Raw genomic sequence first — 52,180 nt, 5'->3', positions numbered from 1 at the left:
CACACCCGTTCCCATACCGAACACGGAAGTTAAGCTTCTCAGCGCCGATGGTAGTTGGGACTTTGTCCCTGTGAGAGTAGGACGTTGCCAGGCAAACGAAACACAACCTGATTAGGGTTGTGTTTTTTTGTATTGTCACAGTGATAAGATAGGAGAATCGTTACCGTGCGGTAGCGTTTTTATCGAAAGAGTGAACGATAGCAGGAGAATCGTGCCCGTGCGGCGTCATTTTTACCGAAAGAGGGAACGATAGTCGGAGAATCATGCCCATGAGGTGTCATTTTTACCAAAAGAGGGAGCGATAGTCAGAGAATTAAACTTTGCGGTGTCATCTGATTCCCTTCAACGGTCTTTTCCTGGATAGAGGAAATCAGAATCCCTATGTGTTTACCTCAAATACGGTTTTTCATGGCTAAAGGGAATCAGAAGCTCTTTTTGATTTTCTCCCCACAAGATTTCCAAAAGATAAGGTAACCAAAACACCTCTTTGACTCCCATTCCCTCAACTTAATAACAATAAAAGTAACCAAAACTCCCTGTCCCTCCAAATACCACTAACCACTTACGCACAAAAAATAAAAAAGTACGAAGTGTTTTATAATAAATCGTTACTAGACATACACCCAAAAGCAATTACCAACATAGGATATACCGAGGGATGCCCTGAAGAGGATAATTCTAAATATTGTATACAATTGTAAAGTATCGGGAACAATAGGTGTATGGAGGTGGTGTGGTTGAGTTCATTAGCACATAGTCATTACCAGGAAACTTGCGTTATTTGTGAGAATCCAAAACCAAAAGGGATACATCTATATACTTCATTTATTTGTACAGATTGTGAAGAAGACCTAATTAAAACAGAAACACATGACCCAAAATATAAATATTACTTAAAACAACTAAAAAAAATAACAACATCTTAAATTTTCTCTTAAAAAGTCCAGTTTGGACTTTATTTTTTTTGCAAAGGGTGTGGGTTTTGTCGTTTTTTGTTAAAATAGATTAGACTCTTTGAAGGGATAAACAATGAATAAACAAAATCGAATTCCATTATATGAAGCACTATATAAACATACAAGTACCAATCCGATTTCATTTCATGTTCCAGGTCATAAAAACGGAACTATTCTCCATAAGCAAGCAAAGAATATTTTTCAAGAGTTACTTAGAATCGATACGACTGAATTGTCTGGATTAGATGATTTGCACTCTCCCGAAGGTGTAATAAAAGAGGCAGAAGAGCTCTTAGCAGATCTTTATCAGGTTGAGAAAAGTTTCTTCTTAGTTAATGGGTCTACCGTGGGTAATTTAGCCATGGTCCTCTCAGTCTGCGAAAAAGATGATATTATCCTGGTACAAAGAAATTGTCATAAGTCAGTTTTAAATGCTTTAAAACTAGCAAAAGCCCGACCTGTTTTTATAGAACCTGAGTATAACCAGGACTGGAAAACGGCGACAGGTGTTTCAAAGGAAATAGTTGAAAGAGCTATTTTTCTTTATCCCGAAGCAAAAGCTATTGTACTAACCTATCCGAACTACTATGGAATGGTGTATGATTTAAAAAGTATCATTGACCTTGCACATCTCCAACATATTCCTGTTTTAGTAGATGAGGCGCATGGTCCTCATTTTATTATTGGAGATCCATTTCCAGCCTCTGCTATCCAATTAGGGGCTGATATTGTTGTTCAATCAGCACATAAAACTCTTCCGGCCATGACAATGGGCTCTTTTTTACATATAAACAGCGGTATGATTAACAGTGATAAAGTTAAGGATTACCTGCAAATGCTTCAGTCAAGCAGCCCTTCATACGTAATCATGGCTACACTTGACCTAGCAAGAAACTATTTAGCAACCTATGCAAAAAATGATCGTGCATATTTAATAAGAGAAATAAATCAATTTAAAACAAAACTTAAGACGATTCGAAGTGTTAAAGTACTAGAGTACCCAGACTCACAAGGGGATACATTAAAAGTAACCATTCAATCAAGGTGTAAGTTAAGTGGATTTGAACTGCAAAAGAGATTTGAAGAAGCAGGGATTTTTACGGAATTAGCCGATCCTTATAATGTACTATTGATCCTGCCTTTATTGAAAGAGGGCCAAGAATATCCTTTATTTGAAGCTAGCAGAAAGATACAAGATGTATTATCAGAATTACCGTGTCATTCTATTGAGGATGAGTACCCACTTAGCACTGGAGAAATCTCTGAATTAGCGGTTCCCTATGAAAACTTGTCGAATTATGAAAAAATAGTAATACAATTTTCAGAAGCTGCAGGAAAGGTGTGTGCGGAGACGATCATACCATATCCGCCAGGTATTCCTCTTCTACTAGAGGGTGAGTTGATACTTGAGGAAAGGATAGCTCAGCTTAACCAGCTAATAAGTGCAGGGGCAAGATTTCAAGGAGGCTCATTCCTAGATAAAAACCTAATTACGATATTTAGGACAAATTAAGATTTTGGAGGTTTACTAATGATGAAGAATGGTTTTTTTATTACATTTGAAGGCCCTGATGGTGCAGGGAAGACAACTATCATTAGTATGGTTGCAAAGGAACTTAAAGGCGCTCTGCTTACAAGAGAGCCCGGTGGAATAGATATTGCCGAGCAAATAAGAAAGGTTATTTTGGATAAAGAAAATATAGCCATGGACTCTCGGACTGAGGCATTACTCTATGCAGCAGCAAGAAGACAGCACCTTGTGGAGAAAGTAAAGCCAGCCTTGGAGGATGGCAAAGTGGTATTGTGTGATCGCTTTGTCGATAGCTCGCTAGCTTATCAAGGTCATGCCCGTGGTTTGGGGATTGATGAGGTATATTCCATTAATCAATTTGCAATAGATAAAATGATGCCTGACCTCACCATTTATTTTGATATTGAACCGGAGCTGGGTTTACAACGGATTAACAAAAATAAAGGGCGAGAGGTCAATCGATTAGATTTAGAGCACCTAGATTTCCATCAAAAGGTTAGGGAAGGATATCACATGGTTTTAGAGAGATTTCCTAATCGAATTGTGAAAATAGATGCCTCTGGAGAAGTGAATGATGTTTACTCAACAACAATGGATGTTATAAAAGAATACTTATTCAAAAAAGAGCCTTCAAAATAGGCTTTTTTTTAATCTTCAGACAAATTTCAATTATCCCCACTGTCGAATATCAATGTAACAAGGACAAATACCTGTTATAATATAGGATAGATAAAAAAATGTTTTGAAGGGGTTGGTAGAGATGAAACTTATCATCGCTGTTGTTCAGGACCAGGATAGCAACAGATTATCAAAAGCATTGGTTGATAATAATTTTAGAGCAACTAAGCTGGCAACAACTGGCGGCTTTTTGAAATCTGGAAATACCACCTTTATGATTGGCACAGAGGATATTCGTGTAGATCGTGCATTGCAAATCATAAAAGAAAATTGCAAATCACGCGATCAACTAGTGGCGCCGGTTTCCCCTATGGGTGGAAATGCAGACTCCTTTGTACCATATCCTGTCGAAGTCGAGGTTGGCGGTGCAACAGTTTTCGTTCTTCCAATCGAACAATATATGCATTTTTAAATCTATATTAATGGTAAGTGAGTGATGAACTTGGTAAAAACATGGGATCAATTAAATGAGCTGCAGCCTACGGTACTAAAAATGTTAAAAAACAGTTTATTGAAAAAGCGAGTGGCCCATGCCTATTTACTTGAGGGAATCAGAGGGACTGGTAAGAAAGAAATCGCTTTATTAATCACCAAGGCTTTATTTTGTGATTCACTACTAGAAGGCTATAAACCATGTGAGTCCTGTAATAATTGCAGAAGAATTAATAGCGGTAATCATCCAGATGTCCATAAAGTTGAGCCTGATGGGTTATCAATAAAAAAGCAACAAATTCAAGACCTCCAGGAGGAGTTCTCAAAGAAAGGCGTAGAATCATTAAGAAAGGTGTATATGATTAGTGACGCTGATAAAATGAGTGTGAGTGCGGCAAATAGTTTGCTAAAGTTTCTGGAGGAACCAAGCTCACAAACTACAGCCTTTCTATTATCGGAGCAGCCTCAACAGCTATTACCGACCATTCTATCACGCTGCCAAATATTATCATTTAAACCATTATCTCCACAGGCAATGATTCAACAGTTAACTGAGAATGGTGTTAATCCAATGAACGCACCATTATTAGCGCAGTTGACGAATAGCATGGATGAAGCTTATGAGTTAAATGGGGATGATTGGTTTGCACAAGCCCAAAAGATAGTGGTAAAATTATATGAGGTGTTGAAAAGGGGTCCATTAGAAGCAATGGTAACTCTTCAAGGGGATTGGTTCTCGCACTTTAAAGAGAAAGAACAGATTAATCGTGGTTTAGATCTTTTACTTCTTATTTTTAAGGATTTATTATATATACAATTAGATAAACAGGAGCAAATCGTCTTTAAAGCTGAAAGTGACCGGTTAAGACAATATGCTCTTGAAACATCCGGACGGCGGTTGTCTGATCAAATGTCGGCTATTCTCGAGGCAAAAAGGAAGCTGTCGGCGAATATGAACCCGCAGCTAATGATGGAAGAGCTTGTGTTAAATTTGCAGGAGGGATCTTCATTTGTATGATGTTGTAGGAGTACGCTTTAAAAAAGCGGGAAAAATCTATTATTTTGATCCTGGAGACCTCTCAATTGAAAAAGATGACTTTGTGATTGTCGAAACAGTACGCGGGGTTGAATACGGAAAGGCTGTCGTTCCGCGTAAACAGGTGGAGGATCATGATGTCGTCCTGCCATTAAAAAAGGTAGTGAGAATTGCAGATCATAAGGATCGAATGATCGTTGAAGAAAATAAACAAGCTGCCCAGGAAGCATATGATGTTTGCAATGAAAAAGTAAATGGACATCAACTAGATATGAAACTAGTGGATGTTGAATATACATTTGACCGAAATAAAGTGATCTTCTATTTTACTGCTGACGGAAGAGTAGATTTTCGTGAGTTAGTAAAAGATTTAGCAGCCATTTTTCGGACAAGAATTGAATTACGCCAAATCGGTGTCAGGGACGAAGCAAAAATGCTTGGGGGAATAGGTCCGTGTGGAAGAATGCTGTGTTGTTCCACATTTTTAGGTGACTTTGACCCTGTGTCTATTAAGATGGCAAAGGATCAGAATCTCTCATTAAATCCGACTAAGATATCCGGTTTATGCGGCAGGCTTATGTGCTGTTTAAAATATGAAAATGATGAGTATGAGGCTGCAAAGGAAGAACTGCCTGATTTAGGAGAAATCATTCAAACTCCTCAAGGTCGAGGAAAAGTGGTAGGATTAAATTTATTAGAGCGGGTACTTCAGGTGGAACTAAAGGAACAAGATCGAGTTCTGGAGTATACATTAGATGAAATCATTAAAGAAGGTGCCTTTTCTATACAATCCACAGATTAAGAGGTGTGCGACGTGGATAAAAAAGAGATATTTGAATCAGTAAGTAATATGGAAACACAAATTGGCCATCTTTACCAACAACTCGGGGAATTAAAGCAGCATTTAGCCGAAATACTAGAAGAGAATCATTATTTAAAGCTTGAAAATGATCATCTTAGACGCCGTTTAGATGTAACCACGGAAAAAGATAAGAAAGATGAGAAGGTTAAAAAAGAGACAACCTCTCGTGTATCTACTGGAGATCGAACTTTAGATATCGGAGAAGGCTATGATAATCTTGCTCGTCTATACCAAGAAGGATTTCATATTTGCAACCTTCATTTTGGAAGTTTACGTAAGGAAGGCGATTGCTTATTTTGCCTCTCCTTTCTTAATAAGAAATAACTCGCAAAGAGGTTGACTTAGGTCAGCCTCCATTTTTTTACATAGGTTGTTTTCGTAAAGATTGTTGTTAAAATCTTAAAGCCGATTTTAACGTGGAAATAGTAATTTTGCGCTTTAGAATTTAGTTTGCAAGCTCTTTTCTTATTAAATTTTGTTTTAAAAAGCAACAAAGTTTAAGAAAAGAGCCTTTACATATTATTGGGGTGGATTAATGTGGATATTTTAAAGGATGATGAACGGCTTGACTATTTGCTTGCTGAAAATTTAAGAATTATCCAAAGTCCTTCGGTTTTTGCTTTCTCGCTTGATGCAGTTTTACTAGCTCGATTTGTATATGTGCCTATTCAAAAAGGAAACATCATCGATCTTTGCAGTGGGAATGGAGTTATTCCCTTATTTTTAAGTGCCCGTACAAAGGGGAAGATTATTGGTGTTGAGATACAGGAGAGACTTTATGATATGGCAGTGAGAAGTATCCAATATAATACACTTCAAGACCGCCTTCAAATGATTCATGGAGATATTAAGGAAATCCCACAGCAGTTAGGACATGGGAAATTCGATGTAGTTACCTGTAATCCTCCTTATTTTACTACCCCTTCGAAGGATGAAATGAATCCAAATGAGCACCTAGCCATAGCCCGTCACGAGATACTCTGTACACTAGAAGATGCGGTAAAGGCCTCAAGTCAATTAGTTAAGCAAGGTGGGAAGGTAGCCTTCGTCCATCGTCCAGGGAGGTTAATGGATATCATTTCTGCAATGCGGCATTATCGCCTTGAACCTAAGCGCATTCAGTTCGTGTATCCAAAGCATGGGAAGGAAGCAAATACTTTACTAGTTGAAGCAATAAAAGATGGCAGTCCGGATCTAAAAATACTTCCCCCTTTGTTTGTTTATAATGAAGAGGGAGAATACACAGCGGAGATTAGAAAGATTTTATATGGAGAATAGGGTGGTTATGATGTGGCAGCAAAAAAGCTTTGAGAATGAAGCGCAAAAAGGAATTCTTTATCTTGTACCGACTCCAATTGGAAATCTTGAAGACATGAGTTTTCGTGCTATTCGGATCCTAAAAGAAGCAGATCTAATTGCAGCAGAAGATACAAGAAATACAAAAAAGCTATGCAATTACTTTGAAATTCAAACGCCTGTTGTCAGCTATCATGAGCATAATAAAGAATCGAGCGGAGAGAAGCTCATTCATAAGATTAAGGATGGCCTGAAAATTGCTTTAGTGAGTGATGCAGGCATGCCAGCCATCTCAGACCCAGGATATGAGCTTGTTTTGGCTGCAATAGCTGAGAAAGTCACAGTAGTTCCATTACCAGGAGCAAATGCAGCGCTCCCGGCATTAATTGCTTCAGGGCTTTCTTGTCAGCCTTTCTATTTTTATGGTTTCTTGAACCGAAGTAAAAAGGAAAAGAAAACAGAGTTAGAAGGATTAAAGAAACAAACAGGAACTCTAATTTTTTACGAATCACCACATCGACTTAAAGAAACCTTATCAAGCATGCATGAAATATTGGGTAATCGGCAGGCAGCAATTTGCCGGGAATTGACAAAAAAGTTTGAGGAATTTATTAGAGGAAGTTTAGAAGAAATAATCGGGTGGGCGAATCAGGATGAAATTCGCGGTGAGTTTTGTTTAATCATTGAGGGTGCAGATGAAGGCAAACTAAAGGAAGAAGAAATAAGCTGGTGGGACAACTTATCGATTGAAGAGCATGTAAATCACTACATAAGTGTTAAAGATATCCCTTCAAAAGAGGCAATCAAGCAAACGGCCAAAGACCGAGGTATAAACAAACGTGAGGTGTATCAGGCCTACCATATTGATAAATAGGCCATAATAAAAGCTTCTCCCTTTTTAGGAGAAGCTTAGTCTATATTATTTTACTAATTCAAATTGATTTTGGATTTCTTTTACTAACTGTTCTGCACCTTCGCGGCTAAGGATTAGTTTTCCGCCAGCAAGTGCTAAGTTATCATCTGATACTTCACCAGTTACTTGGCAAGTCATATTAGGTTTGTATTTTTTTAAGATAATGCGCTCGTCATCAACGTAAATTTCAAGTGCATCCTTCTCAGCAATACCAAGTGTTCTTCTTAATTCGATTGGAATAACCACACGACCTAATTCGTCAACTTTACGGACAATACCTGTAGATTTCATTTTTACTAGCTCCTCTCGTTTTAAAACCTATTAATTTATTTCTCTATCTATTCGTCAATATTCGACATAATTTTTATAAACTAATAATACCAGTCATTCCATTTTCCGTCAATTACTTTATAGTAAAAACAAATTGGAAAAATTATCATTTTATCAAATTGTTGATATATCAGCAAGTGATGAATTTCCATTCAGTTTAAACGGATTTTTAATATTATTGTAGAGGTAGAATGGCATAGTTAGTATAAAAAAAAATTCGACAAAATACTACAATTTGCAACTGTATTATTAGTAAAAAATTCGACAGAGATATATACTTTTATGGGGGGAATTGTAAAAAAAATAAATTATATTTATTGTTTATATTTGGGTTTGTTGCACAAATACTGATTTTTGGGTATATTTTGATGATAGAAGAGGATAAAAAAAGGCAATAATGATTTAATAGAGGGCTGTTTTCAAAAGATTATTGTTAAAAACTTAAAGCCGATTTTAACGAGAAAATAGTTATTTTGAGCTTTAGAATTTAGTTTGCAGGCTCTTTTCTTATTTAATTTTGCTCCAAAAAGCAATAAGGTTTAAGAAAAGAGCCTAATAGATAAGTCGATTTGCCTAAATTAGGAGGGTATCAAATGCAGGAAAAATTAAAAACTTTTTATCTCACTACCCCGATTTATTATCCAAGCGGGAATTTACATATTGGCCATGCTTATACAACAGTGGCAGGAGATGCTATGGCACGCTATAAAAGGATGCGCGGCTTTGATGTAATGTATCTTACGGGAACAGACGAGCACGGACAAAAAATCCAGCGTAAAGCAGAGGAAAAGGGAATCTCTCCACAGCAATATGTTGATGAAATCGTTGATGGTATTAAGGATCTATGGAAAAAGCTTGATATCTCCTATGATGACTTTATTCGGACAACTGAGGAAAGGCATAAACAGGTAGTTGAAAAAATCTTTGCTAGACTGCTTGAACAAGGAGATATTTACCTTGATAAGTATGAAGGCTGGTACTGTACACCATGTGAATCCTTTTATACGGATCGCCAATTAGTTAACGGGAATTGCCCAGATTGCGGCAGACCCGTTGAAATCGTGAAAGAAGAATCCTACTTTTTCAAAATGAGTAAGTATGTTGATCGTCTATTGCAATACTATGAAGAAAACCCTGAGTTCATCCAACCAGAATCACGAAAAAATGAAATGATTAATAATTTCATTAAACCTGGCTTAGAGGATTTAGCTGTTTCAAGAACTACCTTTGATTGGGGCGTAAAAGTACCGGGTAATCCAAAGCATGTTATCTATGTTTGGATAGATGCGTTATCTAACTACATTACAGCACTCGGTTATGGAACTGAAAATGATAGTAAATATTTAAACTATTGGCCTGCAGATGTTCATCTTGTAGGAAAGGAAATCGTCCGTTTTCACACAATCTATTGGCCAATCATGTTAATGGCACTTGATCTTCCGCTGCCTAAAAAGGTATTTGCCCATGGATGGCTATTAATGAAGGACGGGAAAATGTCTAAGTCAAAGGGAAATGTTGTTGATCCTGTCACATTGATTGATCGGTATGGACTCGACGCGCTTCGCTATTATCTATTAAGAGAAGTGCCATTTGGTGCCGATGGAGTGTTTACACCAGAAGGTTTTGTTGAAAGAATTAACTTTGATTTAGCGAATGATCTTGGCAATCTGTTAAACCGGACAGTAGCGATGATCGAGAAATATACTGATGGTGTCATTCCTGCTTATTCTGGCTCTACGGGAGAATTTGATGAGGCATTACTTCAAGTCAATCGTGAAACGGTTTCTAAATATGAAGAAGCAATGGAGAAAATGGAGTTTTCCGTTGCATTAACATCGATTTGGCAATTAGTGAGTCGGACCAATAAATATATTGATGAAACACAGCCATGGACATTGGCAAAATCAGCAGAACGAAAAGATGAATTGGCAAGTGTAATGGTACATTTAGCTGAATCATTAAGGAGAACAGCTATTCTTCTCCAGCCTTTCTTAACAGTTACGCCGAATGGTATTTTTGAGCAGCTTGGTATGAACAATGAGGAACCTAAAACATGGGATTGTTTAGCTGACTTCGGTTCTATTCCTAATGGAACTAAGGTTTCAAAAGGAAATCCTTTGTTCCCGAGACTTGAAATTGCAGATGAAGTCGAATTTATTCGGGGGAAAATGGGAGGTTCAACTCCTGAGGTTGAGGAGAAGAAAGAAGAAAAGCCTGAAGTTATTGATGAAATTGGAATTGATGATTTCATGAAAATTGATTTACGTGTGGCTGAAGTGATTCAAGCTGAGCCAATTAAAAAGGCTGATAAGCTGTTGAAACTTCAGTTGGATTTAGGATATGAGAAACGTCAAGTGGTTTCAGGTATTGCCCAATATTATAAACCTGAGGATTTAGTGGGAAGAAAGGTCATTTGTATTACGAACCTAAAACCAGTAAAACTTCGTGGTGAACTGTCTCAGGGAATGATTTTGGCTGGTTCAAAAGATGGAGCCTTATCACTAGCAACAGTTGATCAAACATTGCCTAACGGTTCTAGGGTAAAGTAAAATTTTTGAAATGGAAATGTTCCACGTGAAACAAAATTCGTGGCATTTCCATTTTTTCTTTATACGTTCGACAGGGAATAGTGATAAAGGCTGTTTTCTCAAAGAGTGTTGTTAAAATCTTAAAGCCGATTTTAACGTGGAAATATCTATTTTGCGCTTTAGAATTTAGTTTGCTAGCTCTTTTCTTTATTAAGCTTTTTCTGCTTTCTGTTGAAATTTAGCAAAATCATTAATTTTTATTCTAAAAAGCAACAAAGTATAAGAAAAGAGCCTTGATAAAAATCTACTAAGGAGGTCGATTTATGTTATTCGATACACATGTTCATTTAAATGCGGAACAATACGAGGAAGACTTAGAAGAAGTTATTTCTAGGGCCCAGGATGCGGGCGTATCACATATGGTATGTGTGGGCTTTGACAGACCAACCATTCAAAAAGCAATGGAACTTGCGGAAAGATATGACTTTATTTATGCATGCGTGGGTTGGCACCCTGTGGATGCGATTGATATGAAAGATGAAGATTTGCTTTGGATTGAGGAATTAGCTGCCCATCCGAAAGTAGTGGCAATAGGGGAAATGGGATTAGATTACCATTGGGACAAGTCTCCAAAGGAAATCCAAAAAGAGGTGTTTCGTAAACAGATCCGATTAGCCAAAAAAGTAAAACTTCCTATCGTCATACATAATCGGGAAGCAACAGCTGATATTGTAGAGATATTAAAGGAAGAGGGGGCTGCAGAGGTTGGAGGAATTATGCATTGTTTTAGCGGAAGTCCAGAGGTTGCTATAGAATGTCTAAAAATGAATTTTTACATTTCACTTGGTGGTCCTGTAACGTTCAAAAATGCCAAAAAACCCAAAGAAGTGGCATCTGTTGTTCCGTTAGAAAAATTGCTGATTGAAACAGACTGTCCCTATTTAGCTCCTCATCCTTATCGTGGAAAACGCAATGAACCGGGGTATGTAAAGCTTGTTGCCGAGCAAATAGCTGAAATTAAAGGCATATCTTTTGAGGAAGTTGCAGCCGTTACTACTGTGAATGCTAAAAAATTATTCGACATAAACTGATAGACAAGCATGTCGAAGATTATAGAAGCTTGTCCTAATTTTTTACTATAACTTAAAGTTCTACACGTCTCCTTTTCCTCATAGGATAAACGTGTCGAGAAGTTTTCCTTTGCAAATTTCCCAACTATAGGCATAATAGGAAATACGTTCACACAAATGCAAGGGTTGACAGCCGACAGCATGTTTCTCAATAATCTCTCCGAGAGAAGGAGGCGTTTTTCATCGTATTCAAAAACATGAAAAACCTGTTTTCCGAGTCTTTGAGTATGAAAAGGTTGGCGATCATTTTTGCTAGTTTTGTAGTTTTAGCAGCAACTCTGGGTTTTTCATATTATGAAGGATCAAAGAAAACGCTAGCATTGACTCTTGACGGACAGCAAAAAGAAATAAAAACACATGCCGAAACGGTAAAGGATTTATTCGCTGAACTTGGAATACCAGTAACCTCAAAAGACTACTTGTCACCTTCAGCTAATGCTAAGGTGAAAGACAATCAAAAGATTGTCTGGAAGCAAGCAAAACAGGTTCAAATTGTCCAAGACAACGAGAAAAAAACGATATGGACAACAGCAGGTACGGTTGCTGAGCTCCTAAAAGAGCAAAGCATTGTATTGAACGAACAAGACGAAATTACACCTAGACCGCAGGAAACGATTAAAAATAAGATGGGAATTAGCATTAAATTCGCTCTTCATCTTACACTAGTAGACGGTGGGAATGAGCAGCAGGTATGGTCCACTTCGGCTACGGTCGCTGACTTTTTAACACAACAGGGAATTAAACTTAATGAATATGACCGAGTTGAACCGTCATTATCAGGGACAGTGAAAAAGGATGATGTTATTAACATCATACGCGTAGAAAAGGTCACCGATGTAGTGGAAGAACCAGTTCACTTTGCCGTTATCACCAAGAAAGATGAGAGTTTAGAAAAAGGAAAACAAATAACTGTTAAAGAAGGTAGACAGGGGCTTGTTTCAAGAGAATATGAAGTCATCATGGAAAACGGTAAAGAAGTTTCAAGAAAATTAATGGGTGAGCAGAGTCTTAGAGAGAAACTCGATAAAGTTGTGGCTGTCGGAACGAAGGAATTAGATTTTCAAGTATCCCGTGGAGCAGAAACTGGAACAGAGTTATATGTTAATACTACTGCCTATACAGCATATTGTAACGGTTGTTCAGGGACAACAGCAACGGGATTTGATTTACGTGCTAATCCAGCGGCAAAAGTAATTGCTGTTGACCCACGTGTTATTCCGCTAGGAACGAAAGTTTATGTGGAAGGCTATGGCTATGCTGTAGCGTCTGATACAGGCGGCGCCATTAAGGGACACAAAATTGATGTTTTCTTTCCAACAAAAGCGGAGGCATTCCGCTGGGGAGTCAGAAAGGTCAAGATTAAAATTCTAGAATAAGCTTATCGGTGCAGAGGTATTAAAGCCTCTGCATTTTGCTTTTTCTCTAATTTTCATTATACTTACATGGAAATCAATAGGTTATTTACTAAATGATATGAATGTATTTGTTAATATAGACGAAGGACATTACAAAAATGTTTCAATTATTTTTCAATTTATTTATCATTTAAGTACGGAGGAAATAATGAGGATTAAGGAATTTATTGTAGTTGAAGGAAAAGATGATACAACCGCGATTAAACGGGCTGTAAATGCGGATACCATTGAGACAAATGGTTCTGCTATCAATCAAGAAACCATTGAGAAAATTAAAAGGGCACAAGAATCGAGAGGGGTCATTATCTTTACCGATCCTGATTATCCAGGGGAAAAGATAAGAAAAACGATAGCTGAAAAAGTACCTGGCGCCAAACATGCCTTCTTACCCAAAGAAGCTGCTATCGCTAAAAATGGCAAAGGTCTTGGTGTGGAACATGCTCAAATAGAGGCAATTAGGAACGCATTAAGAGACGCACAGATTATGTCAGAGGCGATTAAAGAGGAAATTACACAAGAGGATTTAATTACAGCAGGACTTATCGGTGGATCCGGCTCAAAAGAACGACGAATATTGTTGGGAAAAATTTTAAAAATTGGTTATACCAATGGTAAACAACTTCATAAAAGGTTAATGATGTTCCAAATCAGCAGGCAGGAATTTGCAGAAGCACTTGCAGTTGTAGTACAGGAGGAAAGAAATGAATAAAGACATTGCTACCCCAACACGAACAAGGGCGATACTTGAAAAATACGGTTTTTCTTTTAAGAAAAGCCTGGGTCAAAACTTTTTAATTGATACAAATATCTTACATAGAATTGTTGATTTTGCAGAAATGGGCGAAACTACAGGGGCAATTGAAATTGGTCCTGGTATTGGTGCTTTGACTGAACAACTTGCCCGCAGGAGTAAAAAGGTCGTTGCTTTTGAAATCGATCAAAGATTATTGCCGATTCTGTCGGATACTCTTTCACCATATGAAAATGTAAAAATTATTCATAAGGATATCCTCGAGGCAGATGTTCAGGAAGTCATCGATACGGAATTTACAAATATTAATGATATTATGGTTGTCGCGAATTTGCCCTATTACGTGACTACTCCAATTATTATGAAGCTTTTAGAGGAACAAATACCAATTAGAGGTATCGTGTGTATGCTCCAAAAAGAGGTCGCAGATCGTATTTCAGCGAAGCCAGGTACAAAGGAGTACGGATCTCTTTCTATAGCTGTACAGTACTATACAAAGGCTGAGACGGTTATGATTGTCCCGAAAACAGTTTTTGTACCACAGCCTAATGTAGATTCAGCGGTAATCCGATTAACTAGAAGGGAAAAGCCGGCAGTCATCGTAAAAGATGAAAAGTTCTTTTTCCAAGTAACTAGAGCGAGTTTTGCTCAAAGAAGAAAGACATTACTGAATAATTTAACTAGTCAACTTCCGGATGGGAAACAAAAGAAAGAGGATATTCTAAATGCACTAAACGCAGCCAAAATTGAGCCAACCAGAAGAGGGGAAACTCTTTCCGTTGAAGAATTTGGACTTCTGAGCGACGAATTGCTTAACTATTTTCAATAGACCTTTATGGTCTATTTTTTTTGACTCAAACTCTGTTCATTCACAAAGGCTCTTTTCTTAAACTTTGTTGCCTTTTGGAACAGAATTTAATGATTGTGCTTTGTTTCCGCTGAAAAAGGCATAAATTTAATAAGAAAAGAGCCTGCAAACTAAATTCGTAAGCTCAACAACAATCATTACGAAAACAGCCTTCACAAAGACATGTGTAGTTGCATAGCCTATCAAAGAGAAACTTTATTGGAAGGCCTATATGCTGGTCTAATTGGAGTGACGGCAGTGGAAATAAAAATGATGGATATTGTCGGCAGACGATCCTATAAATGTGATATTCTATTCCGAGTTATTGATATACAAGTACTAAATGGCCAGAAATTTGCAATCCTATATGGGGAAGATTTTCGCTTAGTGGCAGACGCACCTTACGAGGATTTAGTGGTTGTTAACAAAAACGTAAGGTCCAAAATACTACAAGAATACAAAAACCTTGAAGAACAATCCCTTCGGCTATTTGCACAGGACATTGATTTAATAAAGCAAAGGCAGGATTATGAAGCGACAGGCGGTTATGTGCAGCCAGCCAATTATTTTCAAATGCCAGGGAAGGTTCTACACCTAGATGGGGACCCTGATTATTTACAAAAGTGCATGACTTTATATGAGAAAATTGGTATTCCAGTTTACGGTATACATTGTAACGAAAAGGAAATGCCAAATAAAATTGGCGGATTAATTGATCAATACCGTCCTGATATATTAGTCATTACTGGACATGATGCCTATTCAAAGGCGAAGGGGAAGATAACGGATATTAACGCATACCGCCACTCAAAGCACTTCGTTCAAACTGTCAAGGAAGCACGAAGGAAGATACCTCATTTAGATCAACTCGTCATTTTTGCAGGTGCTTGTCAGTCTCATTTTGAATCCTTGATACATGCAGGTGCAAATTTTGCTAGTTCCCCCTCACGAATTAATATACATGCCCTAGATCCCGTTTATATTGTTGCAAAAATCGGCTTTACACCGTTTATGGAAAGTATCAATGTTTGGGATGTTTTGCGTAACACACTAACAGGAGAAAAAGGACTGGGAGGCATTGAAACGAAAGGCGTCTTACGAACAGGAATGCCTTATAATCCTGTCCAGGATGAAGAGTCATAAGTCCTTTTGGAAAAAATAAGGGCTTATTTTTTTTATTGCACATAATACTGTCTTATTAAGGTAATCATAAGGATTGTTGAAATTTGGGAGAAAAAGTAGAGGAAAACATATTGACAACTATTTTGTCGGACTGATATAATTTTATGTTTTTATTTGACAGTACTATGTCAGTGTGATATACTTTACACAGTGAGGTGGACCGAATGCCAAAAACCTTAGCCGATATCAAAAAGGCTCTTGATTCAAATTTAGGGAAAAGATTGCTGCTCAAAGCAAACGGAGGACGTCGAAAGACAATCGAACGATCCGGTGTATTAGCCGAAACGTACCCTTCGGTTTTTGTAATCGAATTAGATCAAGAAGAGAATTCATTTGAACGAGTTTCATACAGCTATGCAGATGTTCTTACTGAAACAGTCCAAATAACCTTCTATGAAGATGCAGCAGGAAACATCGCTTTAAGTTAGAATATAGGGCAATTTTTTAGGGCAGAAAATCAACTGATTTTCTGCCTTTTGCTATTTATAAAACAAAAATTAATGAAAAAATTTCTTAATACCATACTAATAATGCCGTGAGTGTAATAAAAGGGGTTGTTTAGATGGCAAGAAGAAGAGGTGTCATGTCTACTCAATTTAAAGAAGAACTTGCTAAAGAACTTGGCTTTTATGATGTCGTTCAAAAAGAGGGCTGGGGCGGCATTAAGGCGAAAGACGCAGGGAATATGGTAAAAAGAGCGGTTGAATTAGCTTCAGAACAGCTAATGAAAAGCAACAAAAAGTTGTAAAATAGGCAGCGAGCCACTACAAATTGCAAAGTAGCAATTGCTTCTCAATGTTTAAACAAAACAGACACCACGGTAAAGGTCAGGGACGATGAAAATCCCTGACCTTTAAATATGTCTAATTTTGTAAAAATTAGTGTTAAAATCTTAAAGCCGATTTTAACGTGGAAATAGTATTTTACGCTTTGGAAATTTAGTTTGTAGGCCCTTTTCTTAATGTATTTTGTTCCAAAAGGGAACAAAGTTTAAGAAAAGAGCCTTTATTATTCATAGACTTTTTTTCCTATTAGAAGTTTTGTGGTAAAATAGGAAAAAATATATGATCGATAGAAGTGTAGGTGGGCAAAGTGAAGCTTTTAGTAAAAGCACCAGCCAAAATTAATTTATCCTTGGATGTTTTATATAAGCGTCCGGACGGTTTTCATGAAGTGGAAATGATCATGACGACAATAGATTTGGCGGATCGAGTTGAACTGACTTTATTAGAGCGGGATAAGATACATATTCTTTCCCATAACCGGTATGTTCCTGATGACCAACGGAATTTAGCTTTTCAAGCGGCACAATTGCTAAAGGACCGATACCAGGTGAAAAAAGGGGTTCAAATCACGATTGAGAAAACAATCCCTGTAGCGGCTGGTCTGGCTGGAGGCAGTAGCGATGCAGCTGCAACTCTTAGGGGACTGAATAAACTGTGGGACCTGGGATTAACATTAGATGAACTAGCTAGACTTGGTTCTGAAATAGGCTCGGATGTATCATTTTGTGTGTATGGTGGAACAGCTTTAGCAAAGGGGAGAGGAGAAATGATTACGGACCTTCCTGCTCCGCCAACCTGCTGGGTAATTTTAGCGAAACCCTTTATTGGTGTTTCGACAGCAGAGGTATATCGACGGCTGGATCTAAATGGAATGAAGCACCCTAGCATAAACGAGATGGTTAAAGCGATTCAAAACACTGACTATCAAAGTGTATGTGAGAATGTCGGAAATGTCCTGGAGGATGTCACATTAATGCTTCATCCAGAGGTAGCACAAATAAAGGAGCAAATGAAGAGGTTTGGTGCTGACGCTGTTCTGATGAGTGGAAGCGGACCAACTGTCTTTGGAATAGTCCAGCACGATTCAAGAATGCATCGGATATACAATGGTCTTAGGGGTTTCTGCGACCAAGTTTTTGCTGTGAGAATGCTTGGGGAAAGACACACTCTTGATTAAAAACGTACAATAGTGATATCCTTATATTAGAATATTCGCCTTTTGGAGGTTACTATGAAGTTTCGCCGCAGTGAACGATTGATAGATATGACCAGCTATTTACTTGACCATCCACGCCATCTTGTACCACTCACCTTCTTTGCGGAACGTTACTCTTCTGCTAAATCTTCCATCAGTGAAGACTTAGCAATTGTAAAAGAGACCTTTGAGCAAAGAGGAATCGGAACGTTACAAACTGTGGCTGGTGCTGCTGGTGGGGTTAAATTTTTTGTGAATGTAAGCGATGAAGAGGCAAGACCGTTTGTAAATGAGTTATGTTCGTTAATTGCACATCCAGATCGGCTTTTGCCAGGGGGATATTTGTATTTAACCGATATATTAGGTAATCCAACCATTGTCCAAAAAGCAGGTCGAATTATAGCTTCGGCTTATGTAAATACTAAAATCGATGTGGTTATGACTGTGGCAACGAAGGGGATTCCCCTTGCTTATGCTGTAGCAAGCCAATTAAATACTCCTGTCGTCATCGTAAGAAGAGACAGTAAAGTAACCGAAGGTCCAACCGTAAGTATTAACTATGTTTCTGGTTCAGCAAAGCGAATTCAAACGATGGTACTTTCAAAAAGAAGCATGCCAGAAGGATCGAGGGTTCTAATTGTCGATGACTTTATGAAAGCAGGCGGCACTGTAATGGGGATGATCAGTCTGCTAGAAGAATTTAATGGTACAGTAGCTGGAATTGCTGTTTTGGTTGAGGCTGAAAAAATTGAAGAACGGCTTGTTGATGAATACAAATCGCTTGTAAAATTAACCGATGTTAATGTGAAGGAAAAGACAATTCAGGTTGCAGAAGGAAACTATTTTAAACGTAGAACGGAGGAATAGTATGAAAGTTGTTCAAACTAGCCAAGCGCCTGCAGCGATTGGGCCATATTCACAAGGAATTATTGTGAACAATCTTTTTTACAGCTCAGGACAAATTCCATTGACTTCAGAGGGTATTATGATTGAGGGCGGTATTAAAGAACAAACCCATCAAGTTTTTAAAAATTTAGATGCAGTCCTTTCAGCAGCAGGGGCGTCATTTAACACTGTCGTAAAGGCAACCGTCTTTATTAAAAATATGGATGACTTTGCAGCAATAAACGAAGTATATGGTGAATATTTTTCAACGAATAAACCGGCACGTTCTTGTGTTGAGGTAGCACGGTTACCTAAAGATGCTTTAGTTGAAATTGAGGTAATTGCGCTCGTTAAATAATCGAGCGCTACTTTTGTTTTCTTTTATTACCACGATAGATACTATCGATATATCTGACTTTTAAAAATGTTCACTATTTTGCCTAAAATATTTTTAAAAAAATAAATATAAAAGAAGGAATTACTAGATTCCATGTTGAATTAAGTACACTAGCTTTTTAACATTAGAAAAGGGTGTGAGCACATGGAAGTAACAGACGTAAGATTACGCCGCGTTAATACGGACGGCCGCATGAGAGCGATTGCATCGATTACATTAGACAATGAATTTGTAGTTCATGACATCCGTGTTATTGATGGAAATAATGGTTTGTTTGTCGCAATGCCAAGTAAACGTACTCCTGATGGAGAATTTCGTGATATTGCGCATCCAATCAATTCTGGAACGCGCGGTAAAATTCAAGAAGCAGTATTGGCTGAGTATCATCGTTTAGGTGAATTAGAAGTAGAATTTGAAGAAGCCGGAGCTTCCTAGAAAGATTTATTCAACTAGAGCCTACTACATAAGTAGCGCTCTTTTTTTATATTCCTCTCTCCTCCCTCCTACATCCTCTACTAATTTTCTCAAAATAACAAATTCGGACACTTTTCTTACATTCCTTGAAATGACTGACTAATTGCGTTAATATTTTTAATGGATAAGGCTGTTTGCGTAAATATTGTTGTTAAAATCTTAAAGCCGATTTTAACGTGGAAATAGTTATTTTGCACTTTTGAATTGTGTTTGTAGCTCTTTTCTTATAAAAAATATGCTGTTTTCTCTGGAAACTTTGGGAAATCATTAAATTTTGTTCAAAAAGCAACAATATGTAAGAAAAGAGCCATGGATAAAAAGGTGAAATTGGAGGACTCAAACATGCATAATCGTTATGCTGTGATTTTGGCCGCAGGACAAGGTACTCGGATGAAGTCAAAGCTTTATAAAGTATTACACCCTGTATGCGGTAAGCCAATGGTTCAACATGTTGTTGATCATGTGAAGAAGCTAAATATTCAAGAAATGGTTACCGTCATTGGTCATGGAGCTGATTTGGTAAAAGCTCAATTAGGGGAAGAAAGTCATTATGCCCTTCAAGAAAAGCAACTTGGGACTGCACATGCTGTTATGCAGGCACAAGAAATGCTCGATGGTAAAGAAGGAATTACCATTGTAGTTTGTGGTGATACTCCTCTAATTAAAGCAGAAACGATGGAGTCATTATTTAAACATCACGAAGAATTATCTGCAAAAGCGACGATTCTTACCGCAAGGATTGATGATCCGACAGGATATGGCCGTATCATTCGAAATGAAAAGGGCCTAGTTGAAAAAATTGTTGAACATAAAGACGCAACAGAGGCTGAGCGTAAAATAAATGAAATTAATACAGGAACCTATTGTTTTGATAATGCTGCTTTATTTGAAGCATTGAAAAAGGTTTCAAATGATAATGTTCAAGGTGAATATTACCTGCCAGATGTCGTTGAAATCCTGAAAAATCAGGGTGAAGTAGTCACTGCTTTCCAAACAAATGATTTGGAAGAAACCTTAGGTGTAAACGACAGGGTTGCTTTGGCAGAAGCAGAAAGAATCATGCGCAGTCGTATAAATGAGGGTCATATGCGAAATGGAGTTACCATAATTGATCCTGCCAACACATACATTGAGTCAGATGTAGTTATCGGACAGGATACTGTCATTCTACCAGGCACCATCCTAAAAGGGAGAACAATAATTGGTGCAGACTGTCAAATCGGACCTAACTCAGAAATTGATACATGCGAGGTAGGAGATGAAACGGTCATCCGCCAATCTGCTGCCTATAATAGTACGATTGGTTCTCTAGTTAATATTGGTCCATTCGCCCATATTAGACCTGATTCAGCCATTAGTGATGAAGTGAAAATCGGAAACTTTGTTGAAATCAAGAAGGCTGTTTTTGGCAAGGGAAGTAAAGCTTCACATCTAAGCTATATCGGTGATGCAGAGGTTGGTAAGGATGTAAATATCGGCTGTGGATCTATAACCGTTAATTATGATGGTAAAAATAAATTCCTAACTAAAATTGAGGATGAAGTGTTTATTGGCTGTAATTCTAACCTAGTTGCACCTGTTACAGTTGGAAAAGGAGCTTATGTAGCTGCTGGATCAACCATTACCAAGGATGTTCCTGGTAATGCCTTGTCTATTGCACGTTCACGTCAGGAAAACAAAGAAAATTATGTTAATAAACTTAATCTGAAAAAATAGGTAGAAATATTGGAGGGCATTATGTCGAATCAATACTTAGATCCAAACTTAAAGGTATTCAGTCTAAATTCAAATCTTCCGTTAGCAAAAGAGATTGCCAAAGTGATTGGTATTGAACTAGGAAAAATCTCTGTAACAAGATTTAGTGATGGGGAAATTCAAATCAATATCGAAGAGAGTATCCGCGGCTGTGATGTATACGTCATTCAATCGACAAGCGCACCTGTTAATGAAAATATTATGGAATTGTTAATCATGATTGACGCTTTAAAAAGGGCTTCTGCGAAGACAATCAATCTTGTTATGCCATACTATGGATATGCTCGTCAGGACCGTAAAGCACGTGCACGTGAACCGATTACAGCTAAATTAGTAGCAAACCTCCTTGAAACAGCAGGTGCCACCCGTGTTATCTGCTTAGATTTACATGCACCGCAAATTCAAGGATTCTTTGAAATCCCAACCGATCATTTAATGGGCGTACCAATTTTAGCAGAGTACTTTAAAAAGCGGGAGTTTAATGGTGACCTTGTCATTGTTTCTCCGGACCATGGCGGTGTAACGAGAGCTAGGAAATTAGCTGAGCGTTTAAAGGCACCAATTGCCATTATTGATAAGCGTCGTCCACGGCCAAATGTGGCGGAGGTTATGAATATTGTTGGTAATATTGAAGGGAAAATCGCCATTTTAATTGATGACATCATTGACACTGCAGGGACGATTACTCTTGCAGCGAATGCATTAGTCGAGAACGGTGCGAAAGAAGTATATGCTTGCTGTACCCATCCTGTATTGTCGGGACCTGCAATTGACAGGATTCAAAATTCGAATATCAAGGAATTAGTCATTACGAATTCAATTTCTCTTCCAGAAGAGAAAAAGACAGATAAAATTGTTCATCTTTCTGTGGCACCTTTATTGGGCGAAGCCATTATCCGTGTCCACGAAGAACAATCTGTAAGTACATTATTTGATTGATAAAAAAATGTTTAGACCTTCCTGTTTTGGGGAATTTTTATAGAGACAGTTATTGAACAAAACTAGGAAGGTGACTAAACATATGAGTACTGTTTTACAAGCAATGGAACGTAAGGAACTACGCCATTCAGAGTTAAGGAAAATTAGAAACAATGGAAATATCCCTGCCGTTATTTATGGGCGAAGTGTTGAGAGTAAACCTGTTTATGTAAGTTCAGCAGATTTAACAAAAACGATTCGTCTTGTCGGCAGAAATGGCATTATTTCTCTTGATGTTGAGGGCAGTAAGCATGATGTGGTATTAAGTGATTATCAAGAGAATGCTATTAAAAGGGAAATTATTCACGTCGATTTTCTTGCGGTTGATAAATCATCTAAAATTAATGTAACGGTAAGACTTGTCCTAACGGGAGAAGCTGCTGGAGTAAAGGATGGCGGTGTTCTTCAGCAGCCTGTTCATGAACTATCGATAACATCCACTCCTACAGAGATTCCACAGCAAATTGAAGTGGATGTATCGAATCTCCAGGTTGGTGAAACGATTAAGGTTTCCGATATCCTTTATCAGGGGTCATTTACGATTAACCATGAGGAAGAGGAAGTTATCGCAAGCATCTTGCCTCCTAGACAAGAAGAGGAAATTAACGCAGGTGAACAGCAAGAAGGCGGCCACCCTGATAACGAAGAAGGCAGAGAAACAGCCCCAGTGGGCGAATAAAAATGCAGACGTAACCTCGAAAAGGTTACGTCTTTTGTCGCATTTATTAAGGCTCTTTTCTTAAACTTTGTTGCTTTTTGGAGCAAAAATTAAATAAGAAAAGAGCCTGCAAGCTAAATTCTAACGCGTAAAATAGCTATTTCCACGTTAAAATCAGCTTTAAGATTTTAACAGCAATATTTTCATAAATAGCCTTAATCAAAAAAAAGACGTATTATTAAGTGGGAGAGGAATAACATGCTCCGAAAATTACTTAGCAGGTGGACTGGACCGAAAGAGAGGGTACGAATGAAATTAATTGTTGGTTTAGGAAACCCAGGAAAGCAATATGAAAAAACGAGACATAATATTGGATTTGAAGTCATTGATGAACTTGCCAATCAATTATCCATTCCCTTAAATCAATCAAAATTTAAAGGACTATTTGGAATTGGTTTTCATAATAGTGAAAAAGTTGTTTTATTAAAACCGCTAACCTATATGAACTTATCTGGAGAATCCATTAGAGCGATAATGGACTATTATCAGATAGATGTAGACGATTTTGTAGTGATCTATGATGATCTCGACTTGCCAGTTGGAAAAATTAGGCTTCGTCAAAAAGGAAGCGCAGGTGGTCATAATGGGATAAAGTCCACAGTTGCACATCTTGGAACCCAAGAATTTAACAGAATTCGAATTGGGATAGACCGCCCTAAAAACGGTATGAAGGTTCCTGATTATGTGTTAGGACGTTTTCATGAAGATGAACTGGCATTAACAGAAGAAGCCGTCCAAAAGAGTGCAGAAGCGTGTAAAACCTGGTTAGAAAAGCCGTTCTTACAGGTAATGAATGAATTTAATCAGTAAATGTTCATGAGATAACCTTTCCTATCATAAAATAAAAAACCATTCTCTTTTTGAAGAGCAAACAAATGAATAACTTCCCTATTTGCAGTAAATACTATTATCAATAGTAAGATAGGGAGGGAACTGCGTGGCCATTCATTACCATTGCCGTCATTGTGGCACAAACCTAGGTTCCATTGAACAGTCATCAATCCACAGTGAAGCACTCGGCCTTCATAAATTAACCGAACAAGAAAGACAAGAGATGGTCGCTTATGATTTATCTGGTAATATCCACATTACTGCTATATGTGAGGATTGTCAGGAGTCATTGGAGAAAAATCCAGATTATCACCAATATGATTTTCTCATTCACTAAAAATCATCCGCTTTGGACGCACTCCAAAGCATTTTTCTATTTTTATTAAACACTAATAATAAAGTTAAAATATGAAAAAAGATTCAAAGAGAGGAGGAACGAGCTTTTGAAAGGGTTAAAAACATTATTCCTAGATCAGGAAGATATTCTCTCCATCATTTCTGGAGTCCAAGAAGGCTTGAAGGAACAACTTATTGCCGGATTATCGGGTTCATCAAGAACGGTTTTAACTGCAGCTATTTATGAAAAGATGAAGAGGCCGATTCTTTTTATTACCCATAATCTGCTGCAAGCACAAAAATTATATGAGGATATTGTGAATCTAGTAAGTGAGGATGAAGTTTTTCTATTTCCGGCTAATGAATTAATTGCAGCTGAAATGAGCATTGCTAGTCCTGAGTTGAAGGCACAAAGGATTGAAGCCTTAAACCATTTAAGCAAGACAGATAAAGGAATTATTATTGTTCCGATTGCAGGACTCAGAAAGGTCATTCCACCAAAAGCATTGTGGAAGCAATACCAACTAACACTTAAATTAGGTGATGATTTAGATGTAACAGAGATACTAACTACTTTTGTTAAGATGGGCTATGTCCGGGCGGAAATGGTATCTACCCCAGGGGAGTTTAGTATTAGGGGAGGCATAATTGATATTTATCCTCTCACCGTTAGTAATCCAATAAGAATAGAATTATTTGATACTGAGATTGATTCAATCCGCTATTTCTCCTTAGAAGATCAGCGTTCCATTGAAAAAACAACTGAGGTTTTAATCGGCCCTGCTACAGAAGTTCTTTTCGAGTCCGAGGAATATAGCCGAGTTATTGGAAAGTTAGAGGATGGGTTGGCAAAGAGTCTGCGCAAGCTAAAGGATGATAAAGCAAAGATCCAGCTATCACAAAATATCAGTTATGAGCTCGAACAACTTAAAAATGGCCAGAAACCAGACCATGTATTTAAATATCTTTCACTAGCTTATAAAGGTGATACTAGTTTACTAGACTATCTTCCTCGTAGCGGAATGGTATTTATTGATGAAATAAGCCGAGTTCACGAGATGAATGAGTCATTAATTAAAGAAGAAGCAGAATGGTATACATCCTTGCTTAGTGAAGGTCAAATTATTCATGATTTGACTATTTCCCATGACTTACAAGGAATACTTCATAAAAGGGAGTTTCCGATTCTTTACATGAGCTTGTTTCTTCGACATGTTGCCAATACAAGCCCGCAAAATATCATTAATGTTTCCTGTAAACAAATGCAAAACTTCCATGGTCAAATGCACTTACTAAAAGCAGAAGTAGATAGATGGAAAAAAGGTAATTATTCGGTTCTTTTTTTAGGAGCAGATGATGAAAGAGTAAAAAAACTAGAACGTGTTTTAGAGGATTATGAAATCGAAGCTTCCATTTCAAAGAGCGGACAGCAGCTTTTACCTGGAAAAGTGCGAATCATGAAGGGGAATCTGCAAACTGGTTTTGAGCTTTCAATTCAGAAAATCGCAGTGATTACCGAGGAGGAGCTTTTCACTAAACGTGTCAAAAAGTCCACAAACAGACAAAAGCTCTCCAATGCCGAAAGAATTAAGAGCTATTCTGAACTTAAAATTGGTGATTATGTCGTCCATGTTAATCACGGAGTAGGAAAGTATTTAGGAATTGAAACGCTCGTTATTAATGGCGTTCATAAGGACTATCTTCATATCCGCTACCACGGGACAGATAAGCTTTACGTACCAGTGGAGCAAATTGATCTAGTACAGAAGTATGTTGGTTCAGAAGGAAAAGAGCCGAAAATTTATAAACTCGGCGGCAGCGATTGGAAAAAGGTGAAAAAGAAGGTTGAATCTGCTGTTCAAGACATTGCTGACGATTTAATTAAGCTTTACGCAGAGCGTGAAGCAGCGGTAGGTTATGCCTTCTCTCCTGACGGTGATATGCAAAGAGAGTTTGAAACTGCCTTTGCTTATCAGGAAACGGAAGATCAGCTCCGCTCCATCCATGAAATTAAGAAGGATATGGAAAGACCTAGACCAATGGACCGTTTGCTTTGCGGTGATGTGGGCTACGGGAAAACAGAGGTTGCTATTCGGGCTGCCTTCAAGGCGATTGCGGATGGGAAGCAGGTTGCACTTCTTGTGCCAACAACGATTTTGGCTCAGCAGCATTTTGAAACCATGAGAGAAAGATTCCAAGACTACCCGATCAATATTGGCCTGCTAAGCCGCTTTCGTTCGAAAAAGCAGCAAACAGAAACACTAAAGGGTTTAAAAGCGGGTACAGTAGATATAGTGGTTGGGACTCATCGAATTTTATCAAAAGATATTATCTATCGTGATCTAGGGTTACTAATTATTGATGAAGAACAAAGATTCGGCGTTACCCATAAAGAAAAAATCAAAAGACTAAAAACGAACATTGATGTATTAACATTAACCGCAACACCAATACCGAGAACGCTTCATATGTCGATGCTTGGCGTTCGTGATTTGTCTGTTATTGAAACACCGCCTGAAAACCGTTTTCCTGTTCAAACGTATGTGATGGAATACAATGGATCTCTTGTCAGAGAGGCAATTGAGCGGGAGCTAGCACGCGACGGACAAGTATACTTTTTGTATAACAGAGTAGAGGATATTGAACGTAAGGCAGAAGAAATTTCAATGCTCGTTCCAGACGCGCGCGTTACCTTCGCACATGGACAAATGTCAGAAAACGAATTAGAATCTGTCATGCTTAGCTTTTTATCAGGTGAGTTTGATGTTCTAGTCAGCACAACCATCATTGAAACAGGGGTAGATATTCCTAATGTAAACACGCTAATCGTCTATGATGCAGACAGAATGGGACTTTCTCAGCTCTATCAGCTTCGCGGTCGTGTTGGAAGATCAAATCGTGTAGCGTATGCTTTTTTCACTCATCGTAAGGATAAAGTATTGACAGAGGTGGCAGAAAAGCGATTACAGGCAATTAAGGAGTTTACTGAACTAGGTTCTGGTTTTAAAATTGCCATGCGTGATTTATCTATTAGGGGTGCTGGTAATTTACTAGGGGCACAACAGCATGGATTTATTGACTCGGTAGGATTTGACCTGTATTCACAGATGCTCAAAGAAGCAGTAGAGGAAAGAAAAGGCGATTTGAAAGCAGAGCAGAAAGCAACTGTGGAAATTGATTTACAAATTGACGCCTATATTCCTGATACATTCATCAAAGATGGTCATCAAAAGATTGAGATGTATAAGCGTTTTAGAGGCATTCAAAATTTAGAGGATATTGAAGAACTTCAAGCAGAGATGCTTGACCGTTTTGGTGAATACCCTGAAGAGGTCGATTTTCTATTCCAAGTGGCGGAGATGAAGGTTTATGCACTGCTCGCAGGTGTTGAAACGATCAAGCAAGTAAAACAGGAAGTAACCATATTAGTAAACGAACGGGCGAGCAGTACAATTGATGGTCAAAAGGTCTTTGCTTTCAGCAATAAATACCCAAGAATGATTGGACTTGGAATGGAAGGTCAGAAACTTAAATTAACGATTCAAACTAAAGGAACCGAGACTGCACACTGGCTAAATATAGCATTTGAAATGATTAAAGGACTTCAATCAGCAAAGAAGGGTCAAGAGAACCCTGTATAACCCGAGTCGTTTCTCATCTCACTTCATATAGGATGATTTTACTATTTGTGAAAAAATATTATGAATGTGTATAGAACTTTCCAGTTGAAAGATACTAAGTTCAAAGTTGGTGATGATCCCTTCAATAGGAAAAGATATCATTACCAAGTTAGTTTAAATCATCAGATGAAAGTGAGGCAACATTGGATGAAAGCAACTGGAATAGTTCGTCGAATCGATGATTTGGGTCGTGTTGTCATTCCCAAAGAAATACGCAGAACGCTGCGTATCCGTGAGGGGGATCCGTTAGAGATCTTTGTTGATCGAGATGGAGAAGTCATTTTAAAGAAGTATTCACCAATCAGCGAGTTAAGCGATTTTGCCAAAGAATATGCAGAAGCCCTATTTGACAGCCTCGGAAACCCGGTATTAATTTGTGATAGAGACAGTTATATTGCATTAGCAGGAAGTTCCAAAAAGGATTATTTAAATAAAAATATAAGCGATTTAGTGGAAAAAACCATGGAAGACCGTAATTCGGTTATTGTAACCCAGCAAGGTGATATTGCATTAGCAGATGGGAATGATGAAACTATCTCATCTTACACAATTGGACCAATCATAGCAAATGGCGACCCAATTGGTGCAGTAATCATTTATGCAAAAGAAGGCACACTTGGTGAAGTAGAGAAAAAGGCTGTTGAAACGGCCGCTGGATTTTTAGCAAGACAAATGGAGTCCTAGAACTAATAGTATACTTACAAATAAAAGAGACAGCCTTTGCTGTCTTTTTTATTTGTCTCCTATGTTATAATACACTCGAGTTTAGGCAGTTAGGAGATAAGAAATGAAGCCCGTTAATCAATCGAAGGCTCTTTTTAGGGGGGCTTTTATTTTGGCCATTGCAGCACTGATAACAAAAATCCTAAGTGCGGTTTATAGGATACCATTTCAAAACATTGTCGGTGATGTTGGTTTTTACATATATCAGCAGGTATACCCGTTTTATGGCCTCGCCACGGTATTGGCTACTACAGGTTTTCCGGTTGTTATATCTAAACTGTATGCTGAACAAAGGGAAAATAATGACCAGGAGAAAACTAGACGCCTTTTACTCGTAGCATTTATCATTTTACAGCTATTGGGACTTATATGTTTTTTAATCCTTTATTTAGGTGCAGATTATATTGCGTTTTGGATGCATGATGAGCAGTTAGCTATTTTATTGAAGGTTGTTTCAATTGTTTTTTTGCTTTTTCCAATTGCTTCTATCCTTAGAGGATATTATCAGGGAAAGGGAGACATGGTTCCGACTGCATTATCACAGATTGGCGAACAATTAATTCGAGCCTTTACGATTCTCTTTTTAGCCTATATTTTAACAAAGTTGGGATATTCACTCTATCTTATCGGTGGAGGTGCTATGTTTGGATCGATTACAGGCAGTATGGTATCAGCCGCTATTTTGTTTACATTCCTTTGGATTCGTAAAGAATGGAAAATAATTGCTCCTAGGAAAGGAATGCTCATTGGCTATTATCAAGAAGTTGGCGATATCTTAAAAGCACTTACCTTTCAAGGTCTAACGATCTGTGTTAGTGGAATGCTAATGATTTTTATCCAAATGGCGGATGCATTGAACCTATACTTCTTACTCTCTGAAAATGGTTATGAGAAGGATATGGCAAAAAGTATAAAGGGAATATTCGATCGTGGGCAGCCATTGATCCAGTTAGGTACGATTGTTGCCGCCTCCATGTCTTTGTCGCTTGTTCCGTTGATAACAAGTGCACGATTAAAAAAAGATATCTTATTCCTAAAGGATAAAATTCAGTTGGCCATTAGGATAAGCATCGTCATAAGTTTGGGAGCGTCTGTGGGTCTATGGGCAATTATTGGACCTGTTAATATTATGCTATTTGAAAATAACGCAGGTTCCTCGGTGTTAGGAATTTTAAGCTTTGTGATTTTCCTTAGCTCTATCATTACTACGATAATTGCCATTATGCAGGGTTTAGGTTCCTTACTTTACCCCGCAGTTGCTGTTTTAGCGACATTTCCTTTAAAGTATGGTCTTAATGCTATATTCGTCCCGATATTTGGAACAATGGGGGCTGCTTATTCTACTCTGCTCACGTTACTAGTGGTCAGTTTGCTTTTATACGTAAAATTTAAAAAAATGCACCCTATTCCGCTGATTACTTTTCACTTCCTACGAATTGTTTCAACAGCAGCTCTTATGATGGTGCTATTTTTAAAAGGGTACCTAGCCTTAACAAATATGGTTACGATACCCATAGGTGCAGAAAGAATAATGGCAACGATTCAAGCTCTTGGCGGTGTCTTTTCGGGAGGTTTCCTATTCCTATTCATTATTATTAGAGGAGGAATCTTTTTGGAAAAGGAACTATCCTTATTTCCATTTGGGAGCAAATTAAGCCTGTTATTATCCAAGAAGAATAGGAGTTAAAAACATATGGATAAATCAATTGAAATACTCGGTTTAGGAGCGGGAGACCTTGATCAACTCCCCTTTGGCGTTTATAAAAAGTTGATTAACACAACACATGTTTATTTAAGGACAAAAGAACATCCTGTTGTGATGGAATTGGAACATGAGAATTTTCGTTATACTTCCTTTGATTCAATCTATGAAAAACATGACCAGTTTGAGGATGTCTATCAAGAGATTGTCCAAACTTTACTGCAAAAGGCAAATGGGGAAAAGGTAATTTATGCGGTGCCTGGTCATCCGCTTGTTGCTGAGCGGACTGTCCAGTTGCTTTTGGAATATGGTCCTAAAGAGGGTGTTGAGATTTTGATTGGCGGCGGTCAAAGCTTTATCGATGCTCTTTTTCAGTCATTAAAAATTGATCCAGTCGACGGTTTCCAACTTCTTGATGGAACTTTGCTAAACTCCAGCCAGCTGCAAATCGATCAGCATATATTTATCAGTCAAGTCTATGACCAGTTTGTCGCCTCAAATATTAAATTGACTCTTATGGAAAGACTTCCTGATGATTACGAAGTCGTTATTGTTACAGCCGCAGGAAGCAGCAATGAACGAATTGAGCGGGTGCCTTTATATGAGCTTGATCGAAAAGTTACACTTGATAACCTTACTTCTGTCTATGTTCCCCCCGTACAGGATGAACAAATTATGCTTAAAAACTTCTCCAAGCTGCGAAGTATTATTGCAACACTAAGAGGTCCGAATGGCTGTCCGTGGGATAAGGAACAAACACATGAATCCCTAAAAAAATACTTAATTGAAGAAACGTATGAAGTCATTGAGGCCATTGATGGTGATGATATTGACCCTTTAATAGAAGAGCTTGGTGATGTCTTACTTCAAGTAATGCTTCACGCCCAGATAGGTGAGGATGAAGGTTACTTTGCGATTGAAGATGTAATTGAGGTCCTTTCTGCAAAAATGATTCGCAGGCATCCACATGTATTTGGAGATAAACAAGCACGAGACACGAAGGAAGTTCTTCAAAATTGGCAGGAAATAAAAAAGCAAGAAAAAGGTGAGGTGGAAGCCTCTCTGCTAAATGGGATATCTAAATCGATGCCGAATTTATTAAGAGCATACGAAATTCAAAAGAAAGCGGCAAAGGTTGGTTTTGATTGGCAGGAAATAACACCTGCTTTGGAGAAAGTGAAAGAAGAGCTTGAGGAATTTGAGAATGAGATCACTGGAGAAGCAAAGAATCTGGTTAATGCTAAAAAGGAATTTGGAGATATCCTGTTTGCCTTTGTAAATGTTGCTAGATTTTTAGACATCCATCCAGAAGAAGCTTTATTTGAGACAAATGAGAAGTTTATTAGAAGGTTTCAGTTTATAGAAGCAGAAGTAAAGAAAAGTAACAAGCCGATAGAGGATTATTCCTTAGAAGAACTCGACCGGTTTTGGGATGAAGCAAAATCAAACGGACTTTAGAATTGGGGGAGTTTTTTAATGAGATTAGATAAATATTTAAAAGTATCAAGATTAATTAAAAGAAGAACGCTTGCGAAAGAAGTATCCGACCAAGGAAGAATTCTTATCAATGGGAAAGAAGCGAAAGCAAGTTCAACAGTTAAAGTTGGCGACGAGCTAACGATCCGCCTTGGGCAACGATTGGTGACAGCAAGAATTGACCAAATTCAGGATACCACTCGCAAAGAAGCGGCAGCGGAGATGTACACGATTATTAAAGACGAAAGAATTGGTGAATCACAGTTCTAATATGGCAATAAAAAGGCTTGTTCTAATTCATTTATCCTTCACATAAAAATATAGTAAATGGTTGTACAAATGATTGTGAGGGATGAATGATGAGCCAATATTATGAAACAAACTCTGTCAAAAGTACTGTTCCAGAGCATGATGTCATCATGAGAGGGAGAAAGCTCCTCGATATAACAGGTGTTAAACAAGTGGAAAGCTTTGATAATGAAGAGTTCTTATTGGAAACGTCCATGGGCTTCCTAGCTATTAAAGGGCAAAACCTGCAAATGAAAAACCTCGATGTGGAAAAAGGAATTGTCTCCATTAAGGGTAAGATATTTGACTTAGTTTACTTAGATGAACAGCACGGGGAGAAAGCTAAAGGATTCTTTAGTAAGTTATTCCGATGACACTTTCTACTCAATTCCTTACCATGCTTTCGATGATAGGAATGGGAGCGTTATTTGGGGTTATGTTTGATACCTACCAGCGATTTTTAAATCGTCCTAACCGAAAGTCTTGGATTGTTTTTTTTAATGACCTGTTGTTTTGGGTCATTCAAGCACTAATCATCTTTTATATCCTATTCCTTGTTAACAATGGAGAGTTACGTTTCTACATTTTCGTTGCACTGCTTTGTGGTTTTGCCGCCTATCAAAGTTTATTAAAAAGTATTTATCTAAAACTACTTGAATTTATGATAAATACCGTAATAGCCATTTACCGATTTATGAGAAGGGCTTTCCAACTGCTTATCTATAAACCTGTCCTTGGTCTCATCCAGTTGGTGATATCGATTATTATCCTACTTGGCAGGGGGCTTTTTTCACTTGTTCAATTTGTTTTAAAGGTTTTAGTGTTTATACTAAGGATATTCTGGACGCCAATTGTAAAAATTATATTAATTCTATGGAAACTTTTACCGAAAAGTATTAAAAAAAACGTCGAGAAGTTATATAATAGATTGGCAGGAATTTTTCTGGGAATCAAGAATTATTTATTAAAGTTGAGTAAAAGGTGGAAAAGACCAAAAGAGTAAGGGGGGGATGGGAAATGAGTTCAGTTAGAGACAAGAATATAGCAAAAATCGAGACAACTTATGTCCACCAGCAAGAAATAGCAGAAATTGCATCAGCTAGAAAAAGGAAATTACTGTATAGAAGACTTTCCATGTTTTTAGTGTTCGCAGCTGTCATGTCCTATTTAATGATTACTAGCTTTATTTCCCAATCCTCAACATTAGATAAAAAAGTGGCACAGAAGAAACAGCTGGAACAACAGCTAACGGAATTAAAAAAGCAACAGGTAATCCTGAAAGAGGATATTGTGAAATTAAACGATGATGAATACCTGGCTAAGCTTGCTAGAAAAGAATATTTCTTCTCGGAAAACGGTGAAATTATCTTCAATATTCCTGAAGAAATTGAAGGTAAAAACAAGCAATAACTAGTCTTATTGACACTTATTTTTCCCATTTTGTATAATATAGAATAAGTATGATTTTTTTAATTCTTAAGGAGGAAAATTCTTTTTATGTCAATCGAAGTAGGCAGCAAGTTACAGGGGAAAGTAACAGGGATTACAAAGTTCGGAGCTTTTGTGGAGCTGCCTGGTGGCTCAACTGGACTCGTACACATCAGTGAGGTTGCTGACAATTATGTGAAAGATATCAATGATCATCTTAAAGTTGGTGACCAAGTAGAGGTTAAAGTCATCAATGTTGAAAAAGATGGGAAAATTGGACTTTCTATAAAAAAAGCAATAGATAAACCAGAGGCACCGCAAAAATCCCGTTCATACTCAAACTCACATTCACAACGACCTCGTCAGAGCAGGTCAAATGATCGGAATGCTCCAAAGGTTGAAACGTTTGAATCAAAAATGGCGAAGTTTTTAAAAGATAGTGAGGATCGTTTAACTTCATTAAAACGTCATACAGAATCTAAGCGTGGCGGCAGAGGAGCAAAAAGGGGTTAACTTGTTGCTTATTTATTCATAAAACATATTTCCTATTTAAGACAGGTCTAGCGGCTTGTCTTTTTGTTTGTCTAGCGCAAGCGGCCCTAGCGGCAGTGTCCTTCGCTCTCCGCCCTACGATAAGTCAACATCGAATCGCCTCCGGCTCTTCGTGTTTCCTTTATCTCGGTTGAAGCGCTCCACAAGGAAGGCTTCGGCAGCATAAGCTTCGCACGAAGAAAGAGCGTTAGCTTTTTCGAGGAGGCCATACGCCGCTGAACAGGGCGCTTGCGCTTTTCTTTTTTTGAAAAATTCTTATTGACAACTTTTTTTACTCTATGTATTATATAGTTTGTGCCTGAAATACTTGGCGGTGTAGCTCAGCTGGCTAGAGCGTACGGTTCATACCCGTAAGGTCGGGGGTTCGATCCCCTCCGCCGCTATAACGAAAAGCGGAAGCGCCTTGACCAGGGAAAAAAGAAGTTCATTTTTTCCTCGGGGCGCTGCAGCTAGACAATACAAAGGAAGTACCGATTATTAATAATCGGTACTTTTTTTAAGTAATAAATACTCCGTATTACGACATCTAATCAATTTGTCAACATTATTTGAATGAATATAGTGAAAACCGTCGAACGAAATTTTCTGATTATTCACTAATTTGACAAACTTCTAAATCTATTAATCCTATAATAGTTTTTAACGAGAATTAATAGAGGAGTGTGTCTTATGGAAAAGGTAGAACGGAGTTTACTAGAACCAGTCGGAGAGGTTAACTTTCGATCCTCTAAATGGTCTTGGGAGAGCATCTTAAAAAAATTCCAATTAAAAGTCGAATCCTTCTTCCTAATTAAAGGTTACCTTTTGCTTATAGTAGGTTTCTTACTAGGAAGAGCTTTGATATTGTCCACGCTTGCCCCCTTTAGTCTGCCATTTTTCGCTGCAGTCTTTCTAATAAAAAGAGACCGCTCTCCGCTAGCCTTAGTAGGGTTGGTAGCGGGTGCCGCAACTGTTTCCTTAAAAAACGCAGCCTTTACCTTTTTGGTATCCGTCTTCTTCCTAGTTATTTACCGGATTAGTGAGAAATGGATTAAAAATGAAATGAGGATGATACCATTTTTTGTGGCTATCATTCTTGGGGTAGGGAAGCTAGCAGAAGCTTTTATCATTTCTAGACAATTGTCATTATATGACGCGATGATGGTTAGTGTTCAGGCCAGTTTAGCCTTTATCCTGACGCTCATCTTTTTACAGAGTATCCCCTTACTCATTTTGAACAAGCGCAGGCAATTGTTAAAAACCGAAGAAATTGTTTGCTTAATCATTATGCTTGCTTCGATTATGACGGGAACCATTGGATGGAAAATTTACGATTTATCACTTGAACATATTATGTCCCGCTATCTTGTTTTAGTATTTTCATTTATTGCGGGAGCCACAGTTGGTTCGACAGTAGGGGTCGTAACTGGTTTAATATTTAGCCTTGCTAGTGTTTCAAGTTTCTATCATATGAGTTTACTGGCTTTTTCAGGGGTATTAGGAGGGTTATTAAAAGAGGGGAAAAAAATAGGCGTTGCCATAGGGTTGATTATTGCGACACTCTTAATTGGAATGTATGGTCAAGAGGGTGGTTCAGGTAATTTAACTATCACTCTATTGGAGTCGGCTGCGGCTATTGCTCTTTTCTTATTAACACCCCAAGTATTTACTTCGAGATTGGCCAAATATATTCCTGGTACACCTGAATACACATCAGAGCAGCAAAAGTACATGAGAAAAATGCGCGATGTGACGGCACAAAGAGTCGCTCAATTTTCCAATGTCTTTCATGCTCTCTCAAAAAGTTTTTCACAAATGGAAGTAAAACCTGGTGTTGACGAACATGAACGTGAAATGGATTATTTTATGAGCCATGTAACCGAAAAGACATGTAACACTTGCTTTAAGAAGGAGCATTGCTGGGCGAATAACTTTAAAACAACCTATGGATATATGGAAGAAATTATTCATGAGATGGACCAAAATGATGGAGAAGTTTCAACAAAACTATCACGGGAATGGGACAAGCACTGTACTCGGTCAAAAAGAGTATATGAAGCCGTCGGGCAAGAATTAACATTTTATCAAGCTAATCAAAAACTGAAAAAACAGGTACAAGAAAGTAGAAAACTAGTAGCAGATCAACTTCTAGGTGTATCAGAGGTAATGGATAACTTTGCAAAGGAGATACAGCGCGAAAGAGAGAACCATCATAAACAGGAAGAACAAATTATGGAGGCAATTCAAGCTTTCGGTATTCATGTAGAGCATGTTGAGATTTATAGTCTTGAATCCGGTAATGTCGATATTGAAATGTCTGTTCCATTTTGCAATGGGCATGGGGAGTGTGAAAAGTTAATAGCTCCAATGCTGTCTGATATTCTAGGGGAACAAATTATTGTTACTTCAGAAGAATGTGCTGCATATCCAAATGGTTTCTGCCATGTAGTCTTCAGGTCCTCAAAAGCCTTTACCGTCGAAACGGGCATGGCCCATGCTGCGATGGATGGAGGTTTTGTATCGGGTGACAGTTATTCAACGATGGAATTAGGACTAGGGAAATTTGCCATTGCGATTAGCGATGGCATGGGGAATGGCGAAAGAGCTCATTATGAGAGTAAAGAAACACTGCAGCTTTTACAAAAAATACTGCAATCTGGTATTGAGGAAAGGGTGGCGATTAAATCAATAAATTCCATTCTTTCACTTCGAACAACGGATGAAATCTTTGCGACATTAGACTTAGCCATGATTGACCTCCAAAACGCATCAGCGAAATTCTTAAAGGTCGGTTCCACCCCAAGTTTTATTAAAAGGGGAAATAAAGTAATCAAAATTCAGGCAAGTAATTTACCGATCGGCATTTTAGAAGAATTTGAAGTCGATGTGGTTAGCGAGCAATTGAAAGCAGGAGATTTACTTATTATGATGAGTGATGGAATCTTTGAGGGTCCTAAGCATGTCGAAAATTACGACTTATGGATGAAACGGAAAATCCAAGAATTACAAACAGACAATCCTCAGGAAATATCTGATTTAATCTTAGAAGAGGTGATTCGTTCTCGAGATAACATGATAGGCGATGATATGACGATAGCTGTGGCAAAAATAAAACACAATACACCGAAATGGGCAAGTATCCCTGTGACAAAGATGAAGAAAAGGGCCTAATCAACTATTTTATCCGGATTATCCACCCATTATGTATAAATCCCCTCCACGGTGTCGAAAATGGAAGTAACTCGAAAAGTGGAGGGAGAATGAGTATGTATACAGGGAAAATTCGTCAGATCCTATTAATTACGGACGGCTGTTCAAATCAAGGGGAAGATCCTATTGCTATGGCTGCTCTTGCAAGAGAACAGGGGATCTCCGTTAATGTCATCGGTGTGATGGAGCAGGATGTCATTGACGAAAAGGGAATGACAGAAATTGAAGGAATAGCGATGTCCGGCGGCGGCGTTAGTCAAATTGTTTATGCTCAACAACTTTCACAAACTGTCCAAATGGTTACACGAAAGGCAATGAATCAGACAATCCAGGGCGTAGTTAACCGGGAATTGCAGCAAATTCTTGGCCGTTCACAGACAATTGAAGACCTTCCTCCTGAGAAAAGAGGGGAAGTAATGGAAGTAGTCGATGAACTTGGAGAAACTGTCGAATTAGAGGTGTTGATTCTTGTCGATACAAGTGCAAGTATGAAACACAAACTTCCCACAGTTAAAGAGGCCATTATTGACCTTTCCCTAAGCTTGAATGCACGGACAGGTGACAATCAGTTTGCTGTATTTGTATTTCCCGGGAAAAAGAATGATGTCGAAAAAATCCTGGATTGGACACCAAAGCTACAATCTTTGACAAGTATCTTCTCGCAGCTTACAACAGGAGGAATTACTCCAACAGGACCTGCCATCCGCACTGCGTTATCTTCATTTAATTCAAAACGTTCATTAAGGAGTCTCATGACCGGTGATGATGAATCATTCCTTGAAGAGTCGATGTAAAGTAGCTCCTGGCACTGTAATCATAGGAAAATGGCATTCGAATAAATATACCGTTCTAAAGGAACTAGGATATGGAGCAAACGGCATCGTCTATCTTGCGAAGTTTAAAAATACGCAAGTGGCGTTAAAGATGAGTGATAACGGAATGTCGATTACCTCAGAGGTAAATGTATTAAGATCGTTTGCAAAGGTCCAAGGGTCAACCCTCGGACCTTCTTTGCTTGATGTGGATGATTGGAAAAGTAATCGGGGGCAAATTTCATTCTATGCAATGGAATACATTCAAGGTCCTGATTTATTGACCTTTCTTCAAAATAAAGGGAAATCATGGACAACAGTTCTTTTTCTACAATTGTTAAATGACCTGAATACATTGCATGCTAATGGCTGGGTATTTGGTGATCTAAAGCCAGAAAACCTAATTGTTACCGGGCCTACCCCTAGAATTCGGTGCATTGATGTCGGCGGAACAACTTTACAAGGAAGAGCGATTAAGGAATTTACCGAGTTTTATGATCGGGGATATTGGGGACTAGGGACGAGAAAAGCAGATCCTGCTTACGATTTATTTGCCGTTGCCATGATTATGATTAATACAGCCTATCCAAAACGATTTAATAAGACAATAGGCGGCATATCACAGCTTAGAGAAGCGATTAAAAAACAAAAGGATTTACTTCTATTTGAAAAGGTTATCGTAAAAGCACTTCAGGGACAATATACCAACGCACTTCAAATGAGAACAGAACTAATGTCGTTAATAATAGATAAAAAAAACCATGACACACTTAATAAATCAGCGGTAACCAATACCAATAGTACGATGCAAAAACAAAAGATAAATCAATCAGGAATGCAACAACCTAAATCCAGGCAGACATACCGAAGAAAAAGGAAAAAAAACCGTTGGATGGAAACAATCATTATTACAATCTTCCTTGCACTTTTATACTTTTTGTATATTTTTCAAAAACTTCTATGATTTTTGAAACTAAAAGCTAAACAATTCGTATAAGAGGGAAGGAAAAAAAGGCCTATTTAATTAGGTCTTTGTTTTTGATACTTTTGTCATAAAAGTGGTAAGCTAGTGATATTCATAAATTTTTTAAACAATCTTTTTAAGGAAGAATGCAAAATGTTGGAAGCAAAAGTAGCTGGCTTTCTAGATCGCCATTCATTTGAAATGGAAAATAAAAAAATTGTGGTTGGTGTTTCTGGTGGCCCAGATTCTCTGGCGTTGCTACACTACCTGTGGGGGCAACGGGATAAGCAAACTCTCTCCCTGGTGGCAGCTCATGTGGATCATATGTTTAGAGGACAAGAGTCATTTGAGGATGCTTTATTCGTAAAAGATTATTGTGAACAAAAGGGAATTCCGTTTGAAATGGCTAGAATCAATGTTCCTCAAATAATTGAGAAAACGAAGAAAAATGCTCAAGTGGCGTCAAGACAAGCAAGATATGAGTTTTTTGAAGAAATAATGGGTAAGTATGGTTATAACTATCTAGCATTAGGTCACCATGGTGACGACCAAGTTGAGACGATTTTAATGCGGTTGACTAGAGGAAGTTCCTCTGCTGCTAGAGCAGGCATTCCGTTCTCAAGACCTTTTGGGAATGGGTTTATTTTCCGCCCCTTCTTATCTTTAACAAAGGTAGAACTTGCAGATTATTGTCAAAAGCAAAATTTGGTGCCAAGAATAGATCCAAGTAATAAGAAAAATATTTATAGCAGAAATCGTTTTCGTCATGAAGTCCTCCCATTTTTAAAAGCAGAAAATCAACATGTTCACGAACATTTTCAACGTTTTAGCGAGGATGTCCAGAATGATGAGATACTTCTTCAGGAATTAACTGTCCAAAGAATGAATAAAGTAATGAAAATGAGAGAAAAGAATAAAATTATCATTGATATTATCGCTTTTTTAGAAGTGCCAATTTCTTTACAAAGAAGAGGTATTCAACTAATATTAAACTATCTTTACAAAGTTATACCAGTGTCACTTTCTGCTTTACATATTGATCATGTTCTGTCTTTAACTCGAAATCACCATCCTTCTGGAACTCTTGATCTTCCCAATGGTTTAAAGGTCATTCGATCTTATTCACTTTTATCTTTCCAATTTGAAGTGATAGAAGCTACTCCTTATTCCTTTGAATTATCAGGACCTGGTGTAATTGATTTACCAAATGGGGCAAGAATAAGAATGGATGTAATTGATGGTAAAGAAAACATTGAAACCAATGGATATTATTCACTTTTTCCTACTGACAAGATTAAACTGCCCATCGAGATTCGAACTAGAAAAATGGGGGATCGCATGAACCTAAAAGGAATGTCTGGAACAAAAAAGCTAAAAGATATCTTTATCGATAGCAAAGTTCCCCTTCAGGAGCGCGACACTTGGCCAGTAATTACTGATAAAAATGGGTGGATTCTTTGGCTTCCAGGAATAAAAAAATCAGTATACGAAGGCATTAATCATTCAGCAAGTCAGTATATACTACTCACATATCATAGGTAATGATTCTTCTAGGAGGCACAATGATTATGAAACAGGATATTGAAAAGGTATTATTTTCTGAAGAAGAGCTTCAAGAGAAAATCAAGGAGTTAGGGGCTCAATTAACAAAAGAGTATAATGATCGCTTCCCTCTCGCGATTGGTGTATTAAAAGGTGCAATGCCATTTATGGCTGATTTACTAAAACGAATGGATTGCTATTTGGAAATGGATTTTATGGATGTATCAAGCTATGGCAGTGCCATGGTATCTTCAGGAGAAGTGAAAATCCTTAAGGATTTAGATACTTCAGTTGAAGGAAGAGACATCTTAATCATTGAGGATATCATCGATAGTGGCTTAACTTTAAGTTATCTAGTTGATTTATTCCGTTACCGAAAAGCTAAATCAATCAAAATTGTTACCTTACTTGACAAACCAACAGGAAGGAAGAGTGCAATAAAAGCAGATTATATAGGTTTTATTTGCCCAGATGAATTTGTGGTCGGTTACGGATTAGATTATATCGAAAAATACCGAAACCTTCCATATATTGGTGTTTTAAAACCGGAAGTATATAGCGATAATCTTTAAGTGAAACTAAAAAAGCTATATTATTAAAATGATTAACCCTGTTAAATGGGTAATTTCAGAATTGGAATGATTTTCTATGATACTATCTAAAAAAGTTTTTATCGCGGGAGGAGGTAAGAGATGAATCGGATTTTCCGTAATACCATCTTTTATTTATTGATATTTTTAGTCATAATTGGCGTGGTAAGCTTCTTTAATGGCAGCAATGAACCTACGGATAACATTTCCTACAATGAGTTTGTTGACCATTTAGAAAACAATGAAGTGGATTCATTTTCTATGCAGCCTGAACGTGGGGTTTTTGAAGTTCGGGGGCAGTTTGAAAAAGGGGTAAAAAACGGTAAGAGCTTTTTAACGTATGTACCTAACAGTGAAAAAATTCTCGAGCGTATCGATGCAGCCGGTTCGAAGGTTGAAGTAATGCCAGCTAAAGAAACAAGTGGCTGGGTAACATTTTTTACCTCGATTATTCCATTTGTGATTATCTTTATCTTATTCTTCTTCTTATTAAACCAAGCTCAGGGCGGGGGCAGCCGTGTCATGAACTTTGGTAAGAGTAAAGCCAAGCTTTATAACGATGATAAGAAGAAAGCCCGATTTAAAGATGTTGCGGGTGCAGATGAAGAAAAGCAAGAATTGGTCGAAGTGGTAGAATTCTTAAAAGACCCTAGAAAGTTTGCGGAACTTGGAGCACGAATTCCTAAAGGCGTACTTCTTGTCGGACCTCCAGGAACGGGTAAAACATTACTAGCACGTGCAGTAGCAGGTGAGGCTGGAGTTCCATTCTTCTCTATTAGTGGATCCGACTTCGTTGAAATGTTTGTTGGGGTCGGTGCATCCCGTGTGCGTGACTTGTTTGAAAATGCAAAGAAAAATGCACCTTGTATCATCTTTATCGATGAAATTGACGCCGTTGGTCGTCAACGTGGTGCTGGTTTAGGCGGCGGTCATGATGAACGTGAGCAAACGTTGAATCAATTATTAGTTGAAATGGATGGATTCGGTGCTAATGAAGGAATCATCATCATTGCAGCTACAAACCGACCAGATATTCTTGACCCTGCATTACTACGTCCTGGACGTTTTGATAGACAAATTACCGTAGACCGACCAGATGTTATTGGCCGTGAAGCAGTACTTAAAGTACATGCAAAGAACAAGCCATTAGATGAGGCAGTAAATTTAAAGAATATCGCTATGCGTACACCTGGTTTCTCAGGTGCAGACTTAGAAAACTTATTAAATGAGGCAGCATTAGTGGCTGCTCGTCAGAATAAGAAGAAGGTTGACATGGAAGATATTGATGAAGCAACAGATAGGGTCATTGCAGGACCTGCGAAAAAGAGCCGGGTAATTTCAAAGAAAGAACGCAATATTGTAGCTTTCCATGAGGGCGGACATACAGTAATTGGTTTAGTTCTGAATGAAGCTGACATGGTTCATAAGGTTACAATCGTACCTCGTGGCCAAGCGGGTGGATATGCGGTTATGCTTCCAAGAGAAGACCGTTACTTTATGACGAAACCAGAATTACTTAATAAAATCGTAGGTTTATTGGGTGGACGTGTTGCAGAAGAGATTGTCTTTGGTGAAGTAAGTACAGGTGCACATAACGATTTCCAACGTGCAACTGGAATCGCCCGCAAAATGGTAACTGAATATGGTATGAGTGATAAGCTAGGAGTTGGACAGTTCGGTCAACCTTCAGGCGGTCAGGTTTTCTTAGGACGTGACATCCATAACGAACAAAACTATTCAGATGCCATTGCCTTTGAAATTGACCTTGAAATTCAACGAATTCTTAAAGAATGTTATGAAAAGGCTACAACCATTCTTACTGAGAATCGAGATAAACTTGACCTGATTGCTAATACGCTTCTTGAAGTTGAAACCCTCAATGCAGAACAAATCGATTACTTGATTGAAAATGGCCGTATGCCAGAATCTGCTGCAGAGCTTGAAGGGTTTAAACCAGTGGATACAAAGAAAACAGATGACGTAAAAGTAACTATCAGCACGAAGAAGGATGAAGAACCACTTAGTCAGCCTTCCGAAACTGAGGATAAGTAGATTTTTCAAAAAGAGTGCTTCTAAAAAAGCACTCTTTTTTTTCACGATAAAAAGTAATTGTGATATGATGTTTGCAGTGTAACCATTGAAAAATCTTAAAAAGTAAGTGAGTGATTCTTTTGATTTTCGTATTTGACGTAGGGAATACAAATACTGTTTTAGGTGTATACAAAGGGGAAGAACTTAAGTACCACTGGCGTGTGGAAACGAATAGAAATCGAACAGAAGATGAATTTGGGATGATCATTAAATCCCTTTTTGACGCTTCAGGTCTTTCATTTTCGCAAATAGATGGAATTATTATTTCTTCAGTCGTGCCGCCAATTATGTTTGCTTTAGAAAGAATGTGCAGGAAATATTTTAATCTTACTCCGTTAGTTGTAGGACCAGGAATGAAAACAGGACTTAATATTAAATATGAAAACCCTAGAGAAGTCGGGGCTGACCGAATTGTTAACGCAGTTGCTGCGATTCACGAATATGGCAGTCCATTAATTATTGTTGATTTTGGTACTGCTACGACTTATTGCTACATCAATGAACAGCGTCAATATATGGGCGGGGCCATTGCGCCGGGGATTGGGATTTCAACAGAGGCATTGTATTCAAGGGCCTCAAAACTGCCTCGAATTGACATTGCACGTCCAGAGGGTGTAATAGGTAAAAATACAGTGGCTGCTATGCAGGCAGGAATTGTCTATGGTTATGTAGGTCAGGTAGAAGGTATCGTTAAAAGGATGATGGACCAAAGTGAACGAAAACCGACAGTCATAGCTACTGGAGGGTTATCTGCTTTGATTGCTCAAGAGTCTAAGACCATTGATATCGTTGATCCATTTTTAACTTTAAAAGGATTACAGCTTATCTATAAGAGAAACATGGATACTCTAAAGAATAGCAACTAGAAAGGAGATACATAATGACTGATTATTTAGTGAAAGCTTTGGCTCATGATGGTCAAATTAGGGCGTATGCTGTACGTACGACAGAAGTAGTGTCCGAAGCACAGCGTCGCCATCAAACATGGCGAACAGCCTCTGCAGCCCTAGGACGCTCCCTTACCGCGGGTGTAATGATGGGGGCAATGTTGAAGGGTGAAGATAAATTGACCATTAAAATTAATGGAGGGGGACCAATTGGCCTCATTTTAGTGGATAGTAATGCAAAAGGTGATGTCCGTGGCTATGTAACAAATCCCCAGGTTGACTTTGAAGCAAATGAGCACGGGAAATTAGATGTTCGCCGCGCGGTGGGCACTGATGGCACATTGTCTGTTGTTAAAGATACTGGACTCCGTGATTTCTTCTCAGGTCTGGTACCGATTGTCTCCGGAGAGTTAGGTGAAGACTTCACTTATTACTTTGCTACTTCGGAACAGGTGCCTTCCTCTGTTGGAGTAGGTGTATTGGTAAATCCGGATGATACCATTTTAGCAGCGGGCGGATTTATTTTTCAATTAATGCCTGGTGCAAAGGATGAAACGATTACAAAGGTTGAGGAGCGTTTAAAAACGATATCTCCCATTTCAACATTAGTAAGACAGGGGCTTACTCCTGAAGAAATTTTAGAGGAACTGTTTGGGAAAGAGCAGGTTAATGTTCTAGAAACAATGCCTGTTCAGTTTAAGTGTGTGTGTTCTAAAAATCGCTTTGCAGATGCAATTGTCGGTTTAGGACAAGGGGAAATTGAGGCGATGATTATTGAAGACGGACAAGCCGAGGCCCACTGCCATTTTTGTAATGAAAAATATCTTTTCACAAAAGAAGAATTAGAGGAATTAAAGAGTCAGGCAAAATAGTATTTTAGGGGGAGGAGTAGTTGAGGCGAAAGCAGCTATGGATCGTTATTGCAGCACTTATTTTTATTAACTGTCTAACTATTGCCTTTTTCCTTTCAAAAATGAATGAGGTAACTGGGAGTGGGTTTAATGAAGAAGTCGTTGCTACGGTGGGGAAAAGTAATATTTCAAGGCAAGAGTGGCTCAATGAATTAGAGTCGAGATATGGAAAAGATGTACTTAAAGATATGATTGATCAAAAAGTAATAAAAGAAATGGCAGCCAAATATAAAATAAAGGTATCAAATGAAGATGTAGAACGTGAATATAGAATCCTTCAAACTACATACAGCTCGCCAAGTGAGAATAAAAAGACGACTGAAAAGAAATGGAAGGAACATATCCGCAACAGTCTTCTTCAGGAAGAAATCCTAACTAGGGATGTAAAGGTTTCTGAAAAGGAAATGCAAGCTTATTATGAAGCAAATAAGGAGCTTTTTAATATTCCTGCTGCCTATCATTTATCACATATTATTGTCAAATCAAGTGAAGAGGCAGAAAAGGCAATGAAGGAATTGTCGCAAGGGTCGAGTTTCTCAGCACTTGCAATGGAACGATCGATTGAGGAGTTTTCTGCTAATGAAGGCGGGGATATTGGTTACTTGATGGAAGGAGAAGAACGGTATCCTTCTGAGTATTTACAAGCAGCAAAGAAATTAAAAGAAGGCACCTGGAGTGATCCTATCAAAGTAGAACTCGGGTTTGCAATTGTGAAACTTGAAGGGAAAATGAAGGGAGAAAAGTATTCGTTTAAGGATGTTAAACAACAAATACGCCGCGAAATTGCACTTGAACAAATGAAAACATCAGCTTCTACTACAACTTTTTGGGAAGAAGCGAAGGTAGACTGGTTTTATGGCAATAAAGACGCAAACTAAGAAAAGCACAGGAATATTTCTGTGTTTTTATTTTCAATTTAGAACATGAGAAATTGAAAAATTAGGAATTATTACTCAGCAAAATGGTTGACAAAACTAGGTGAAAACTGATAAATTCAATATAATACCAATAAAAATACTCGGAATAAAGGAAGAGGTGCTCTTATGGTACGTGTTGCAAATTCAGTTGCAGATTTAGTTGGTCAAACACCTATTGTGAAATTAAACAGATTAGTAGAAGAAAACAGTGCAGAGGTTTATTTAAAGCTTGAATATTTTAACCCAGGCAGTAGTGTAAAAGACCGTATTGCTTTAGCAATGATTGAAGCTGCGGAAGAAAAAGGTTTAATTAAGCCTGGTGTCGATACAATTATTGAACCTACTAGTGGAAATACTGGTATTGGACTAGCAATGATTGCTGCAGCTAAAGGTTACAAGGCTATTTTTGTTATGCCTGAAACAATGAGCTTAGAAAGAAGAAACTTGCTGCGTGCATACGGAGCTGAGTTAGTCCTAACTCCTGGACCTGAAGGAATGAAAGGCGCTATTGCAAAGGCTAACGCACTTGCAAGTGAAAATGGATACTTCGTTCCGCAACAATTCGAGAATGAAGCAAATCCTGAAGTTCACCGCAGAACAACTGGTAAGGAAATTGTAGAACAAATGGATCAAGTAGATGCTTTTATATCCGGTATCGGTACAGGCGGAACCATCACAGGTGCTGGTGGGGTTCTACGTGAAAAATTCCCAAATATAAAAATTTATGCAGTTGAACCGACTGATTCACCAGTATTATCAGGAGGTAAACCAGGACCACATAAGATTCAGGGTATTGGTGCAGGTTTTGTTCCAGCTGTCCTAGATACTAAAATCTATGATGAAGTTATTCAAGTTCCAGCTGAAGATGCTTTTGCTGCTTCTCGTCGTGCTGCAAAAGAAGAGGGAATCCTAGGCGGTATTTCTTCAGGTGCAGCCATTCATGCTGCATTAGAAGTTGCCAAGAAACTAGGAAAAGGTAAAAAGGTACTTGCGATTATTCCTGACAATGGTGAACGTTATCTAAGCACACCTCTTTACCAATATGAAGACTAATTAAAAACAAGGGGAGGTTATAGCGTGAGCTAAAGCCTCTTTTTTTTTTGCTTTAAAAAACAATTTTCTTGTATGATGTAAGAAGTAAATCTAAATGAGGTGGCTTTAAGGATGCAGACAGCAGGAATGAAATGTGGACCATATACATTAGACTTCGATAAAAAAACCATCATAATGGGGATATTAAATGCAACTCCTGATTCCTTCTCGGATGGCGGTAAATACAACAATCTAGAACAAGCCGTTGAGCGTGCCAAAGAAATGGTTGAAAATGGGGCGGATATTATTGATATTGGCGGTGAATCAACCCGTCCAGGTTATACTGTCATATCTGATGAGGAAGAAATTGAGCGTGTTGTCCCAGTCATTGAAGCCATATCTAAACAAGTGAGTGTTTCTATTTCTATTGATACGTATAAAGCCCAGGTTGCTCAAAAGGCGGTTGAGGCAGGCGCCCATATTATTAACGATATCTGGGGGGCGAAGGCAGATGAAAAAATGGCAGCTGTTGCTGCACAATACAATGTTCCAATTATTCTCATGCATAATCGTCATGATCGAAATTATTCCTATTTCATAAGGGACGTGTTAAATGATCTGTACGAAAGTATCAACATCGTAAAGCAAGCGGGTGTACGAGATGATCAGATTATATTAGACCCGGGAATTGGTTTTGCTAAAGACCTTAATGAGAACATTTTAATGATGCAGCACTTAGATACACTGAAGGCTCTCGGTTATCCCGTACTTTTAGGAACATCTAAAAAATCCATGATTGGACAAGCGCTAGATCTTCCGGTAAAAGAAAGAATGGAAGGGACTGGGGCAACGGTTTGCTATGGTATCCAAAAGGGATGTCAAATCATTCGTATCCATGATGTTAAGGAAATGAGCAGAATGGCAAAAATGATGGATATTCTAATGGGGAAGGGTGTCAATATTGGATAAGATATTTGTAAACCAAATGGAATTCTACGGATATCATGGTGTTTTTCCTGAGGAAACTAAGCTTGGACAGCGGTTTATCGTAGATTTAATGGTTCTTGTAGATTTAAAGCGTGCAGGAGAAACAGATGAACTAGTGTATTCAGTAAACTATGGTGAATTATTTCAGGTGTGTAAAGATATTGTTGAGGGGAAACCATATAAGCTTGTGGAAGCCATTGCTGAAAAAATTGCAGAAACCGTTTTGAAGCAATTTTCCCTTGTTTCTGAAGCAACTGTAAAAGTAATCAAACCAGATCCGCCAATCCCTGGTCATTATCGATCGGTTGCAGTAGAAATTACAAGGAGAAGATAAAAATGGGAAATAGAGCATTTATTTCACTTGGATCTAATATTGAAAACAGGTATGATTATTTATCGGAAGCTATCGAAAAGCTATCAAATCATTCAAGTATCCAATTGGTAAATAACTCCTCCGTTTATGAAACGGATCCTGTTGGATACGAGGATCAAGATTTGTTTTTAAATATGGTGATAGAGATTATGACATCATTCAGTGCTCATGAATTACTAGATTATTGTCTAAGAGTTGAATCAGATCTTGGGAGAAAAAGGGAAATTCATTGGGGTCCAAGAACAATTGACCTTGACATTCTCCTTTATAACCAAGAAAATATTGAAACAGAGAAACTTGTTATTCCGCATCCACGGATGCTAGAGCGGGAATTTGTCATGATTCCTTTGTCAGAGATAAGACCTGACCTAATAATTCCAAATATAGAAAGACCACTCACAACATGGATCAATGAATTACCTAACAAAGAAGGAGTCCGAGTATGGAAGCGGAAAAATGGGGAAGACGTATTCGAGCCTATCGGAAGCTAAAGGGTTACACGCAGGAGGGCTTTGCGAAGGAACTAGGTGTATCAGTATCAATTATTGGGGAGATTGAAAGAGGAAACCGTCTGGCTACAGGCGAGTTACTAAAGAAAATCGGTCAAACCTTAAATATCACGATTGAAGAATTATCACCAAATGAATAGATAGAAGGGGGGGGATTACAAGTAATGTTGAAAATCGGCAATATTGAAATGAAAAATCAAGTCGTTTTGGCACCAATGGCTGGTGTCTGTAATTATGCCTTCCGTCTAACGGTTAAAGAGTTCGGAGCTGGTTTAGTTTGTGCAGAAATGGTCAGTGATAAAGGAATCGTTTTAAAAAATCAAAAAACGATGAATATGCTTTACATTGACGAACGTGAAAAACCATTAAGTCTACAAATTTTTGGCGGTGAAAAGAAAACCCTTGTTGAAGCAGCACAATTTGTAGATAAAAATACGAATGCAGATATTATTGATATCAATATGGGATGTCCTGTTCCAAAAATCACAAAATGTGATGCGGGAGCGAAATGGCTATTAGATCCGAGTAAAATTTATGAAATGGTAGCAGCTGTTGTTGACGCTGTTGAAAAACCAGTTACGGTTAAAATGCGTATGGGCTGGGATGAAGACCATATTTTTGCAGTCAAGAATGCACAGGCTGTTGAAAGAGCAGGCGGGCAAGCTGTTGCGCTTCATGGTCGTACTCGCGTTCAGATGTATGAAGGAAAAGCGAACTGGGACATTATCAGAGAAGTAAAGCAGAACATTAATATTCCACTTATTGGGAATGGTGATGTCCAGACTCCACAGGATGCAAAAAGAATGCTGGATGAAACAGGTGTTGATGGTGTTATGATTGGCAGGGCAGCTCTTGGAAACCCATGGATGATTTACCGTACTGTTCAATACCTAGAAACAGGAAAACTGATGGATGAGCCATCTGTACGTGAAAAAATGGATGTATGTATTCTTCATCTTGATCGCTTAATTGCCCTTAAGAATGAAGATGTTGCTGTGCGTGAAATGCGTAAGCATGCTGCTTGGTATTTAAAAGGTGTTCGAGGAAATGCACTTGTAAGAAATGCAATCAATGAATGTAATACACGTGACCAATTAGTTGGATTATTAAATGGATTAGCAGCAGAGGTTGAGGAAAAAGAAAGCCAAGTTACTGTAGGCTAAATTTGACAATAATAAGCTCTTTTTCTATAATACTTTTGTTTGAATATAAAGCTGCCAGTGAAATACTGGCAGTTTTTATTATAATTAATCTTTTTTAATGTCTGAATTGTCAAGTTTGTGTAAAATAATAAAGTATGTAGAAAAAAGTGAATGTCGCAGGCATGAATCCGAGGTTTACATAAAAGATTGTAATTGGAGTTGATTTAGTATGAGTCAGGAAGAATTAAATGACCAAATGCAGGTCAGACGTGAAAAAATGAACGTCATGCGTGAAAAAGGACTCGACCCTTTTGGTAAACGCTTTGACCGTTCTCATAATATTAAGGAATTGGTAGAGCAATATGGAGAATTAGAAAAAGAAGACCTAGAATCTAAAAATATTTCTGTTACTCTTGCTGGTCGAATGATGACCAAACGTGGAAAGGGTAAAGCAGGATTTGCTAATATTCAAGACCTTACGGGACAAATTCAAGTTTACGTTAGAGTCGATGCTATTGGTGAAGAATCATATGAATTGTTTAACTCATCGGATTTAGGAGATATCATAGGGGTAAATGGAACTTTATTTAAAACGAAGGTTGGCGAATTATCAGTTAAGGTTCAAAACTATACGTTCTTAACAAAGGCACTTCGTCCGTTACCAGATAAATTTCACGGCCTAAAAGACGTGGAGCAGCGTTACCGTCAGCGATACTTAGATTTAATTGTCAGCCAGGATAGCAGAGAGACTTTTATTACACGTAGTAAAATCATTCAATCTATGCGCCGTTATCTTGATAACAATGGTTATTTAGAGGTTGAAACTCCGATGATGCACTCTATTGCCGGTGGTGCGTCAGCGCGTCCGTTTATTACTCACCACAATGCACTTGATATGGAACTATACATGCGGATTGCTATTGAACTCCACTTAAAGCGTCTGATTGTTGGTGGACTTGAAAAAGTTTATGAAATTGGCCGTGTATTTCGTAACGAAGGTGTTTCTACCCGCCACAATCCAGAGTTTACAATGATTGAGCTATACGAGGCTTATGCAGATTATCAGGACATTATGAGTCTAACTGAAAACCTAATTGCGCATATTGCGCAAGAAGTATTAGGAACCACTACTGTCCAATACGGAGAATATGAAGTCAACCTTAAGCCAGAATGGAAAAGGCTGCACATGGTTGATGCAATAAAAGAATATACAGGAGCAGACTTCTGGAAACAAATGAGTGTGGAAGAGGCACGCTCGATTGCGAAAGAACACGGAGTAGAAATCACTGAACATATGCTTTATGGTCACATCGTTAATGAATTCTTTGAGCAAAAGGTTGAAGAAAAGTTAATCCAGCCTACTTTTGTTTATGGTCATCCTGTTGAGATCTCCCCACTTGCTAAGAAAAACGAAGATGATTCAAGATTTACAGATCGGTTTGAGTTATTTATTGTTGCACGTGAACACGCGAATGCATTTACAGAGTTAAATGATCCAATTGACCAAAGAGAGCGTTTTGAGGCGCAATTAAAAGAGCGTGAGCAGGGTAATGACGAAGCTCATGAAATGGATGAAGATTTTGTAGAAGCGTTGGAATATGGAATGCCTCCTACAGGTGGATTAGGAATTGGAATCGATCGTATAGTTATGCTATTAACAAACTCGCCATCGATTCGTGACGTATTATTATTCCCATTAATGCGCCATCGTTAATAACTATTTTAGAAAAGCACTGGGCAACTAGTGCTTTTTGTTTTGTTGATAAAGATAATTGAAAATTATTATTTTAATATATCGGATAAATATGTTTAAAAAAGTATTGCACTAGGGAATCAATGGTGGTATATTAATATCTGTTGTTAACGAAACAAACAACCTTCTACAAAAAAAGAAGTTAAAAAGTTGTTGACATTAAGTTAATAACTTGGTAAGATAATAAAGTCGCTTTTGAGCGATATAAATTAATTGTTCTTTGAAAACTAAACAAACAAGAACGTCAACAAACAATTTTTTAGCTTTTTTTAAAAAGCTAAGCCAACGTAACTTTTATGAGCTATATCAACTTTCTTGGAGAGTTTGATCCTGGCTCAGGACGAACGCTGGCGGCGTGCCTAATACATGCAAGTCGAGCGAATCTTGAGGT

Annotated in this window: 52 protein-coding genes, 1 tRNA gene and 2 rRNA genes; 54 read left to right on the top strand and 1 reads right to left on the bottom strand. The window is 38.0% G+C overall.

All coding sequences use genetic code 11. The annotated features are described in order from the left end of the window. The 10 genes from rrf to rsmI form a co-directional block, all read left to right on the top strand. A 5S ribosomal RNA gene (rrf, locus tag J2Y03_RS26945) occupies positions 1-93 on the top strand; the annotation flags it as partial. A gap of 629 nt (positions 94-722) precedes the next feature. Beyond that, on the top strand, positions 723-926 hold the full coding sequence (locus tag J2Y03_RS26940; RefSeq protein WP_132097050.1) for a sigma factor G inhibitor Gin: 204 nt from the start codon (positions 723-725) through the stop codon (positions 924-926). A 103-nt stretch (positions 927-1,029) separates the two neighbouring features. Next, positions 1,030-2,469: an aminotransferase class I/II-fold pyridoxal phosphate-dependent enzyme gene (locus tag J2Y03_RS26935; RefSeq protein WP_310200168.1), complete on the top strand. Its 1,440-nt coding sequence runs from the start codon at positions 1,030-1,032 to the stop codon at positions 2,467-2,469. A 21-nt stretch (positions 2,470-2,490) separates the two neighbouring features. Then, positions 2,491-3,126, top strand: coding sequence for a dTMP kinase (gene tmk / locus J2Y03_RS26930; protein WP_310200180.1), 636 nt, complete (start codon positions 2,491-2,493; stop codon positions 3,124-3,126). 121 nt (positions 3,127-3,247) lie between these two features. After that, entirely contained in the window at positions 3,248-3,577 is a 330-nt protein-coding gene (locus J2Y03_RS26925) for a cyclic-di-AMP receptor (RefSeq protein ID WP_132097048.1), read from the top strand. A gap of 30 nt (positions 3,578-3,607) precedes the next feature. Further along, positions 3,608-4,615 (top strand): DNA polymerase III subunit delta', encoded by a 1,008-nt coding sequence (holB, locus tag J2Y03_RS26920; protein WP_310200165.1) that lies wholly within the window; start codon positions 3,608-3,610, stop codon positions 4,613-4,615. Continuing rightward, a complete protein-coding gene (locus J2Y03_RS26915) occupies positions 4,608-5,435 on the top strand; it encodes a PSP1 domain-containing protein (protein WP_132097046.1) in 828 nt (275 codons plus the stop codon). Before holB ends, J2Y03_RS26915 begins: the two co-directional genes overlap by 8 nt. 12 nt (positions 5,436-5,447) lie before the next feature. Next, complete coding sequence (gene yabA, locus J2Y03_RS26910; protein ID WP_310200162.1) at positions 5,448-5,819, top strand: DNA replication initiation control protein YabA; 372 nt, start codon at positions 5,448-5,450, stop codon at positions 5,817-5,819. Between the two features lie 219 nt (positions 5,820-6,038). Then, the gene (locus J2Y03_RS26905; RefSeq protein ID WP_396954274.1) at positions 6,039-6,773 is read left to right on the top strand and encodes a tRNA1(Val) (adenine(37)-N6)-methyltransferase; all 735 of its coding nucleotides are present in this window, start codon (positions 6,039-6,041) and stop codon (positions 6,771-6,773) included. 10 nt (positions 6,774-6,783) lie between these two features. After that, the gene (rsmI, locus tag J2Y03_RS26900) at positions 6,784-7,665 is read left to right on the top strand and encodes a 16S rRNA (cytidine(1402)-2'-O)-methyltransferase (protein WP_310200178.1); all 882 of its coding nucleotides are present in this window, start codon (positions 6,784-6,786) and stop codon (positions 7,663-7,665) included. Between the two features lie 45 nt (positions 7,666-7,710). Here rsmI and J2Y03_RS26895 read toward each other — a convergent pair whose 3' ends face one another. Then, the gene (locus J2Y03_RS26895) at positions 7,711-7,995 is read right to left on the bottom strand and encodes an AbrB/MazE/SpoVT family DNA-binding domain-containing protein (protein WP_132097043.1); all 285 of its coding nucleotides are present in this window, start codon (positions 7,993-7,995) and stop codon (positions 7,711-7,713) included. Positions 7,996-8,627: 632 nt separating this feature from the next. Between J2Y03_RS26895 and metG the strand changes: the two genes are divergently transcribed. The 44 genes from metG to J2Y03_RS26675 form a co-directional block, all read left to right on the top strand. Then, entirely contained in the window at positions 8,628-10,583 is a 1,956-nt protein-coding gene (metG, locus tag J2Y03_RS26890) for a methionine--tRNA ligase (protein WP_310200158.1), read from the top strand. A 302-nt stretch (positions 10,584-10,885) separates the two neighbouring features. After that, positions 10,886-11,653 (top strand): TatD family hydrolase, encoded by a 768-nt coding sequence (locus tag J2Y03_RS26885; RefSeq protein ID WP_310200156.1) that lies wholly within the window; start codon positions 10,886-10,888, stop codon positions 11,651-11,653. A 236-nt stretch (positions 11,654-11,889) separates the two neighbouring features. Continuing rightward, positions 11,890-13,068, top strand: a complete 1,179-nt coding sequence (locus J2Y03_RS26880; protein ID WP_310200153.1) for a ubiquitin-like domain-containing protein — start codon at positions 11,890-11,892, stop codon at positions 13,066-13,068. Between the two features lie 187 nt (positions 13,069-13,255). Continuing rightward, positions 13,256-13,816: a ribonuclease M5 gene (rnmV, locus tag J2Y03_RS26875; protein WP_310200151.1), complete on the top strand. Its 561-nt coding sequence runs from the start codon at positions 13,256-13,258 to the stop codon at positions 13,814-13,816. Beyond that, a complete protein-coding gene (gene rsmA, locus J2Y03_RS26870; protein WP_310200149.1) occupies positions 13,809-14,687 on the top strand; it encodes a 16S rRNA (adenine(1518)-N(6)/adenine(1519)-N(6))-dimethyltransferase RsmA in 879 nt (292 codons plus the stop codon). The genes rnmV and rsmA overlap by 8 nt, the downstream gene beginning before the upstream one ends. A gap of 276 nt (positions 14,688-14,963) precedes the next feature. Then, on the top strand, positions 14,964-15,848 hold the full coding sequence (gene yabG, locus J2Y03_RS26865; protein ID WP_310200148.1) for a sporulation peptidase YabG: 885 nt from the start codon (positions 14,964-14,966) through the stop codon (positions 15,846-15,848). Positions 15,849-16,051: 203 nt separating this feature from the next. Next, positions 16,052-16,315 (top strand): biofilm formation stimulator Veg, encoded by a 264-nt coding sequence (veg, locus tag J2Y03_RS26860; protein ID WP_132097037.1) that lies wholly within the window; start codon positions 16,052-16,054, stop codon positions 16,313-16,315. Between the two features lie 134 nt (positions 16,316-16,449). Beyond that, a complete protein-coding gene (locus J2Y03_RS26855; RefSeq protein WP_207909520.1) occupies positions 16,450-16,635 on the top strand; it encodes a small, acid-soluble spore protein, alpha/beta type in 186 nt (61 codons plus the stop codon). Between the two features lie 344 nt (positions 16,636-16,979). After that, on the top strand, positions 16,980-17,849 hold the full coding sequence (ispE, locus tag J2Y03_RS26850; RefSeq protein WP_132097036.1) for a 4-(cytidine 5'-diphospho)-2-C-methyl-D-erythritol kinase: 870 nt from the start codon (positions 16,980-16,982) through the stop codon (positions 17,847-17,849). Positions 17,850-17,903: 54 nt separating this feature from the next. Next, entirely contained in the window at positions 17,904-18,734 is an 831-nt protein-coding gene (purR, locus tag J2Y03_RS26845) for a pur operon repressor (RefSeq protein WP_310200144.1), read from the top strand. Position 18,735: 1 nt separating this feature from the next. Next, positions 18,736-19,110 (top strand): RidA family protein, encoded by a 375-nt coding sequence (locus tag J2Y03_RS26840; RefSeq protein WP_132097034.1) that lies wholly within the window; start codon positions 18,736-18,738, stop codon positions 19,108-19,110. A gap of 183 nt (positions 19,111-19,293) precedes the next feature. Continuing rightward, positions 19,294-19,584, top strand: a complete 291-nt coding sequence (gene spoVG / locus J2Y03_RS26835; protein WP_003347151.1) for a septation regulator SpoVG — start codon at positions 19,294-19,296, stop codon at positions 19,582-19,584. Positions 19,585-19,965: 381 nt separating this feature from the next. Further along, positions 19,966-21,339 (top strand): bifunctional UDP-N-acetylglucosamine diphosphorylase/glucosamine-1-phosphate N-acetyltransferase GlmU, encoded by a 1,374-nt coding sequence (gene glmU / locus J2Y03_RS26830; protein ID WP_132097033.1) that lies wholly within the window; start codon positions 19,966-19,968, stop codon positions 21,337-21,339. 21 nt (positions 21,340-21,360) lie between these two features. After that, entirely contained in the window at positions 21,361-22,317 is a 957-nt protein-coding gene (locus tag J2Y03_RS26825; RefSeq protein ID WP_132097032.1) for a ribose-phosphate diphosphokinase, read from the top strand. Between the two features lie 82 nt (positions 22,318-22,399). Continuing rightward, positions 22,400-23,035, top strand: a complete 636-nt coding sequence (locus J2Y03_RS26820) for a 50S ribosomal protein L25/general stress protein Ctc (protein WP_310200140.1) — start codon at positions 22,400-22,402, stop codon at positions 23,033-23,035. Between the two features lie 288 nt (positions 23,036-23,323). After that, the gene (pth, locus tag J2Y03_RS26815; RefSeq protein WP_132097054.1) at positions 23,324-23,884 is read left to right on the top strand and encodes an aminoacyl-tRNA hydrolase; all 561 of its coding nucleotides are present in this window, start codon (positions 23,324-23,326) and stop codon (positions 23,882-23,884) included. Positions 23,885-24,011: 127 nt separating this feature from the next. After that, positions 24,012-24,242 carry an anti-sigma-F factor Fin family protein gene (locus tag J2Y03_RS26810; protein WP_132097030.1) on the top strand — a complete coding sequence of 77 codons (231 nt, stop codon included), beginning with the start codon at positions 24,012-24,014 and terminating at the stop codon, positions 24,240-24,242. Positions 24,243-24,348: 106 nt separating this feature from the next. Further along, positions 24,349-27,882, top strand: a complete 3,534-nt coding sequence (gene mfd / locus J2Y03_RS26805) for a transcription-repair coupling factor (RefSeq protein ID WP_310200138.1) — start codon at positions 24,349-24,351, stop codon at positions 27,880-27,882. A gap of 186 nt (positions 27,883-28,068) precedes the next feature. Further along, positions 28,069-28,605, top strand: coding sequence for a stage V sporulation protein T (gene spoVT, locus J2Y03_RS26800; RefSeq protein WP_132097028.1), 537 nt, complete (start codon positions 28,069-28,071; stop codon positions 28,603-28,605). 103 nt (positions 28,606-28,708) lie between these two features. Beyond that, on the top strand, positions 28,709-30,331 hold the full coding sequence (locus tag J2Y03_RS26795) for a putative polysaccharide biosynthesis protein (RefSeq protein ID WP_310200136.1): 1,623 nt from the start codon (positions 28,709-28,711) through the stop codon (positions 30,329-30,331). 6 nt (positions 30,332-30,337) lie between these two features. Then, positions 30,338-31,804 (top strand): bifunctional methyltransferase/pyrophosphohydrolase YabN, encoded by a 1,467-nt coding sequence (gene yabN, locus J2Y03_RS26790; RefSeq protein ID WP_310200134.1) that lies wholly within the window; start codon positions 30,338-30,340, stop codon positions 31,802-31,804. Between the two features lie 18 nt (positions 31,805-31,822). Beyond that, a complete protein-coding gene (locus tag J2Y03_RS26785) occupies positions 31,823-32,092 on the top strand; it encodes an RNA-binding S4 domain-containing protein (protein WP_090767940.1) in 270 nt (89 codons plus the stop codon). Positions 32,093-32,181: 89 nt separating this feature from the next. Then, positions 32,182-32,484, top strand: a complete 303-nt coding sequence (gene yabP / locus J2Y03_RS26780) for a sporulation protein YabP (RefSeq protein ID WP_090767943.1) — start codon at positions 32,182-32,184, stop codon at positions 32,482-32,484. Then, on the top strand, positions 32,481-33,113 hold the full coding sequence (yabQ, locus tag J2Y03_RS26775; RefSeq protein WP_132097025.1) for a spore cortex biosynthesis protein YabQ: 633 nt from the start codon (positions 32,481-32,483) through the stop codon (positions 33,111-33,113). The genes yabP and yabQ overlap by 4 nt, the downstream gene beginning before the upstream one ends. A 14-nt stretch (positions 33,114-33,127) precedes the next feature. Further along, entirely contained in the window at positions 33,128-33,520 is a 393-nt protein-coding gene (locus J2Y03_RS26770; protein WP_132097024.1) for a septum formation initiator family protein, read from the top strand. An 87-nt stretch (positions 33,521-33,607) separates the two neighbouring features. Next, positions 33,608-34,051: a S1 domain-containing RNA-binding protein gene (locus J2Y03_RS26765; RefSeq protein ID WP_310200131.1), complete on the top strand. Its 444-nt coding sequence runs from the start codon at positions 33,608-33,610 to the stop codon at positions 34,049-34,051. A gap of 348 nt (positions 34,052-34,399) precedes the next feature. Beyond that, positions 34,400-34,473, top strand: a tRNA-Met gene (locus J2Y03_RS26760). Between the two features lie 286 nt (positions 34,474-34,759). Continuing rightward, complete coding sequence (gene spoIIE, locus J2Y03_RS26755; protein ID WP_310200130.1) at positions 34,760-37,240, top strand: stage II sporulation protein E; 2,481 nt, start codon at positions 34,760-34,762, stop codon at positions 37,238-37,240. Beyond that, positions 37,198-38,073: a vWA domain-containing protein gene (locus J2Y03_RS26750; protein WP_310200128.1), complete on the top strand. Its 876-nt coding sequence runs from the start codon at positions 37,198-37,200 to the stop codon at positions 38,071-38,073. The genes spoIIE and J2Y03_RS26750 overlap by 43 nt, the downstream gene beginning before the upstream one ends. Continuing rightward, entirely contained in the window at positions 38,042-39,055 is a 1,014-nt protein-coding gene (locus J2Y03_RS26745; RefSeq protein ID WP_310200174.1) for a protein kinase domain-containing protein, read from the top strand. Before J2Y03_RS26750 ends, J2Y03_RS26745 begins: the two co-directional genes overlap by 32 nt. A gap of 153 nt (positions 39,056-39,208) precedes the next feature. After that, a complete protein-coding gene (tilS, locus tag J2Y03_RS26740) occupies positions 39,209-40,597 on the top strand; it encodes a tRNA lysidine(34) synthetase TilS (protein WP_310200126.1) in 1,389 nt (462 codons plus the stop codon). 26 nt (positions 40,598-40,623) lie between these two features. Continuing rightward, positions 40,624-41,169 carry a hypoxanthine phosphoribosyltransferase gene (hpt, locus tag J2Y03_RS26735; RefSeq protein ID WP_310200124.1) on the top strand — a complete coding sequence of 182 codons (546 nt, stop codon included), beginning with the start codon at positions 40,624-40,626 and terminating at the stop codon, positions 41,167-41,169. Between the two features lie 120 nt (positions 41,170-41,289). Continuing rightward, entirely contained in the window at positions 41,290-43,239 is a 1,950-nt protein-coding gene (gene ftsH, locus J2Y03_RS26730; protein ID WP_310200121.1) for an ATP-dependent zinc metalloprotease FtsH, read from the top strand. Between the two features lie 119 nt (positions 43,240-43,358). Continuing rightward, complete coding sequence (locus tag J2Y03_RS26725) at positions 43,359-44,144, top strand: type III pantothenate kinase (protein ID WP_310200171.1); 786 nt, start codon at positions 43,359-43,361, stop codon at positions 44,142-44,144. Between the two features lie 14 nt (positions 44,145-44,158). Further along, positions 44,159-45,037 carry an Hsp33 family molecular chaperone HslO gene (gene hslO, locus J2Y03_RS26720; protein WP_310200119.1) on the top strand — a complete coding sequence of 293 codons (879 nt, stop codon included), beginning with the start codon at positions 44,159-44,161 and terminating at the stop codon, positions 45,035-45,037. A gap of 20 nt (positions 45,038-45,057) precedes the next feature. After that, the gene (locus J2Y03_RS26715) at positions 45,058-45,954 is read left to right on the top strand and encodes a peptidyl-prolyl cis-trans isomerase (protein WP_310200117.1); all 897 of its coding nucleotides are present in this window, start codon (positions 45,058-45,060) and stop codon (positions 45,952-45,954) included. Between the two features lie 165 nt (positions 45,955-46,119). Further along, entirely contained in the window at positions 46,120-47,046 is a 927-nt protein-coding gene (gene cysK, locus J2Y03_RS26710; protein WP_310200115.1) for a cysteine synthase A, read from the top strand. A gap of 111 nt (positions 47,047-47,157) precedes the next feature. Continuing rightward, a complete protein-coding gene (gene folP, locus J2Y03_RS26705) occupies positions 47,158-47,994 on the top strand; it encodes a dihydropteroate synthase (protein WP_310200112.1) in 837 nt (278 codons plus the stop codon). Beyond that, complete coding sequence (gene folB / locus J2Y03_RS26700) at positions 47,987-48,346, top strand: dihydroneopterin aldolase (protein ID WP_310200110.1); 360 nt, start codon at positions 47,987-47,989, stop codon at positions 48,344-48,346. The genes folP and folB overlap by 8 nt, the downstream gene beginning before the upstream one ends. Positions 48,347-48,348: 2 nt before the next feature. Further along, complete coding sequence (folK, locus tag J2Y03_RS26695; protein WP_310200108.1) at positions 48,349-48,876, top strand: 2-amino-4-hydroxy-6-hydroxymethyldihydropteridine diphosphokinase; 528 nt, start codon at positions 48,349-48,351, stop codon at positions 48,874-48,876. After that, positions 48,828-49,034: a helix-turn-helix domain-containing protein gene (locus tag J2Y03_RS26690; RefSeq protein ID WP_132097012.1), complete on the top strand. Its 207-nt coding sequence runs from the start codon at positions 48,828-48,830 to the stop codon at positions 49,032-49,034. Before folK ends, J2Y03_RS26690 begins: the two co-directional genes overlap by 49 nt. 24 nt (positions 49,035-49,058) lie before the next feature. Further along, a complete protein-coding gene (dusB, locus tag J2Y03_RS26685; protein WP_310200106.1) occupies positions 49,059-50,057 on the top strand; it encodes a tRNA dihydrouridine synthase DusB in 999 nt (332 codons plus the stop codon). A 208-nt stretch (positions 50,058-50,265) separates the two neighbouring features. Next, the gene (lysS, locus tag J2Y03_RS26680; RefSeq protein ID WP_132097010.1) at positions 50,266-51,750 is read left to right on the top strand and encodes a lysine--tRNA ligase; all 1,485 of its coding nucleotides are present in this window, start codon (positions 50,266-50,268) and stop codon (positions 51,748-51,750) included. A 351-nt stretch (positions 51,751-52,101) separates the two neighbouring features. Further along, positions 52,102-52,180 (top strand): 16S ribosomal RNA (locus tag J2Y03_RS26675); the annotation flags it as partial.

The organism is Neobacillus niacini (genome assembly GCF_031457145.1).
GTDB classification, from domain to species: domain Bacteria; phylum Bacillota; class Bacilli; order Bacillales; family Cytobacillaceae; genus Neobacillus; species Neobacillus niacini_J.
The sequence above is the reverse complement of the archived record's forward strand: the minus strand, read 5'-3'. Positions and strand labels throughout refer to the sequence as shown.

What these genes read in the sequence shown, in the direction of transcription:
- J2Y03_RS26940 (WP_132097050.1), top strand. Translation starts at nt 723, where the DNA reads ATGGAGGTGGTGTGGTTGAGTTCATTAGCACATAGTCATTACCAGGAA.
- J2Y03_RS26935 (WP_310200168.1), top strand. Translation starts at nt 1,030, where the DNA reads ATGAATAAACAAAATCGAATTCCATTATATGAAGCACTATATAAACAT.
- tmk (WP_310200180.1), top strand. Translation starts at nt 2,491, where the DNA reads ATGAAGAATGGTTTTTTTATTACATTTGAAGGCCCTGATGGTGCAGGG.
- J2Y03_RS26925 (WP_132097048.1), top strand. Translation starts at nt 3,248, where the DNA reads ATGAAACTTATCATCGCTGTTGTTCAGGACCAGGATAGCAACAGATTA.
- rsmI (WP_310200178.1), top strand. Translation starts at nt 6,784, where the DNA reads ATGTGGCAGCAAAAAAGCTTTGAGAATGAAGCGCAAAAAGGAATTCTT.
- J2Y03_RS26895 (WP_132097043.1), bottom strand. Translation starts at nt 7,995, where the DNA reads ATGAAATCTACAGGTATTGTCCGTAAAGTTGACGAATTAGGTCGTGTG.
- metG (WP_310200158.1), top strand. Translation starts at nt 8,628, where the DNA reads ATGCAGGAAAAATTAAAAACTTTTTATCTCACTACCCCGATTTATTAT.
- J2Y03_RS26885 (WP_310200156.1), top strand. Translation starts at nt 10,886, where the DNA reads ATGTTATTCGATACACATGTTCATTTAAATGCGGAACAATACGAGGAA.
- J2Y03_RS26880 (WP_310200153.1), top strand. Translation starts at nt 11,890, where the DNA reads ATGAAAAACCTGTTTTCCGAGTCTTTGAGTATGAAAAGGTTGGCGATC.
- rnmV (WP_310200151.1), top strand. Translation starts at nt 13,256, where the DNA reads ATGAGGATTAAGGAATTTATTGTAGTTGAAGGAAAAGATGATACAACC.
- rsmA (WP_310200149.1), top strand. Translation starts at nt 13,809, where the DNA reads ATGAATAAAGACATTGCTACCCCAACACGAACAAGGGCGATACTTGAA.
- veg (WP_132097037.1), top strand. Translation starts at nt 16,052, where the DNA reads ATGCCAAAAACCTTAGCCGATATCAAAAAGGCTCTTGATTCAAATTTA.
- J2Y03_RS26855 (WP_207909520.1), top strand. Translation starts at nt 16,450, where the DNA reads ATGGCAAGAAGAAGAGGTGTCATGTCTACTCAATTTAAAGAAGAACTT.
- purR (WP_310200144.1), top strand. Translation starts at nt 17,904, where the DNA reads ATGAAGTTTCGCCGCAGTGAACGATTGATAGATATGACCAGCTATTTA.
- J2Y03_RS26840 (WP_132097034.1), top strand. Translation starts at nt 18,736, where the DNA reads ATGAAAGTTGTTCAAACTAGCCAAGCGCCTGCAGCGATTGGGCCATAT.
- spoVG (WP_003347151.1), top strand. Translation starts at nt 19,294, where the DNA reads ATGGAAGTAACAGACGTAAGATTACGCCGCGTTAATACGGACGGCCGC.
- glmU (WP_132097033.1), top strand. Translation starts at nt 19,966, where the DNA reads ATGCATAATCGTTATGCTGTGATTTTGGCCGCAGGACAAGGTACTCGG.
- J2Y03_RS26825 (WP_132097032.1), top strand. Translation starts at nt 21,361, where the DNA reads ATGTCGAATCAATACTTAGATCCAAACTTAAAGGTATTCAGTCTAAAT.
- J2Y03_RS26820 (WP_310200140.1), top strand. Translation starts at nt 22,400, where the DNA reads ATGAGTACTGTTTTACAAGCAATGGAACGTAAGGAACTACGCCATTCA.
- pth (WP_132097054.1), top strand. Translation starts at nt 23,324, where the DNA reads ATGAAATTAATTGTTGGTTTAGGAAACCCAGGAAAGCAATATGAAAAA.
- spoVT (WP_132097028.1), top strand. Translation starts at nt 28,069, where the DNA reads ATGAAAGCAACTGGAATAGTTCGTCGAATCGATGATTTGGGTCGTGTT.
- J2Y03_RS26795 (WP_310200136.1), top strand. Translation starts at nt 28,709, where the DNA reads ATGAAGCCCGTTAATCAATCGAAGGCTCTTTTTAGGGGGGCTTTTATT.
- yabN (WP_310200134.1), top strand. Translation starts at nt 30,338, where the DNA reads ATGGATAAATCAATTGAAATACTCGGTTTAGGAGCGGGAGACCTTGAT.
- J2Y03_RS26785 (WP_090767940.1), top strand. Translation starts at nt 31,823, where the DNA reads ATGAGATTAGATAAATATTTAAAAGTATCAAGATTAATTAAAAGAAGA.
- yabP (WP_090767943.1), top strand. Translation starts at nt 32,182, where the DNA reads ATGAGCCAATATTATGAAACAAACTCTGTCAAAAGTACTGTTCCAGAG.
- yabQ (WP_132097025.1), top strand. Translation starts at nt 32,481, where the DNA reads ATGACACTTTCTACTCAATTCCTTACCATGCTTTCGATGATAGGAATG.
- J2Y03_RS26770 (WP_132097024.1), top strand. Translation starts at nt 33,128, where the DNA reads ATGAGTTCAGTTAGAGACAAGAATATAGCAAAAATCGAGACAACTTAT.
- J2Y03_RS26765 (WP_310200131.1), top strand. Translation starts at nt 33,608, where the DNA reads ATGTCAATCGAAGTAGGCAGCAAGTTACAGGGGAAAGTAACAGGGATT.
- spoIIE (WP_310200130.1), top strand. Translation starts at nt 34,760, where the DNA reads ATGGAAAAGGTAGAACGGAGTTTACTAGAACCAGTCGGAGAGGTTAAC.
- J2Y03_RS26750 (WP_310200128.1), top strand. Translation starts at nt 37,198, where the DNA reads ATGGGCAAGTATCCCTGTGACAAAGATGAAGAAAAGGGCCTAATCAAC.
- J2Y03_RS26745 (WP_310200174.1), top strand. Translation starts at nt 38,042, where the DNA reads ATGATGAATCATTCCTTGAAGAGTCGATGTAAAGTAGCTCCTGGCACT.
- tilS (WP_310200126.1), top strand. Translation starts at nt 39,209, where the DNA reads ATGTTGGAAGCAAAAGTAGCTGGCTTTCTAGATCGCCATTCATTTGAA.
- hpt (WP_310200124.1), top strand. Translation starts at nt 40,624, where the DNA reads ATGAAACAGGATATTGAAAAGGTATTATTTTCTGAAGAAGAGCTTCAA.
- ftsH (WP_310200121.1), top strand. Translation starts at nt 41,290, where the DNA reads ATGAATCGGATTTTCCGTAATACCATCTTTTATTTATTGATATTTTTA.
- hslO (WP_310200119.1), top strand. Translation starts at nt 44,159, where the DNA reads ATGACTGATTATTTAGTGAAAGCTTTGGCTCATGATGGTCAAATTAGG.
- cysK (WP_310200115.1), top strand. Translation starts at nt 46,120, where the DNA reads ATGGTACGTGTTGCAAATTCAGTTGCAGATTTAGTTGGTCAAACACCT.
- folP (WP_310200112.1), top strand. Translation starts at nt 47,158, where the DNA reads ATGCAGACAGCAGGAATGAAATGTGGACCATATACATTAGACTTCGAT.
- folK (WP_310200108.1), top strand. Translation starts at nt 48,349, where the DNA reads ATGGGAAATAGAGCATTTATTTCACTTGGATCTAATATTGAAAACAGG.
- J2Y03_RS26690 (WP_132097012.1), top strand. Translation starts at nt 48,828, where the DNA reads ATGGAAGCGGAAAAATGGGGAAGACGTATTCGAGCCTATCGGAAGCTA.
- dusB (WP_310200106.1), top strand. Translation starts at nt 49,059, where the DNA reads ATGTTGAAAATCGGCAATATTGAAATGAAAAATCAAGTCGTTTTGGCA.
- lysS (WP_132097010.1), top strand. Translation starts at nt 50,266, where the DNA reads ATGAGTCAGGAAGAATTAAATGACCAAATGCAGGTCAGACGTGAAAAA.